General features: G+C 72.8%; 40 protein-coding genes and 1 tRNA gene (2 of these 41 running past the window's edge). 24 read left to right on the plus strand and 17 right to left on the minus strand.

Annotated features, from left to right (window positions below):
- From ABZ621_RS23640 to ABZ621_RS23650, 3 genes are all read right to left on the minus strand, one after another.
- A protein-coding gene (locus ABZ621_RS23640) for a VCBS repeat-containing protein (protein WP_360607644.1) crosses the window boundary here: on the minus strand, positions 1-341 show its 5' portion. Its footprint begins 1,384 nt before the window's first position; 341 of the gene's 1,725 nt are visible here — the first part of the coding sequence; its start codon is at positions 339-341; the stop codon falls past the left edge of the window.
- A 186-nt stretch (positions 342-527) separates the two neighbouring features.
- Positions 528-1,223: a TetR/AcrR family transcriptional regulator gene (locus ABZ621_RS23645; protein WP_206325414.1), complete on the minus strand. Its 696-nt coding sequence runs from the start codon at positions 1,221-1,223 to the stop codon at positions 528-530.
- Complete coding sequence (locus ABZ621_RS23650; protein ID WP_360607647.1) at positions 1,220-2,203, minus strand: fatty acid desaturase; 984 nt, start codon at positions 2,201-2,203, stop codon at positions 1,220-1,222. Before ABZ621_RS23650 ends, ABZ621_RS23645 begins: the two co-directional genes overlap by 4 nt.
- 244 nt (positions 2,204-2,447) lie before the next feature.
- Between ABZ621_RS23650 and ppc the strand changes: the two genes are divergently transcribed.
- Positions 2,448-5,177 (plus strand): phosphoenolpyruvate carboxylase, encoded by a 2,730-nt coding sequence (gene ppc / locus ABZ621_RS23655; protein WP_360607649.1) that lies wholly within the window; start codon positions 2,448-2,450, stop codon positions 5,175-5,177.
- A gap of 70 nt (positions 5,178-5,247) precedes the next feature.
- Here the strand turns inward: ppc and ABZ621_RS23660 are convergent, their stop codons facing one another.
- The 8 genes from ABZ621_RS23660 to ABZ621_RS23695 form a co-directional block, all read right to left on the minus strand.
- The gene (locus tag ABZ621_RS23660; protein ID WP_360607651.1) at positions 5,248-6,150 is read right to left on the minus strand and encodes an LPXTG cell wall anchor domain-containing protein; all 903 of its coding nucleotides are present in this window, start codon (positions 6,148-6,150) and stop codon (positions 5,248-5,250) included.
- 156 nt (positions 6,151-6,306) lie between these two features.
- On the minus strand, positions 6,307-6,750 hold the full coding sequence (locus ABZ621_RS23665; RefSeq protein WP_360607653.1) for a hypothetical protein: 444 nt from the start codon (positions 6,748-6,750) through the stop codon (positions 6,307-6,309).
- Between the two features lie 39 nt (positions 6,751-6,789).
- On the minus strand, positions 6,790-7,386 hold the full coding sequence (pth, locus tag ABZ621_RS23670) for an aminoacyl-tRNA hydrolase (protein ID WP_360607655.1): 597 nt from the start codon (positions 7,384-7,386) through the stop codon (positions 6,790-6,792).
- A gap of 87 nt (positions 7,387-7,473) precedes the next feature.
- Positions 7,474-8,067: a 50S ribosomal protein L25/general stress protein Ctc gene (locus ABZ621_RS23675; protein WP_360607657.1), complete on the minus strand. Its 594-nt coding sequence runs from the start codon at positions 8,065-8,067 to the stop codon at positions 7,474-7,476.
- Between the two features lie 271 nt (positions 8,068-8,338).
- Positions 8,339-9,313 (minus strand): ribose-phosphate diphosphokinase, encoded by a 975-nt coding sequence (locus ABZ621_RS23680; protein WP_031007234.1) that lies wholly within the window; start codon positions 9,311-9,313, stop codon positions 8,339-8,341.
- 129 nt (positions 9,314-9,442) lie between these two features.
- Complete coding sequence (glmU, locus tag ABZ621_RS23685) at positions 9,443-10,891, minus strand: bifunctional UDP-N-acetylglucosamine diphosphorylase/glucosamine-1-phosphate N-acetyltransferase GlmU (RefSeq protein ID WP_360607660.1); 1,449 nt, start codon at positions 10,889-10,891, stop codon at positions 9,443-9,445.
- A 109-nt stretch (positions 10,892-11,000) separates the two neighbouring features.
- Positions 11,001-11,071 (minus strand) — tRNA-Gln (locus ABZ621_RS23690).
- 11 nt (positions 11,072-11,082) lie between these two features.
- The gene (locus tag ABZ621_RS23695) at positions 11,083-11,955 is read right to left on the minus strand and encodes a hypothetical protein (protein ID WP_360607662.1); all 873 of its coding nucleotides are present in this window, start codon (positions 11,953-11,955) and stop codon (positions 11,083-11,085) included.
- 128 nt (positions 11,956-12,083) lie between these two features.
- On the opposite strand from ABZ621_RS23695, the gene ABZ621_RS23700 reads away from it, so the two are divergent.
- Positions 12,084-13,382 (plus strand): histidine kinase, encoded by a 1,299-nt coding sequence (locus tag ABZ621_RS23700; RefSeq protein WP_360607664.1) that lies wholly within the window; start codon positions 12,084-12,086, stop codon positions 13,380-13,382.
- Between the two features lie 3 nt (positions 13,383-13,385).
- Here ABZ621_RS23700 and ABZ621_RS23705 read toward each other — a convergent pair whose 3' ends face one another.
- Both ABZ621_RS23705 and ABZ621_RS23710 read right to left on the minus strand, forming a co-directional pair.
- Positions 13,386-13,868 carry an SUKH-3 domain-containing protein gene (locus tag ABZ621_RS23705; RefSeq protein ID WP_360607666.1) on the minus strand — a complete coding sequence of 161 codons (483 nt, stop codon included), beginning with the start codon at positions 13,866-13,868 and terminating at the stop codon, positions 13,386-13,388.
- Positions 13,869-13,875: 7 nt separating this feature from the next.
- Entirely contained in the window at positions 13,876-14,379 is a 504-nt protein-coding gene (locus ABZ621_RS23710) for a YwqJ-related putative deaminase (protein ID WP_360607668.1), read from the minus strand.
- A gap of 327 nt (positions 14,380-14,706) precedes the next feature.
- Here ABZ621_RS23710 and ABZ621_RS23715 point away from each other — a divergent pair, with 327 nt between their 5' ends.
- From ABZ621_RS23715 to ABZ621_RS23735, 5 genes are all read left to right on the plus strand, one after another.
- Positions 14,707-15,705, plus strand: coding sequence for an SMI1/KNR4 family protein (locus tag ABZ621_RS23715; RefSeq protein WP_360607829.1), 999 nt, complete (start codon positions 14,707-14,709; stop codon positions 15,703-15,705).
- Between the two features lie 7 nt (positions 15,706-15,712).
- Positions 15,713-18,274, plus strand: a complete 2,562-nt coding sequence (locus ABZ621_RS23720) for an SUKH-4 family immunity protein (RefSeq protein WP_360607670.1) — start codon at positions 15,713-15,715, stop codon at positions 18,272-18,274.
- Between the two features lie 134 nt (positions 18,275-18,408).
- Positions 18,409-19,389: a cellulose-binding protein gene (locus ABZ621_RS23725; protein ID WP_360607672.1), complete on the plus strand. Its 981-nt coding sequence runs from the start codon at positions 18,409-18,411 to the stop codon at positions 19,387-19,389.
- A gap of 9 nt (positions 19,390-19,398) precedes the next feature.
- A complete protein-coding gene (locus ABZ621_RS23730) occupies positions 19,399-19,776 on the plus strand; it encodes a VOC family protein (RefSeq protein ID WP_360607674.1) in 378 nt (125 codons plus the stop codon).
- Positions 19,777-19,813: 37 nt separating this feature from the next.
- On the plus strand, positions 19,814-22,087 hold the full coding sequence (locus tag ABZ621_RS23735; RefSeq protein WP_360607676.1) for a VCBS repeat-containing protein: 2,274 nt from the start codon (positions 19,814-19,816) through the stop codon (positions 22,085-22,087).
- Positions 22,088-22,090: 3 nt separating this feature from the next.
- On the opposite strand, the gene ABZ621_RS23740 is transcribed toward ABZ621_RS23735, so the two are convergent.
- Entirely contained in the window at positions 22,091-22,651 is a 561-nt protein-coding gene (locus tag ABZ621_RS23740) for a nitroreductase family protein (RefSeq protein ID WP_360607678.1), read from the minus strand.
- A gap of 28 nt (positions 22,652-22,679) precedes the next feature.
- Entirely contained in the window at positions 22,680-24,203 is a 1,524-nt protein-coding gene (locus ABZ621_RS23745; RefSeq protein ID WP_360607680.1) for an MFS transporter, read from the minus strand.
- Between the two features lie 193 nt (positions 24,204-24,396).
- On the opposite strand from ABZ621_RS23745, the gene ABZ621_RS23750 reads away from it, so the two are divergent.
- The 9 genes from ABZ621_RS23750 to ABZ621_RS23790 all read left to right on the plus strand — a co-directional run bounded on the left by ABZ621_RS23750 (position 24,397) and on the right by ABZ621_RS23790 (position 45,586).
- Positions 24,397-25,215 (plus strand): ABC transporter ATP-binding protein, encoded by an 819-nt coding sequence (locus ABZ621_RS23750; RefSeq protein WP_360607682.1) that lies wholly within the window; start codon positions 24,397-24,399, stop codon positions 25,213-25,215.
- The gene (locus ABZ621_RS23755; protein WP_360607684.1) at positions 25,212-27,785 is read left to right on the plus strand and encodes an FtsX-like permease family protein; all 2,574 of its coding nucleotides are present in this window, start codon (positions 25,212-25,214) and stop codon (positions 27,783-27,785) included. Before ABZ621_RS23750 ends, ABZ621_RS23755 begins: the two co-directional genes overlap by 4 nt.
- A 208-nt stretch (positions 27,786-27,993) precedes the next feature.
- Positions 27,994-31,521 (plus strand): transcription-repair coupling factor, encoded by a 3,528-nt coding sequence (gene mfd, locus ABZ621_RS23760; protein ID WP_360607686.1) that lies wholly within the window; start codon positions 27,994-27,996, stop codon positions 31,519-31,521.
- 70 nt (positions 31,522-31,591) lie between these two features.
- Positions 31,592-32,356, plus strand: a complete 765-nt coding sequence (locus tag ABZ621_RS23765; RefSeq protein WP_360607688.1) for an HNH endonuclease family protein — start codon at positions 31,592-31,594, stop codon at positions 32,354-32,356.
- Positions 32,357-32,413: 57 nt separating this feature from the next.
- Positions 32,414-33,175 (plus strand): N-acetyltransferase, encoded by a 762-nt coding sequence (locus ABZ621_RS23770; RefSeq protein ID WP_360607690.1) that lies wholly within the window; start codon positions 32,414-32,416, stop codon positions 33,173-33,175.
- Between the two features lie 119 nt (positions 33,176-33,294).
- The gene (locus tag ABZ621_RS23775; protein WP_360607692.1) at positions 33,295-33,636 is read left to right on the plus strand and encodes a hypothetical protein; all 342 of its coding nucleotides are present in this window, start codon (positions 33,295-33,297) and stop codon (positions 33,634-33,636) included.
- On the plus strand, positions 33,633-34,247 hold the full coding sequence (locus tag ABZ621_RS23780) for a BMP family ABC transporter substrate-binding protein (RefSeq protein ID WP_360607694.1): 615 nt from the start codon (positions 33,633-33,635) through the stop codon (positions 34,245-34,247). Before ABZ621_RS23775 ends, ABZ621_RS23780 begins: the two co-directional genes overlap by 4 nt.
- A 267-nt stretch (positions 34,248-34,514) precedes the next feature.
- A complete protein-coding gene (locus ABZ621_RS23785) occupies positions 34,515-45,125 on the plus strand; it encodes a LamG-like jellyroll fold domain-containing protein (RefSeq protein WP_360607696.1) in 10,611 nt (3,536 codons plus the stop codon).
- A 2-nt stretch (positions 45,126-45,127) separates the two neighbouring features.
- The gene (locus ABZ621_RS23790; protein ID WP_360607698.1) at positions 45,128-45,586 is read left to right on the plus strand and encodes a hypothetical protein; all 459 of its coding nucleotides are present in this window, start codon (positions 45,128-45,130) and stop codon (positions 45,584-45,586) included.
- Between the two features lie 51 nt (positions 45,587-45,637).
- Here the strand turns inward: ABZ621_RS23790 and ABZ621_RS23795 are convergent, their stop codons facing one another.
- Positions 45,638-46,342 carry a hypothetical protein gene (locus ABZ621_RS23795; protein ID WP_360607700.1) on the minus strand — a complete coding sequence of 235 codons (705 nt, stop codon included), beginning with the start codon at positions 46,340-46,342 and terminating at the stop codon, positions 45,638-45,640.
- A gap of 189 nt (positions 46,343-46,531) precedes the next feature.
- Here ABZ621_RS23795 and ABZ621_RS23800 point away from each other — a divergent pair, with 189 nt between their 5' ends.
- The 6 genes from ABZ621_RS23800 to ABZ621_RS23825 all read left to right on the plus strand — a co-directional run bounded on the left by ABZ621_RS23800 (position 46,532) and on the right by ABZ621_RS23825 (position 53,397).
- Positions 46,532-48,589: an N-6 DNA methylase gene (locus ABZ621_RS23800; RefSeq protein WP_360607702.1), complete on the plus strand. Its 2,058-nt coding sequence runs from the start codon at positions 46,532-46,534 to the stop codon at positions 48,587-48,589.
- Between the two features lie 56 nt (positions 48,590-48,645).
- A complete protein-coding gene (locus ABZ621_RS23805; RefSeq protein ID WP_360607704.1) occupies positions 48,646-49,257 on the plus strand; it encodes a hypothetical protein in 612 nt (203 codons plus the stop codon).
- Positions 49,254-50,846, plus strand: a complete 1,593-nt coding sequence (locus ABZ621_RS23810) for a protein kinase (protein ID WP_360607706.1) — start codon at positions 49,254-49,256, stop codon at positions 50,844-50,846. Before ABZ621_RS23805 ends, ABZ621_RS23810 begins: the two co-directional genes overlap by 4 nt.
- A 57-nt stretch (positions 50,847-50,903) precedes the next feature.
- Complete coding sequence (locus ABZ621_RS23815) at positions 50,904-51,305, plus strand: VOC family protein (protein WP_360607708.1); 402 nt, start codon at positions 50,904-50,906, stop codon at positions 51,303-51,305.
- 145 nt (positions 51,306-51,450) lie between these two features.
- Entirely contained in the window at positions 51,451-51,831 is a 381-nt protein-coding gene (locus ABZ621_RS23820; protein ID WP_360607710.1) for a hypothetical protein, read from the plus strand.
- A gap of 168 nt (positions 51,832-51,999) precedes the next feature.
- A complete protein-coding gene (locus ABZ621_RS23825) occupies positions 52,000-53,397 on the plus strand; it encodes a choice-of-anchor A family protein (protein WP_360607712.1) in 1,398 nt (465 codons plus the stop codon).
- Here ABZ621_RS23825 and ABZ621_RS23830 read toward each other — a convergent pair.
- On the minus strand, positions 53,322-55,760 hold the full coding sequence (locus tag ABZ621_RS23830) for a YfhO family protein (RefSeq protein WP_360607714.1): 2,439 nt from the start codon (positions 55,758-55,760) through the stop codon (positions 53,322-53,324). The genes ABZ621_RS23825 and ABZ621_RS23830 overlap by 76 nt on opposite strands.
- 150 nt (positions 55,761-55,910) lie before the next feature.
- On the opposite strand from ABZ621_RS23830, the gene ABZ621_RS23835 reads away from it, so the two are divergent.
- On the plus strand, positions 55,911-56,906 hold the full coding sequence (locus ABZ621_RS23835) for a glycosyltransferase family 2 protein (protein ID WP_360607716.1): 996 nt from the start codon (positions 55,911-55,913) through the stop codon (positions 56,904-56,906).
- 122 nt (positions 56,907-57,028) lie between these two features.
- Positions 57,029-57,671, plus strand: partial view of a SurA N-terminal domain-containing protein gene (locus tag ABZ621_RS23840; RefSeq protein WP_360607718.1) — the 5' portion only. It continues 50 nt past the right edge of the window; 643 of the gene's 693 nt are visible here — the first part of the coding sequence; it begins with the start codon at positions 57,029-57,031; its stop codon lies off the right edge, out of view.

The raw sequence follows: 57,671 nt of genomic DNA on the forward strand, positions 1-57,671 counted from the left end.
GCACCGGAGCGGTACCACTCCCCGCCCTCGGCGTCGCTGCTCGGCACCACGCCGAGCGTGTGGTTCCAGTCGCGGTACAGGATGTCCGTGAAGCCGTCGCCGTCGACGTCGAAGCGGGACGGCAGCACCGCGCCCGCCTCCGCCGTGCGGGCGGTCGCGCCGGAGCGCAGCGGCGACAGGTCGAGGTCGGGCAGCGGGGCCGCGGCGCGGCGCGGCTGCTCGGCGGCCGGCGGGGGCGTGGGCTGGGCCACGGCGGGAGACGCCAGCAGCATGCCGGCGGAGAGGGCGAGCGCGGTGCACGCGGCGATCCGTCGGCCGCGCAGGGAGAAAGCGGTACGCAAAGTGATCCCCCCCTGGGGAACGTGAGAACAGGTTCCAGGGCAGGGTTCCGCTCCTGCTCCGCGCGGCAGAAGGCACGCGCGGAGGGCGGACACCCCCCCCGGATGTGGGGGGATCATAACCTTGATCGTTGATCCGGCAACGAGTCTTTTCGGGATCCGTCAGGTCGACGGCCCCGGACCGGGCGGTCAGTTCTTCCGGTGCCCTATCAGCCGCGGCTTCTGCTCCAGGCCGTCCAGGCCGTGCCACGCGAGGTTCACCAGGTGCGCCGCGACCTCCGCCTTCTTCGGCTTGCGGACGTCCAGCCACCACTGGCCCGTCAGCGCCACGCTGCCGACCAGCGCCTGCGCGTACAGCGGCGCCAGCTTCGGATCGAAGCCGCGCGCCTTGAACTCCAGGCCCAGGATGTCCTCGACCTGCGTGGCGATGTCACTGATCAGCGAGGCGAACGTGCCCGTCGACTGCGCCACCGGCGAGTCCCGGACCAGGATCCGGAACCCGTCCGTGTAGTTCTCGATGTAGTCGAGCAGGGCGAAGGCCGCCTGCTCCAGGAGCTCCCGCGGATGGCCCGCGGTCAGCGCGCCCGTCACCCCGTCGAGGAGCTGGCGCATCTCCCGGTCGACCACGACCGCGTACAGCCCCTCCTTGCCGCCGAAGTGCTCGTACACCACCGGCTTCGAGACCCCGGCCTTCGCCGCGATCTCCTCCACCGACGTGCCCTCGAACCCCTTCTCGGCGAAGAGCGTCCGGCCGATGTCCAGGAGCTGCTCCCGGCGCTCCGCCCCGGTCATCCGCACCCGGCGGCTCCGCCGGGGCTTCGCTCCGGTACCGCCCGTACCGCTGGTGCTGCTGGAACTGCCGTCGATCGCCACGTCCTCCATCATGCCGCGTCGGAGGCCGAGACCTGGCGCCGGGCGTCGATCCGGGACTGCGCCGGCCAGCGCACGTCGGTCGCCCAGCCCGCCAGCTCGAACCAGCGGATCAGCCGCGCGCTGGAGTCGATCTGCCCCTTCAGCACGCCGTGCCGCGCCGACGTCGGGTCCGCGTGGTGCAGGTTGTGCCACGACTCCCCGCAGGACAGCACCGCCAGCCACCACACGTTCCCCGAACGGTCACGCGACTTGAACGGACGCTTGCCCATCGCGTGACAGATCGAGTTGATCGACCACGTCACGTGGTGCAGCAGGCAGACCCGGACCAGCGAACCCCAGAAGAACGCCGTGAACGCGCCCCACCACGACCACGTCACCAGACCGCCGATCACCGGCGGGATCGCCAGCGACACGATCGTCCACAGCACGAACTGCCGCGAGATCCGCCGGATCGCCGCGTCCTTGATCAGATCGGGCGCGTACTTGTGCTGAGGCGTCCGCTCCTCGTCGAACATCCAGCCGATGTGCGCCCACCACAAGCCCTTCAGCAGCGCCGGGACCGTCTCGCCGAACCGCCACGGCGAGTGCGGGTCGCCGTCGGCGTCCGAGAACTTGTGGTGCTTGCGGTGATCCGCCACCCACCGCACCAGCGGCCCCTCCACCGCGAGGGAACCCATGATCGCCAGCGCGATCCGCAGCGGCCGCTTCGCCTTGAACGAACCGTGAGTGAAGTACCGGTGGAAACCGATCGTGATGCCATGGCAGCCGATGAAGTACATCGCCGTCATCAGACCGAGATCCAGCCAGCTCACCCCCCAGCCCCAGGCCAGCGGCACCGCCGCGAGGAGTGCCACGAACGGCACCACGATGAACAGCCCCAGCGCGAGCTGTTCGACGGAACCCTTGCTGTCGCCGCCGAGCGTGGCGGAGGGCAGGGCCTGGACCGAGTCCGGCGTCTCGGACGCCGAGGTCACCTCGGGGGTGATGGTCATGCGTGTCCCCTGGGGGGTGAGGGAGAGAGTGAAGGCGCGGCCGGAAACGACCGGGCCGAGGCTACGGATGCGTAACCTACGGCGACGTAAGTATGGCAGCGCGACGGCACCCGGCAAGAGGGCACAAGCGGGGGGCTCGCCCACGTCCAGGGAATGGACACCTATCCTGGGAACGCCGGACAGCGCGGTCCGCAAGCCTCCAGAACCCTCCAGACGTGCTTGAACACTGCAAGGAGCCACACCTGTGAGCAGTGCCGACCAGACTCCCACCACCAACGCAGAGCTGCGCGCCGACATCCGCCGACTGGGCGACCTCCTCGGCGAGACCCTCGTACGCCAGGAGGGCCACGACCTCCTCGACCTCGTCGAGAAGGTCCGGCGACTCACCCGCGAGGACGGCGACGCCGCCGCCGAGCTCCTCCGCGGCGTCGAACTGGAGACGGCGGCCAAGCTCGTCCGCGCCTTCTCCACCTACTTCCACCTGGCGAACGTCACCGAGCAGGTCCACCGCGGCCGCGAACTGCGCGAGAAGCGCGCCGCCGAGGGCGGCCTCATCGCCCGCACCGCCGACATGCTCAAGGACGGCGACCCCGCCCACGTCCGCGAGACGGTCAAGAACCTCAACGTGCGCCCCGTCTTCACCGCGCACCCCACCGAGGCCGCCCGCCGTTCCGTCCTCAACAAGCTCCGCCGCATCGGCGCTCTCCTGGAGAGCCCGGTCATCGAGGCCGACCGGCGCCGCCACGACCTCCGCCTCGCCGAGAACATCGACCTCATCTGGCAGACCGACGAACTCCGCGTCGTCCGCCCGGAGCCCGCCGACGAGGCCCGCAACGCCATCTACTACCTCGACGAGCTGCACGCGGGCGCCGTCGGCGACGTCCTGGAGGACCTCGCCGCCGAGCTGGAGCGCGTCGGCTACGAGCTCCCCGCCGGCACCCGCCCCCTCACCTTCGGCACCTGGATCGGCGGCGACCGCGACGGCAACCCCAACGTGACCCCCCAGGTCACCTGGGACGTCCTGATCCTCCAGCACGAGCACGGCATCACCGACGCCCTGGAGCTCATCGACTTCCTCCGCGGCCTGCTCTCCAACTCCATCCGCTACACCGGAGCCACCCAGGAACTCCTGGACTCCCTCCAGCGCGACCTCGACCTCCTCCCCGAGATCAGCCCGCGCTACAAGCGGCTCAACGCCGAGGAGCCGTACCGCCTCAAGGCCACCTGCGTCCGCCAGAAGCTCCTCAACACCCGCGAGCGCCTCGCCGCCGGCACCCCCCACCAGACGGGCCGCGACTACCTGGGCACCGCCGAGCTCATCCACGACCTCACCCTCATCCAGACCTCCCTGCGCGAGCACCGCGGCGGCCTCTTCGCCGACGGCCGGATGGACCGCACCATCCGCACCCTCGCCGCCTTCGGCCTCCAGCTCGCCACCATGGACGTCCGCGAGCACGCCGACGCCCACCACCACGCCCTCGGCCAGCTCTTCGACCGCCTCGGCGAGGAGTCCTGGCGGTACGCCGACATGCCGCGCGACTACCGGCAGAAGCTCCTCGCCAAGGAGCTCCGCTCCCGCCGGCCGCTCGCCCCCACCCCGGCTCCGCTCGACGCCCCCGGCCAGAAGACCCTCGGCGTCTTCCACACCGTCAAGGAAGCCTTCGAGCGCTTCGGCCCCGAGGTCATCGAGTCCTACATCATCTCGATGTGCCAGGGCGCCGACGACGTCTTCGCCGCCACCGTCCTCGCCCGCGAGGCCGGCCTGATCGACCTGCACGCCGGCTGGGCCAAGATCGGCATCGTGCCGCTCCTGGAGACCACCGACGAGCTCAAGGCCGCCGACGTCATCCTCAACGACATGCTCGCCGACCCCTCCTACCGACGCCTCGTCGCGCTCCGCGGCGACGTCCAGGAGGTCATGCTCGGCTACTCCGACTCCTCCAAGTTCGGCGGCATCACCACCAGCCAGTGGGAGATCCACCGCGCCCAGCGCCGGCTCCGCGACGTCGCCCACCGCTACGGCGTCCGCCTCCGCCTCTTCCACGGCCGCGGCGGCACCGTCGGCCGCGGCGGCGGCCCCTCGCACGACGCGATCCTCGCCCAGCCCTGGGGCACCCTGGAGGGCGAGATCAAGGTCACCGAGCAGGGCGAGGTCATCTCCGACAAGTACCTCATCCCGTCGCTGGCCCGCGAGAACCTCGAACTGACCGTCGCGGCCACCCTCCAGGCCTCCGCCCTGCACACCGCGCCCCGCCAGTCCGACGAGGCGCTCGCCCGCTGGGACGCGGCCATGGACGTCGTCTCCGAAGCCGCCCACGCCGCCTACCGCGCCTTCGTCGAGGACCCCGACCTCCCGACGTACTTCCTCGCCTCCACACCGGTCGACCAGCTCGCCGACCTGCACCTGGGCTCGCGGCCCGCCCGCCGCCCCGGCTCGGGCGTCTCGCTCGACGGCCTGCGCGCCATTCCGTGGGTCTTCGGCTGGACCCAGTCCCGCCAGATCGTCCCCGGCTGGTTCGGTGTCGGCTCCGGCCTCAAGGCCCTGCGCGAGGCCGGCCTCGACGCGGTCCTCGGCGAGATGCACGAGCACTGGCACTTCTTCCGGAACTTCCTCTCCAACGTGGAGATGACGCTCGCGAAGACGGACCTGCGGATCGCCCGCCACTACGTCGACACCCTCGTCCCGGACGAGCTCAAGCACGTCTTCGACACGATCGAGGCCGAGCACGCGCTCACCGTGGAGGAGGTCCTCAGGGTCACCGGCGGCGAGAAGCTGCTCGACTCCCACCCGGCCCTCCAGCAGACCTTCGCCATCCGCGACGCCTACCTGGACCCGATCTCCTACCTCCAGGTCGCCCTCATCGCCCGCCAGCGCGCCGACGCCGAGGCCGGCGTGGAGCCGGACCCGCTGCTCGCGCGGGCCCTGCTGCTCACGGTCAACGGCGTCGCCGCGGGCCTGCGCAACACCGGCTGACGCCGCCGGAACCATGAGAAGTGCCCCCACGGGAATCCCGTGGGGGCACTTCTCGCTACCGGGGTGTGCGTCAGCCCTGCGCGGCCTTGCGGCGGCGCAGCACCAGGAACGCACCGGCCGCGGCGAGCGCGGCGGCGACGCCGGCCATCACGCCGACCGGCGCGCTCGAACCGGTCTCCGCGAGGTTGCCCTCCTCGGAGCCGCCCTTGGTGTCGGTCTCGCCCTTGACGTCACCGGTGGCGGCGTCGCCGCCCGTGGCGGTCGTCTCGCCCGTGGTGGTCTCGCCCGTGGTGGTCTCGCCGGTCGCGGTCTCACCGGTGGCGGAGGACCCGCCGGTCGCGGTGGTCTCACCGGTCGCGGTGGTCTCGCCCGTGGCGGTCGTCTCACCGGTGGCGGTGGACTCGCCCGTGGTGGTCTCGCCGGTCGTCGTCTCACCCGTGGTGGTCTCACCCGTGGTGGTCTCGCCGGTCGTCGTCTCACCCGTGGTCGTCTCGCCCGTGGTGGTCTCGCCGGTCGTGGTCTCACCGGTGGCCGTGCCACCGGTGGTCTCCTCGCCCTCCGCGGCGCAGGTGTGGGAGAGCTGGAACTCGTCCTGCGGCGTGGTGCCGTTGATCGTGGCCGTGGCCGCGGTCAGCGTGGCACCGGCCGGGGAGGCCACGTACGCGTGCTTGCCCTCGGGGTTGCCGAAGGTGCTGAAGTCCTCGATGACCTGGGTGCCGCCGGGCTCGAAGGTGACCTCCAGCTTGACGAACTCGCCCGAGTTGCCGGGCAGGACGAAGTGCCAGCCGTCCTGGTCGGCCGGGATGCTGTCGGGGCACTCGCCCGGCTTGGCGTCGGCAGCCGTGAGCGGCAGCTTCTGGTTCAGGGTGACCGTGTTCGGGTCCGCAACCGTCGCGGACGCAGGGCCCGCCAGGATCAGGGACCCCGCCACGGCGGCAACCAGGGCGCCGGAAGTAACAAGGGAGCGTCGCATGTGCAGTCGTCCATCTGTGGGATGAGGGATGCCGTGGGAGGTGGCGCCCGCAGCTTATCCGTCGCTTTAAGCCACCCTTAACCCAGAGGCACATAACGATCCCGCCAGGAAACTGGTTGAATCCGGCCATACCCAGCGGCACGTCATCCCCGCACGTCACAGCGCCACGAACGCCGCCACCCACAGCGCCGCCCCCGCGCCCGCCAGCGACCACGCCGTCCGCCGCAGCCGCAGGCCGCCCGCCACCAGCGGCGAGGCCAGGACCAGCGCCCCGCCCAGCGGCAGCCAGGCGTGCAGCCCGCCGCCCCAGCCGGTCCGTACGCCCTCGTCCGTGCCCGGCTTCACCACCACCGGGATCACCGCACCCGGCCCCGCCGCCACCGACCGCTCGATCGTCAGCGTCCGCCGGGACGAACCCGCGTTCTCCGGCGCGTACGCACCGCTGCACCGCTCGTCCGTGCACCCCGTCACCGTCAGCGTCCCGTGCTCACGCCCCTTGGCGAGGAGCACGTGCTGCGCCGACGCCCACGACGCCCACACCCCCGCGACGACGAGCAGGACGGCGACGAGGACCATGGCGGCGTTCCGGACGTGCGTCATGACCCGCGATCGTACAGTCGTACGGCCGAAAGGCGACGGTCAGGAGTTGTACGCCGACTGCGCCCGCTCCAGGCCCTCCGTCACCAGGCACTCGACCGCGTCCGCCGACCGGTCCACGAACCAGTCCAGCTCCTTGCGCTCGGTCGACGAGAAGTCCTTCAGCACGAAGTCCGCCACCTGCATCCGGCCCGGCGGACGCCCGATCCCGCACCGCACCCGGTGGTAGTCGGCGCCCATCGACTTCGTCATCGACTTCAGACCGTTGTGCCCGTTGTCGCCGCCGCCCAGCTTCAGCCGCAGCGTCGCGTAGTCGATGTCCAGCTCGTCGTGGACCGCCACGACGTGCGCCGTCGGCACCTTGTAGAAGTCGCGCAGCGCCGTCACCGGCCCGCCGGACAGGTTCATGTACGACATCGGCTTCGCCAGCACCACCCGCCGGTTCGCCGGGCCCACCGGACCGAGCCGGCCCTCCACGACCTGCGCCTGCGCCTTCTGCGCCCGCTTGAACTTCCCGCCGATCCGCTCCGCCAGCAGGTCCACCACCATGAAGCCGATGTTGTGGCGGTTGCCCGCGTACTCCGGCCCCGGGTTGCCGAGGCCGACGATCAGCCAGGGCGCGTTCGCGTCGTCGGTCATCGCCCACTCCTTGGTCACACGAAAAGAGAAACGGGGTGACGGGCCGTGCGGCCCGTCACCCCGTCACGTCGGACAAGAGCCTACGGCTCAGGCCTCGGCGGCCTCGTCGCCCTCGGCGGACTCCGCGGCCGGCTCCTCGGCCTGCGCGGCCAGGATCTGGATGACGACGGCCTCGGGGTCCGTCACCAGGGTGGCGCCCTTCGGCAGCGCGACGTCCTTGGCGTGGATCGAGTCACCGGCGGACAGACCCTCGATGGAGACCGTGACGGACTCCGGGATGTGGGTGGCCTCGGCCTCGACGGAGAGCGTGTTCAGCACGTTCTCGACCAGGAAGGCGCCCGGGGCAAGGTCGCCCTCGGTCTCGACGACGATCTCGACGGTGACCTTCTCGCCGCGCTTCACGAGGAGGAGGTCGACGTGCTCCAGGGAACCCTTCAGCGGGTCGCGCTGGGCGGCCTTCGGGATGGCCAGCTCGGAGCCCTTGCCGTCGATGTCCAGGGACAGCAGGACGTTCGGGGTACGCAGCGCCATCGCGGTGTCGTGGGCCGGCAGCGTCAGGTGGACCGGGTCCGTGCCGTGACCGTAGAGAACGGCCGGAACGGCGGCGGCGCGGCGGATCTTGCGGGCGGCGCCCTTGCCGAACTCGGTGCGGACGGCGGCGGTGAGCTTCACCTCGGACATGTGGCACTCCTCGTAGTGGTGGTGACGGATGCGACTGTCACCCGGCCGCCGACTGGCGATGGCCTGCTACGAAGAGCGCGTCGATAACGGAGCGCCGACCCTGAACGGGCACGGCCTCCCTCGCCGAGCAACCTCAGCAGTCTACCCGGCCGCCCCCGGCCTCCCAAATGGATCACCCCCGGGGGAAACGCCCGAGGGCCGCCTCCCCCGACCGGGGAAGACGGCCCTCGCCGCGAACCTGTGAACCTGTGGATCCGGTGGATCCCGTGGCTCAGTGCTCCTCGAAGAGGCTCGTCACCGAACCGTCCTCGAACACCTCGCGCACCGCGCGCGCGATCGTCGGCGCGATCGACAGCACCGTGATCTTGTCCAGCTCCAGCGAGCCGGGCACCGGCAGCGTGTCCGTGAACACGAACTCGCTCACCTTGGAGTTCTTCAGACGGTCCGCCGCCGGACCCGACAGGATGCCGTGCGTCGCCGTCACGATGACGTCCTCGGCGCCGTGCGCGAAGAGCGCCTCGGCCGCCGCGCAGATCGTGCCGCCCGTGTCGACCATGTCGTCCACCAGGACACAGACGCGGCCCTTCACGTCACCGACGACCTCGTGGACCGTCACCTGGTTCGCGACGTCCTTGTCACGGCGCTTGTGCACGATCGCCAGCGGCGCGTCCAGACGGTCGCACCAGCGGTCGGCGACCCGCACGCGGCCCGCGTCCGGGGAGACGATCGTCAGCTTCTCGCGGTCGACCTTGCCGCCCACGTAGTCGGCGAGCACCGGCAGCGCCGACAGGTGGTCCACCGGGCCGTCGAAGAAGCCCTGGATCTGGTCCGTGTGCAGGTCCACGGTCAGGATCCGGTCCGCGCCGGCCGTCTTCATCAGGTCCGCCACCAGACGGGCCGAGATCGGCTCGCGGCCACGGTGCTTCTTGTCCTGACGGGCGTAGCCGTACGACGGGACGATCACGGTGATGCTCCGGGCCGAGGCCCGCTTCAGAGCATCGATCATGATCAGCTGCTCCATGATCCACTTGTTGATCGGAGCCGTGTGGCTCTGGATCAGGAAGCAGTCCGCGCCGCGCGCCGACTCCTGGAAGCGGACGTAGATCTCACCGTTGGCGAAGTCGAACGCCTTGGTCGGAACGAGACCGACACCCAGCTGGTGTGCGACCTCCTCGGCCAGCTCGGGGTGGGCGCGGCCGGAGAAGAGCATCAGCTTCTTCTCGCCGGTCGTCTTGATCCCGGTCACAGCACTGTCTCCTCAGACGTGTTCTCTGGCCGCAAGACCCGCGCTCCCGGAGTCCCGGGCGCGTGTGCGAACCAGCCGAATTTGTGTGCACCTATCACGGTACGCCGAGTTCGACGTACCTGTTTCCGGTCAGCTTTCGCCGGCCGACCCCTCCGAGGCCGCCTCGGCCGCGTTCGCGGCAGCGCTGCCGGGCCGCTTCCGGGCGACCCAGCCCTCGATATTCCGCTGCTGGCCCCGGGCGACGGCCAGCGCACCCGCCGGCACGTCCTTCGTGATCACGGACCCGGCGGCGGTGTACGCGCCGTCCCCGATCGTGATGGGAGCCACAAACATGTTGTCCGAACCGGTCCGGCAGTGGGACCCGATCGTGGTGTGGTGCTTGGCCACGCCGTCGTAGTTCACGAAGACGCTCGCCGCGCCGATGTTCGAGTACTCGCCGATCGTCGCGTCACCCACGTACGACAGGTGGGGGACCTTCGTGCCCTCGCCGATCGAGGAGTTCTTCACCTCGACGTACGTGCCGATCTTCGCCTTCGCGCCGAGCCGCGCGCCCGGACGGAGATAGGCGTACGGGCCCACCGAGGCGCCGTCGCCGATCTCGGCGGAGACGGCCACGGTGTTGTCCACCCGCGCGCCCCGGCCCACGGTGGTGTCCGTCAGGCGGGTGTTCGGGCCGACCTCGGCGTCCTCGCCGATGTGCGTGGCGCCGAGCAGCTGCGTACCGGGGTGGATCACGGCGTCCGGCTCGAACGTCACGGTCACGTCCACGATCGTCGACGCCGGGTCGACCACGGTCACGCCGGCCGTCATCGCGGCCTCGATCAGGCGGCGGTTCAGCAGCGCGCGGGCCTCGGCCAGCTGCACGCGGTTGTTGATCCCGAGGATCTCCCGGTGGTCGGCGGCCACGGAGGCGCCCACGCGGTGCCCGGCCTCGCGCAGGATCGACAGCACGTCGGTGAGGTACTCCTCGCCCTGGCTGTTGTCCGTGCGCAGCTGCTTGATCGCCTGCGCGAGCAGGGCGCCGTCGAAGGCGAACACGCCGGAGTTGATCTCCCGGATGTCCAGCTGGCCCGGGGAGGCGTCCTTGTGCTCGACGATCGCGGTCACGGCGCCGGTGGCCCCGTCCCGCACGATCCGCCCGTAGCCGGTGGAGTCCGGCACCTCGGCGGTCAGCACGGTCACGGCGTTGCCGTCGGCGGCGTGCGTCTCGGCGAGCCCCTTCAGCGTCGAGCCGGACAGCAGCGGGGTGTCACCACAGACGACGACCACGGTCCCCTCGGGCGCGGCCCCGAGCTCCTCCAGCGCCATCCGCACCGCGTGCCCGGTGCCGTTCTGCTCCTCCTGCACGGCGGTACGGGTCCCCGGGTACACCTCCTCCAGGTGCCCCCGCACCCGCTCCCGCGCGTGCCCCACGACCACCACGAGGTGCTCGGGCTCCAGCTCGCGCGCGGCGGACACGACGTGCCCGACGAGCGAACGCCCGGCGATCTCGTGCAGGACCTTGGGGGTCTTGGACTTCATGCGGGTGCCCTCACCCGCTGCGAGGACGACGACGGCTGCCGGGCGGTTGGCGCTCACGGATATGCCCTTCGGCTTTGGGTGGTGGACGCACGAAGGATACCGGGGCGTTGCGGGGCGGCCACGAGCAAGGGCCCTGACCTGGGAGGTCAGGGCCCTGATGCGTGGGCTCCCGGAGAAGGAATCGAACCCTCATTCAATGGACCAAAACCATTTGTCCTACCGTTAGACGATCCGGGATAGTTTGCCCTTTATGTCCGATTTCCCGTCGGGGAATCCCGGACGGCCCCTACTATGCCGCACCAGGCCCCTTCGATGCGACGGTACAAGTCCGCGCTGCCGAGAACTCGGACGACGAGGCATCCCCGGTATTCCGCCCCGGTGTTCTTGCGCACGGTCCTCGGGTTGTGGCGCTTGAGGGTCGTCTTGCCGAAGCGGGCGGGATCGACGCCGACGAGCTCCGCCCAGTAGCGCTCGGCCTCGGCCACGTCCGCGGTCTCGTGGATCATGAGGCTGTACGTGCGCCGCTCGGCGGGGATGTCCAGCAGATCCAGCCAGGCCGCGAAGACCCGCACCATCCCGGGGTCGCTGTTCACGAAGGTGACGCGCTCGCGCCGCGCGTGCGGCTTGTCCTTGGTGCCTTCGGCCCAGTAGAGCCCCACGCCCAGAAGGAAGAGCTCCCGGTCCGACAGGGCGCCGACCTCCTCGGCCGCACCGTCCTTGGTCGCCTGCCGCTGCTCCTCGCGCCGGCGCATCGTGGGCTCCCATCCCCGCCGGGCGATCTCCGAGGCCTCCTCGCGCGTCCGGTTCCGCTCCGGTTTCGGCAGGTCCCGCACCCACAGGCTGATCGAGCTCTTCGAGCAGCCCAGTTCGACCTGGATCCGGTCATAGGTCCAGCCCTGCGTGCGGAGCTCGCGGGCGCGGGCGCGGAGGTCGTCCTTGGCGTTGGGGCGCTTGGTCCACTCCGGTGGGGGCTCGCCTTCGAGCAGGCGGTTGAGGATGTCGTTGTTGTGTACGTGCAGGCGGTCGCGGATCTGGCGCCGACTGAGGCCCTCGCGGCGGAGCGCCACCGCCTGGGTGCGGAGGCCCTCGAAGTCCGCGTATCTGTTCATTTCTGCGGTCATGCGAGGAGCGTCGTCCGGAATGCGGACAGGCGGGTCGAAAACTGCAGCGATTCAATAGTTCGAGGGACTGGTGTGCGGGGTGTTGACGTCCTTCGGATTCGGTCGGGGCGCGCCCGTAGGGTGGGGGCATGACCGCAACGGGGGCAGATCGGGACGCGCCGGGCGCGCGGGCCGTGTGGTGGTGGGGGCGGCGGCGGAGTGCCGTGCTCGATGTCGGACTGGCGCTGGTGTCGGCGGTGGAGTGTGCCGTCGAGGGGGTGTCGTTCGCGGGGAAGGCGGGGGTGCCGGAGGCGCTGGGGGCGCTGTTCGGGTTCCTCGTGGGGTCCGTGCTGCTGGTGCGGCGGCGGTGGCCGATCACCGTGGTGCTGGTGTCGATCGCGGTGGCGCCGGCCGAGATGGGTTTCCTGCTGGGGATCGTCGGGCTGTACACGCTCGCCGCTTCCGAGGTGCCCCGGCGGTACACGGCGGTGCTGGCGGGGATGGCGACGGTCGCCGTGTTCGTCGTGACGGCCGTGGAGATGCGGCGGGACATCGCCGCGCAGGCGGACGACTTCGATCCGAGCGCCTGGTACGTGCCGGTGATGGCGCTGTTCATGACGCTGGGGCTGAACGCGCCGCCGGTGCTGTTCGGGCTCTACATAGGGGCGCGGCGGCGGCTGATGGAGAGCCTGCGGGAGCGGGCGGACTCGTTGGAGCAGGAGTTGTCGCTGCTCGCGGACCGGGCGGAGCAGCGGGCGCAGTGGGCGCGGCAGGAGGAGCGGCGGCGGATCGCGCGGGAGATGCACGACGTGGTGGCGCACCGGGTGTCGCTGATGGTGGTGCACGCGGCGGCGTTGCAGGCGGTGGCGCTGAAGGATCCGGAGAAGGCGGTGCGGAACGCGGCGCTGGTGGGTGACATGGGGCGCCAGGCGTTGACGGAGCTGCGGGAGATGCTGGGGGTGCTGCGGGAGGAGGCGCCGGCCGTGGCTCCGGCCGCGGTGCCGCTGGCGGCGGTGGGGCGGGCGGCGGCGGCGGCCGCGGAGGCCGCGGCGGGGCCGGGCCTCGGCGCCCTGGAGGAGCTGTGCCAGGAGTCGCGGCTCGCGGGGGCGGCGGTGGAGCTGGTGGTGCTGGGGGAGCCGGGGGCGTATCCGCCGGAGGTGGAGCGGACGGCGTACCGGGTGGTCCAGGAGGCGTTGACGAACGTGCACAAGCACGCCCCGGGCGCGGCGGTCGTGGTGCGGCTCGCGCATCGGGAGGCGGAGGTGGCGGCGCAGGTGGAGAACGGTCCGTCGGACGCGGGGGCGGCGGACGCGGGGCTGCCGAGCGGCGGGAACGGTCTGGTGGGGATGAAGGAGCGGGTGGTGCGGTTGGGCGGCGCGTTCGTGTCGGGGCCGACGGACGCGGGTGGTTTCAAGGTGTCCGCGGTGATCCCCCTGGCGACGTCCTAGTGGCTAGCCGGCGGTGAGGCGGGTGGGCTGGGTGCCGGTGACGAGGGTGGCGAGGGCGGTGTCGATGTCGCGGCCGAGGTACCAGTCGCCGGCGTGGTCGAGGCTGTAGACGCGGCCTTCGGCGTCCATGGCGAGGACGGCCTGGTGGTCGCCCTCCTCGCCGAGGGGGGCGAGTTCGGTGCCGAGCGCGCGGCCGAGGTCGGCGAGGGTGCGGGCGAGGTGGAGGCCGGCCAGGGGGTCGAAGCGGAGGGTGGCGGGCGCTATCTGGCGGCCGTGGCCGGGGGCGGTGAGGCGCAGGCCGCCGAATTCGGCCCAGGCCTCGACGACGGCGGGGAAGACGCTGTGCCGGTGGCCGGCGGGGGAGACGTGGGCGCGGAGGGTGTCGGCCCATTCCTCGGCGAGTTTGATGTCCCAGCGTCCGGGCTGCCAGCCGGCGTCGCGGAGGGCGGCGTCCACGTTGACGGGGAAGCGGGTGGTGTCGGCCATGGGGCGGTCAGCCGTTCTCGGTGGGGGTGACGGTGCGGACGCCGAAGTGGTCGAGGAGGGCGGCGCAGGAGCGGCAGGGCGCGGCGTAGCTGCCGTGCAGGGGGTCGCCGTCCTCGCGGATGCGCCGTGCGGTGATCTTGGCGTGTTTGAGGCTGCGGCGGGCCTCGCCGGCGGTGAGCGGCTTGCGCTGGGCGCGCTTGGAGCGGCCGTTCTCGGTGGCGGTGAGGTGCCGGGAGAGCAGGATGGCCTCGGGGCAGCGTCCGGTGAAGCGTTCGCGCTGGCCGCTGGTGAGGGTGTCGAGGAAGTCCTGGACGAGGGCGTGCAGGACGGGCGGCGTCTCGCCGCGGCCGGCGGTGCAGGTGAGGGTCTCGCCGCGGACGGAGAGCGCGGCCCCGACGGCGGGCAGGATGCCGTCGCGGCGGTGGAGCAGTAAGGGGGCGCGGCCGTGGTCGGTGTCGCTGCTCCAGTTGAGGCGTGGGTCACCCTGCGTGGGTGTCGTGCTGGCGTACATCGTGCTTGTCTTCCCCTCCTGCAATCCCCCGAGTTGCGGTGACAGCCTGCCAAATAGGGAGCCATATGGGGAAGCTGGGTGGGGGTTTCGCCGCGCCGGTGTGTCGGACCCGTGGTCGGCCTGTCATGGCATCGTGACGGTTCGTGACGGTGAGTGTGCGGGGCGGGCGGGTGGGGATGCGGGCCGGTTCGTGCTCTTGTGGCAGCGCATAGGCTGTGCGGGATCGCTCGGGCCTGCCGGGAGCAGTGGTGTCCGGGGGTACGAGCGGCCAGTAGCGAGCAGTTGTAAGCAGTAGCAGCCAGTGACGCCATGCAGGGGGCAACCGCCATGACGACAGGTCGGCTCGGGCAGTACACCGCGCCACCGAACGCGGCCTATGCCGGGCAGGTCGTGCGCTTCCCGGATCCGGTGCGCGCCTCGCGGCATCCGCGCGGGGTGCGGGTGGACGAGCGGGGTTTCCCGGACTTCTCGCCGTACGCGCGTGCGGCGGCGGAGATCGCGGAGCCTCCGGAGGGTTTCGGTGTCGACGAGTTGCGGCTGACGGACTACGTGTCGGCGAACGCGGCGATGGCGGCGACCGGGCACGAGCTGTGGGACACGATTCCGGCGGTGGCGACGCCGCACGGCTGGACGTGGCACCACGTGGCGGGTTCGCGCCGTCTCGAACTGGTGCCGGTCGAGGTGAAGGCGCTGCTGCGGCACCACGGTGGTGTGGCGACGGCGGCGGTGGACCACGCGAAGCGGGGGACGCGGCCGTTGCAGGAGACGCGTCCGGTGCACTTCGGGCTGCCGAAGTCCGGGATGTCGGTGTCGGAGCAGCAGTTGCAGGGGGTCGAGGAGGATCTCGGCTACCGGCTGCCGGGGGCGTACCGCTCGTTCCTGAAGGTGGCGGGCGGCTGTGCACCGGTGGGTGCGGCGCTCGACGCGGAGCTGGGTCTCCTGGTGGACCAGCCGTTCTTCACGGTGCGCGAGGAGGCGGGGGTCAACGACCTCGTCTACGTCAACAAGTGTCTGCGGGACCACCTGACGAAGGACTACCTGGGGGTGGCCTTCGTGCAGGGCGGTCTGGTCGCGGTGAAGGTGCGGGGCGCGGGCGTGGGTTCCGTGTGGTTCTGTGCCTACGACGACGTGCGGGATTCCGGTGAGGAGGCCGCGGGGTGGTCGGTGAACGAGCGGGTGGAGCGTCTGCTGCTTCCGTGTGGTGAGGATTTCGACGCGTTCCTGCTGCGGCTCGCCGGCAATCCGCCGGAGTTGGAGACGGTCGCGAATCTGATGGTGGACGGCGGCTTCGCGCGCGCCGTTCCCGTGGTCCCGGTGGGAGGGTGAGCCGGCTGTGGTGACGTTCGCGCAGGCGCAGGAGCGCGCCGAGGAGTGGATCAACGGCGATCTGCCGCCGTACCAGCACCAGGAGGTGCGGGTGCGGGAGTTCGGTCTGGGTTTCGTGGTGTGGGCGGAGGGCCGCGAGGGCGGTCCGACGTCGGACACGGGCCGGCAGCGGCTGGTGATCGCGCGGGATTCGGGCGAGGCGACGCTGTGGCCGGGGCTGCCGGTGGGTGAGGTGATCCGGCGGTACGAGGAGGAGTACGGGTCCGCGGAGGAGCAGGCGGCGCCGGTTCCGGCCGCGCAGCCCGCGCGCATCGACCTGAACCAGACGTCGTTCCTGCTGAGTCCGCCGGAGTGGCTGCAGGACGCGGCGGACAAGATCGGTCTGCCGCAGCGGCCGAACGCGTCGCAGGAGGAGCGGGGCGAGCCGGAGGGCGAGCCGGACACGGGTGGCGACGTGGTCGCGGCGTCGGGCCCGGAGGGGTTCGCGGCGGCGGGGTCCGGCGCGGCTTCGGGGTCGGTGTCGGTGTCGTCGGCCGGGGCGGACGTCTCGGACGGGTCGGAGACGTCGTCGGCGGCGATCCCGCTTCCGTCGTTCGACGCGTCCGCCTCGTCCGCCTCGTCCGCTTCCTCTTCGTCCTCTTCTCCGTCCTCTTCTTCCTCCTCGTCCGCGTCGTCGGACGGGGACGCGTACGAGCCGACGGCGATGGACGGGGTTCCGGCGGCGGCGCCGGCGAGCCCGTGGGCGGACGCCAACGCGAGCTCCGGCGGTGTGGAGGGCGTACCGCTGCCGGCGACGGTGTTCGCGCCGCCCCTGACGGGTGCCGACGACGAGGACACCCCGGCGCCCGTGGTGGGCGCGGACGCGCCGACGGCGCTGATGCACGGCGGGAGCGCGCTCCCGAAGACGGCCGTGGCGCCGCGTCTGGACCCGGCCGCGGCTCCGCCGCCGGGGGCGACGCCGCCGCCGGTGGCGCCGGGTGCCACTCCGCCGCCGCCCGCCGCCCCGCCGGTCGTGCCGGGCGCGGGGGACATCGCGGACGCGGCGACGAGCAAGGCGACGCTGCCGCCGAAGAAGCAGGCGTCGGCGCCGGTCGCGCCGCCGCCTCCGCCGGGGGTGCCCGGTGCGACGTCCGGCGGGCCCGCGCCCGCGTACATTCCGACGCAGCTGGTGCCGCAGACGCCGGCGCCGGGTGTTCCGGTGGGTCCGGGGGCTCCCGGGGCTCCGGGTACGCCTCCGCCGCCCGCGCCGCCGGGGCCGGTGACGCCGCCGCAGCCGGTGCACCACGCGGCGACGATGCTGGCGCATCCCGGTCAGGCCGGTCCGGCCGGCGGCGGCAACGTGCCGCCGCCGCCCCCGCCGCCGGGTGCTCCCGGCACTCCGGGTGCCTCCGGTGGTGCGGGCACGCCGGCGCACGGCATCGAGCACGCGCCGACGATGCTGGCCCAGCCGGGTCCGGCGGGTCCGGGCGCGCCGCTGCCTCCGCCGGGCCCCGCCCCGGCGGCGCCGCAGGCACCGGGCCCGGTCCCGGCTCCCGCCCCCGCTCCGGCTCCCGGTCCGGCTCCGGCCTACGGGTATCCGCAGCAGCCGCCGGCCGGTGTGCCGACGGTCGGTCCCGGGTACCAGGCGGTGCTGCGGTACCGGGCGCCGGACGGTTCGGAGCAGCAGATCATCCGGCGTTCGGCGCCGGGCACCCCGCATCCGGAGTGGCAGATCCTGCACGAGCTGCGCGGGCTCGGCGTGCCGCCGCAGCAGGTGCTCGAACTCCACACGGAGCTGGCGTCCTGTGAGCTGCCGGGCGGCTACTGCGCGCGGATGATCCGGGAGACGTGGCCGCAGGCGCGGATCACCAGCATCGCCCCGTACGGCCGGGATCACGCGGGCCGTCAGCAGGGCATGCGCCAGCTCCTCACCCACCAGGGTGAGTTGCACCAGGTGGCGGACGGTCCGGCGCGGCCCGCTCCGGTGCGGGCTCCGCTGCCGCAGGTGCAGCCGGCGCCGCCGGTGCCGCCGGAGGCCGTGGCGCAGGAGCTGGCGGGTGCGTTCGGGCCGGGGATCCTCCGGTTCGACCAGCGCGCGGTGTCCCGTCAGGGCGTGCCGGAGCTGGTGGCGGTCACGCTCATGTGGGCGGGGCTTCCGGCGGACTTCGGGCCGTTCTTCTGGGCGCAGCCGGCGGTGCCGGTGGTGCCCACGCTGGCGGAGCTGGCGCAGCAGCGGCAGGTGCCGGCGGCGCCGGACGCGAGTTCGTACCTGGTGCTGGGTTCGGACTTCGGCCGGGCGATCTGTGTCCAGTACGGGACCGCGCACATCGTGGCGGTGCCGGTGGAGGCGGGTCCGGGCGGGGCGTCGGTGCCGGCGCAGTTCGTGAACACCGGGCTGCCGGAGTTCACGCGGTCGATGGCGCTGCTCGGCCGGATGTGGCGGCTGCGGTTCGGGCTGACTCCGGAGCAGGCGGGCCGCTGGACGGTCGACTTCCAGGCGCAGCTGGCGATGCTGGACCCGGCGGCGCTGTCGTCGCCGGAGAACTGGTGGTCGGTGCTGCTGGAGCAGATGTGGGACGGACTGCTCTGACCCTGACCCGTCTCCTGACGGTCCGTGAGAGCGGAATGTGACGAAGGGCGCTCGATGTGTGATCACGTCGGGCGTCTTTTGTCCGTTCTTATGGCGCATCCTGGTGGGTGAGGCCATAGGGAAGGGGCGTCAGGATGAGTTTCTCCGTCGGACGGGGCCGGGGGTACCGCCCGGAGCAGGTCGACCGGCACGTCGACGCGCTCTCCCGGGAGCGCGACGAGTCATGGGAGCGGGCCGCGCGGCTGACCGTCCTCGCCAAGGAGATGGAGACGGAGCTGGCCGCGCTGCGGGAGGCCGTCGCGGCGCTGAAGCCGCAGCGGTACGAGTCCCTGGGCGAGGCCGCAGGACAGATCCTGAAGCTCGCCGAGCAGGAGGACGAGCGGCTCGTGCGCGCCGCCGAGGCCGAGGCGCAGGCCGTCGCGGAGGCGGCGGACGCGGCGGCCCGGGAGGCCGGGGAGGCGGCCGGGGCGTACGCGGAAGGGGTACGGGCCGCGGCCGAGGCCAAGGCCCGCGCCACCCTGGAGACCGCCCGCGAACGCGCCGAGGAGCTGGCCGTCATCGCCGGCCGCGACGCGGAGGGGGCCAGGGTGGCGGCGGAGGAGGCGTACGGGGAGACCGCGCACGGCGCGGCCGAACTCCTGGCCCACCAGGCCGAGGAGCACCGCACCGCCCGCGCCGACGCCGACCGCGAGGCGGAGGCGGCGGCCGCCGCGCTCGACGCCCGCCACGTCGAGCAGGTCGCGCGGGCCGAGGCCCGCATGGCGGAGGCCCGCCGGGCCCTCGCCCGCACCGAGGAGGAGGCCCGGCACGGCCAGGAGGACGCCGACGCGAAGGCCGCGGAGATCCTGGCGGACGCCCGGCTGAAGGCCGAACGGACCGAGCGCGCGACGGAGCGGCTGCTGCGCGAGCACGACGAGTCCCGCGACGAGATCCACTCCCACATGGAGCACATCCGCAACTCCCTCGCCGCGCTGACGGGCCGCCCGACGGCGGCGGAACCCGACAAGGCGAAGGAGGCCCCGGAGGCCACCGCGGCCTCAGAGGACGCCCCGGCGGACGCTCCGGCCGAGGCCCCGGCCGAAAACCCCGAGCCGGGTGGGGAACCCCGCCCGTAGTCTCCGCGCATGCGGATGAACCTGACGGCGGTGAACCTCGACTGCGCCGACCCCCTGGCCCTCGCCGACTTCTACGCGAAGGCCACGGGGCTGCCCCTGCACGAACGCTCCGACGCCGACTTCGCCGGCCTCGTGGACGGGAGCGGCCTGGTCCTGGGCTTCCAGCGGGTCGCGGACCACCGTCCGCCGGTCTGGCCGGACGGCGACGTCCCGGCCCAGCTCCACCTCGACTTCGACGTCGACGACCTCGACGAGGCGGTCGCCGCCCTGACCGCCCTCGGCGCCACGCTCCCCGCCGCCCAGCCCCGTCCCGACCTCTGGCGCGTGCTCCTGGACCCGGCAGGACACCCCTTCTGCGTCTCGCCCCGGACGCGGCGCGGGATGTGACCGTCCGGTAGCGTCTGCCCTCCCAGGGGAGGGAAACATGCACGTGAAGCACGTACACACGCGCGGCCGCCGTCTCGCGGCCGTCGCCGTCACCGTCGTCCTCGCCGCCACCGGCGGCACGCTCACCACGCTCCCGGCGGCCGCCGCGCCGGTCGCCGCGCAGGACCAGCAGGCGTCCGCCGTCACGTTCCCGCGCGACGCGGACGTCGTCGGCGCGGGCCCCAGCGGCTTCCTGTCGAAGACCCGCGGTGAGACGCCGGAGTTCCGCTGGACGCGGTACGCGGACGGGACGTCGACGGTGCTGCCGGGCGCCGACGCGGCGGGGGGCGGCTCGGACCTCGTCGTCACCGGCGACCGGAAGCTGATGAGCGTGAGCTCGCTGCTGAAGGTCCACGACATGGCGAAGCCGGACGCGGCGCCGGTCGTGATCGACCTCGACGCGCTCGGCGGCTACACCTACGCGGGCCTGGCGGACCGCACCCTCCTCGTCGAGCGGTACGAGGGCGGCAACACGGTCCAGTACGCCACCCCCCTCGACGCCGCCGTCCTCGCGGGCGGCACGCCCGAGTTCCGCAAGGTCGAGGGCGGCGTCCAGGTCGACTGCGAGAACGGCGACGGTGCCTGGACCGACACCGGCGCCGCGCTCTACGACTGCCGGGTGGGCGACGAGGGGTTCCCCGCCAAGATCTTCGCCGACCTCGCCACCGGCGAGACCCGCTGGTACCCCGTCGGCCCGGACGCGTGGGCCTGGGACGGCGCGGTCTCCGCCACCCACGTGGCCTGGCGGGAGGCGAGGGTGCCGGGCGGTCACGGGATCGCCGTTCATCCGCGCGGCGGCTCGACCCGCCAGCTCTGGTTCCCGTCGGAGTACGACGTGAGCGACCCCGTGTACCTCGTCGGCGGCTGGCTGGCGTCCGGCCAGGAGGCCCACATCGACGGGGCCGGGTCCGCCGAAGGCGGGGAGGCCACGACGCGGCTGCCCTTCACCCTCCAGTCGATCGGGAACCCGGCAGAGACCTTCGTCGCCCTCACCGCGTTCTCCTCCGCCGTCGTCGGACCCGACGGCACGCTGCTCGTCCGCGGCGGCACGCCCGAGCAGGGCGAGGGGCTGTACCGGATCGCGCCGCGTGCCGACGGCGGCCGGCCGACGGTCGAACTCGTCGCGTCCACCGGACAGTCGACCGTCGTCGCCCTCACCGGCCACGCGACCCCGAACGAGATCACCGGCGAACAGGCGGCGCGCGGCGTCGACTTCGGCTGGGACCTTTCCCGGGGGGACGCCCGGGTGACGATGACCCTGACCCATGTGCCCAGCGGGAAGAGCGTCTCGCAGGCCTGGCCCGCGGAAGGCGCCGCCGGCGAGCCGCGCCGCGTCACCTGGCGCTGGGACGGCAAGGACCTGGAGGCGAAGGACTGGGGCGCGCCCGCGCGCAACGGCACGTACGAGTGGAAGCTCACCGCCCGTCCGGACGACGGCATCGGCCCCGACCTCGTCGCCACCGGACGGTTCTCGGTGACCCGGCCCGCCGCCGCGCACGACTACGACGACGACGGCACCGCCGACCTCCTCACCCGGGACCCGCAGGGCGTGCTGTGGCGCTACGGCACCCGGCCCGCCGCCACCGGCGGTTCGCTCACCGGGACCGGTGGTTCGCGGGTGGGCGGCGGCTGGCAGACGTACGACCGGCTGGTGTCCGTCGGGAACGCGGCGGGGAGCTCCGCCCCCGACAGCATCGCCCGCGACCGCTCCGGCATGCTCTGGCTGTACCAGGGCACCGGCAACCGGAACGCGCCGCTCGCGCCCCGGACCCAGATCGGCGGCGGCTGGCAGACGTACGACCGGATCACCGGCGGCGGCGACGTCACCGGCGACCGGCGGCCCGACGTCCTCGCCCTCGACAAGACCGGCGTCCTCTGGCTCCACCCGGGCACCGGCAACGCCAAGGCGCCGTTCTCCGCCCGGAAGCGGATCGGCGGCGGCTGGCAGGTCTACAACGAGATCACCGCCGCCGGGAACCTCGGCGGCGCCGCCGCGGGCGACCTCCTCGCCCGGGACCGCTCCGGCGTGCTGTGGCTGTACCTCGGCAAGGGCGACGGCACCTTCGCCGCCCGCAAGCAGGTCGGCGGCGGCTGGGGCGCGTTCAAGGGGCTCACCGCCGTCGGCGACGCCAACGGCGACGGCCGCGCCGACCTCGTCGCGTGGAACGGCGACGAGACCTTCTACGCCGGCACCGGGGACTGGTCCGCCCCCTTCAGGCGGGGCGCCCGAGCGGGCCTGACGCAGGACTCGGCGTACGACTCCCTCTTCTGAGTCCTACTCCGCCGGGGCCCAGGGGGCGGCGAGCAGCTCCGCGAGGGCGCGCCGCTCCCGGCCCCCGGGCGGGGCGCCGGCGGCCCTGCCCAGGGCGACCATCGACACGACGGCCCAGCCCGGGGCGGGGTCCAGCTCCTTGGTGATCCCCTCCAGGTCGAAGGCGCGGAACTGGTGGGCGCACAGGCCCATCGCCTGTGCCTGGACGGTCATGTGGGCGACGGCCTGCCCGAGGTCGTAGTCGGCGAACTCGGAGTACCGGAGCCCCGAACCGTCGACGTGCCGGCGGGTCAGGGCGACGACGAGGAGGCCGGCGTCCACCGCCCACCGGGCCGCGCTGGGGGCGAGGTGCGGCACCACGCGCGCGTGCTCCGGCTCGCCGGGGCGCGCCGTGAAGAAGCCCCACGGCTGGGAGTTGCCCGCGGAGGGGGCCCAGCGGGCCGCCTCCAGGAGCAGGTTCAGCGTGGGGTCGTCGACCGTACCGGACGGGTCGAAGCGGGCGGGGCTGAACCGGGCCGCGAGCAGCGGGTGGAGACCGGCGCGCGGTTCCGGAGCGGGGTGCATGTCCGGGCCAACCCGGCGCCGCGCGGGGCTATTCCGGCCGGTCCCCGTCCCCCGACACCTCCTTCAGGACCGGGAAGCGGCGGGGGGCCAGGGTGAGGAGGGCGAGGAGGGCGAGGGCGGCGGCGGCCGCGGCGCCGAAGTAGACCCAGTCGACGGCGGCGTCGACCGCGCGGCGGATCGCGTCGGTGGTGTCGAGGGAGCCGGCGAGGGCGTCGAGGTCGGTGTCGCCGCCGAGGCGGGCGGCGAGGACCGCGTTCGCGACCGCGCCGAAGGCGGCGGCGCCGACGCTCTGGCCGACCTGGCGGCAGAAGAGGACGGAGGCGGTGGTGGTGCCGCGTTCCTCGTAGGGGACGGTCGACTGGACGCCGACCATGAGGGGGAGCTGGAAGAGGCCCAGGCAGCCGCCGAGCGCCAGCATCAGCAGGGCCGGCTGCCAGGCCTCGCCGGGGTAGGGGAGGAAGGGGAAGGCGAGCAGGCAGGCGAGGGCGCCGGAGATGCCGAGGACGGCGGTCAGGCGGAAGCCGACGCGGGTGTAGACGCGGTTGGAGAAGGCCGCGGAGATCGGCCAGCTCAGGGTCCAGGCGGAGAGGACGAAGCCGGCGGCGATCGGGCCCAGGCCGAGGACCGACTGGGCGTAGGTCGGGAGGAAGACGGTCGGGGCGACCATGAGGAGGCCGAGGGCGCCCAGGGCCACGTTGACGGCGGCGATGGTGCGGCGGCGCCACACCCAGCCGGGCAGCATCGGCTCCGCCGCCCGGCGTTCGACGGCCACGGTCACGGCGGCGAGGAGGGCCGCGCCGCCGAGGAGGGCCAGGGACGGGGGCGAGAGCCACGGCCAGGCCACGCCGCCCTGGACGAGCGCGGTCAGCAGCAGCGCGCCGGTCGCGAAGACGCCGAGCGCGCCGGCCCAGTCGACGCGGACCGGGCCGGTGCGCGGGGGCCTGGCGGGCTCCTTCAGGTGGCGGACGATCAGCCAGAGGGCGGCGGCGCCGAGCGGCAGGTTGACGAGGAAGATCCAGCGCCAGTCGGCGTAACCGGCGAGGAGCCCGCCGGCCGCCGGGCCCGCGACGGCGGAGGTGGCCCAGACCGAGGAGAGTCTCGCCTGGATCCTGGGGCGTTCCTTGAGCGGGTACAGGTCGGCGGCGATGGTCTGGACGGTGCCCTGGAGCGCGCCGCCGCCGAGGCCCTGGACGACGCGGAAGGCGATGAGCGCGGCCATGTTCCAGGCGGCGGCGCAGAGCAGGGAGCCGAGCAGGAAGAGGACGGCGCCGGCGACGAGGACCGGCTTGCGGCCGTAGGTGTCACTGAGCCTGCCGTACACGGGGAGGGTGACGGTGACGGCGAGGAGGTAGCCGGAGAAGAGCCAGGAGAAGACGGAGAGGCCGCCGAGGTCGCCGACGATCTGCGGGACGGCGGTGGCGACGATGGTGCCGTCGAGCGCGGCGAGCCCCATGCAGAGCATCAGGGCGGCGACGACGGGGCCGCGGCGCGGGTGCGCGGGCGGCTTCTCCGGGCGGGTCCGCCTCGGGGCCGTTCTGCCGTCCGTCGCCACGCGCCTCTTCCTTTCTTCGTACACCTAAATGTGCGCGGACAGGGTCTCACTCCGACCACGGGCTGAGGAACCCCTAAGGGAAGCTCCCCCATGCGAGCCAGGGGACGGTCGTCCCGGCGGAGGACGAGAAGGGACGGGTGCGGTTCTTAGCTTGGTCTTACAACACCCACCCGCTTCCGTTGAGGAGAAGACCGTGACTTCGGCTGTGACCATTCCCAGGCACGGGGGTACCGGAGGGAAGACGGCCGTCGCCGCGCGGGCGCGGCAGGTCGTCAAGGCGTACGGGGCGGGGGAGACCCGGGTCGTCGCCCTCGACCACGTCGACGTGGACATCGTCCGCGGCCGGTTCACCGCGATCATGGGCCCCTCGGGGTCCGGCAAGTCGACCCTGATGCACTGCCTCGCCGGGCTCGACACCGTCACCGGCGGACAGATCTTCCTCGACGAGACCGAGATCACCGGCCTCAAGGACAAGAAGCTCACCCGGCTGCGCCGGGACCGGATCGGCTTCATCTTCCAGGCGTTCAACCTGCTGCCGACGCTGAGCGCGCTTGAGAACATCACGCTGCCCATGGACATCGCCGGGCGCAGGCCCGACAAGGAGTGGCTGGACCGGGTCGTCGAGACCGTCGGCCTCGCCGGGCGCCTCAAGCACCGGCCGTCCGAGCTCTCCGGCGGCCAGCAGCAGCGCGTCGCCGTCGCCCGGGCGCTCGCCGCCCGGCCGGAGATCATCTTCGGCGACGAGCCGACCGGCAACCTCGACTCGCGGGCCGGCGCCGAGGTCCTCGGCTTCCTGCGCCGCTCCGTGGACGAGCTGGGGCAGACGATCGTCATGGTCACCCACGACCCGGCCGCCGCCTCCTACGCGGACCGGGTGCTGTACCTCGCGGACGGGCGGATCGTCGACGAGATGGAGCGGCCCACCGCCGAAGCCGTCCTCGACCGGATGCTCCTCTTTTCCGGGGGAAACCCCCAGACCCCCGACTTCGACGCGCGCGGGCGGACGTCATGACCGTCCTCAGAACCTCGCTGCGCAACCTCCTCGCGCACAAGGGCCGGATGGCGCTCTCCGCCGTCGCCGTGCTCCTCTCCGTCGCGTTCGTGTCCGGGACCCTCGTCTTCACCGACACCATGAACACGACCTTCGACAAGCTCTTCGCCGTCACCGCCTCCGACGTCACCGTCTCCCCGGTCTCGGCCGACGCCTCGGACGAGACCCCGGACACCGGCCGCCCCGAGTCCCTCCCGGCCTCCGTCGTCGCCGAGGTGCGCGGCGCGAAGGGCGTCGCCGAGGCCAGGGGCTCCGTCAGCTCCATGGGCGTCACCGTCGTCGACCGGGCGAACAAGAACGTCGGCCCGACCAGCGGCGCCCCGACGATCGCCGCCGACTGGAGCCCGTACGAGCTCCGCACGGTCGAGCTCGTCGAGGGCCACGAGCCGCGCGGGCCCACCGACGTCGTCGTCGACCGCGGCACCGCGGACAAGCACGGCCTGGAGCTCGGCGCCCCGCTGCGCACGATCACCGCCGACGGCGACTTCACCGCCACGATCTCCGGCATCGTCGAGTTCAAGGTCACCAACCCGGGCGCCACCCTCGTCTACTTCGACACCGCCACCGCGCAGCGGCAGCTCCTCGGCAAGGAGGGCGTGTTCACCCAGGTCATGGTGGAGGCCGAGCCGGGCGTCGCCCACACCGCGCTGAAGGCGGACGTCGCCGCCGCGCTCGGCGACGGCTACAAGGTGCAGACGGCCGCCGAGGTCGCCGACGAGGGCAGCGAGGACCTGGCCGGCTTCCTCGACGTCATGAAGTACGCGATGCTCGGCTTCGCCGGGATCGCCTTCCTCGTCGGCATCTTCCTCATCGTCAACACCTTCTCCATGCTGGTCGCCCAGCGCACCCGCGAGATCGGCCTGCTGCGGGCCATCGGCGCCGGCCGGAAGCAGATCAACCGTTCCGTCCTCGTCGAGGCCGTCCTCCTCGGACTGATCGGCTCGGTCGCCGGCGTCGCCGCCGGCGTCGGACTCGCCGTCGGGCTGATGGAGCTCATGTCGACCATGGGCATGGAGCTGTCCACCCGCGACCTCACCGTCGCCTGGACCACCCCCGTCGTCGGTCTCGCCCTCGGCGTCCTCGTCACCGTCCTCGCCGCGTACGTCCCCGCCCGCCGGGCCGGCAAGGTCTCCCCGATGGCCGCCCTCCGCGACGCCGGCACCCCCGCCGACGGCCGCGCGGGACGGGTCCGCGGCGCCGCCGGCCTGCTCCTCACCCTCGCGGGCGGCGGCGCGCTGTGGGCCGCGACCGAGGCCGAGAAGGCCGGTACGGGGTCGCTCTGGCTCGGCGCCGGCGTCGTGCTGTCGCTGCTCGGCTTCGTCGTCATCGGCCCGGTCCTCGCGGGCGGCGTCGTCCGCGTCCTCGGCGCCGTCGTCCTGCGGGTCTTCGGGCCCGTCGGCCGGATGGCCGAGCGGAACGCGCTCCGCAACCCGCGCCGCACCGGCGCGACCGGCGCGGCCCTGATGATCGGCCTCGCGCTCGTCGCCTGCCTGTCCGTCGTCGGCTCCTCCATGGTCGCCTCGGCCACCGACGAGCTCGACCGGTCCGTCGGCGCGGACTACATCGTGCAGAACCGGATGGGCGCGCCGATCGTGCCGCAGGCGCAGGCCGCGGTGGAGCGGACGGCGGGCCTCGACCACGTCACCGAGTACCGGCCGGTGGACGTGCGGATCACCGACCCGGCCGGGACCGTCTCCAAGGAGTGGCTGGCGGCGACCGAACCGTCGTACGTCGGCGACCTCAGGCGCGAGGTGGCCGCCGGCGACCTGACGGCCGCGTACGCCCCCGGCGCGATGTCCGTCGGCAGCGACTACGCCACCGCGCACGGCGTGAAGGTCGGCGACACCCTCACCGTCGCCTTCGCGCACGGCTCGACGGCGAAGCTGAAGGTCGCGGCGATCACGGCGGACACCGGGAACGTCGACAACGGCGCGCTGTACACGAACGTCACCACCGTCCGTGCGCACCTGCCGGCCGAGCGGCTGCCGGCCAGCGGGCTGCTGCTCGCGAGCGCGAAGGACGGCCAGGAGGAGACGGCGTACGCCGCGCTGAAGGAGGCGCTGGCCCCGTACCCCCAGTACACGGTCTCCGACCAGGCCGACTACAAGGAGGACCTCCAGGACCAGGTCGGGCAGCTCCTGAACATCGTCTACGGCCTCCTCGCGCTCGCGATCGTCGTCGCGATCCTCGGCGTGGTGAACACGCTGGCCCTGTCGGTGGTCGAGCGCACCCGCGAGATCGGCCTCATGCGGGCCATCGGCCTCTCCCGCCGGCAGCTGCGCCGCATGATCCGTCTGGAGTCGGTCGTCATCGCCCTCTTCGGCGCGCTGCTCGGCCTCGGCCTGGGCATGGGCTGGGGCACGGCCGCGCAGCAGCTCCTCGCCCTGGAGGGCTTCGGGGTCCTGGAGATCCCCTGGCCGACGATCCTCACGGTCTTCGTGGGCTCGGCCTTCGTGGGGCTCTTCGCGGCGCTGGTCCCGGCGTTCCGCGCGGGCCGCATGAACGTCCTGAACGCGATCGCGAGCGAGTAGCGCCGACCGCGCCGGCGCCCCCGGGCCTCACCCCATCGGGTGAGGCCCCCGCCGTCGTCCCGTTCCGTCGTGGCCGCCCGGTGGGACCAGCGCCCGCAACGGAACGGGGCGGCGCGTCGTAGGGTGGAGGCCCCGGCCCGTTCACGTGTCGGGTGGTTCGCGTTGCCGCTTGTCCGTTCACCCTCGTACGTACCGGGATGGAAGCTCCATGAGCCTGCACGGTCTGCTCGACCTCGTCGTCAAGGACGCGGCCCTCGCGGAGGCGGTGACGGCCGCGTCCGACGGAAAGCGTCCGCACGTGGACCTGGTCGGGCCCGCGGCGGCCCGGCCCTTCGCCGTGGCCGCGCTGGCCAGGGACTCGGGGCGTCCGGTGCTCGCGGTGACGGCGACCGGCCGCGAGGCCGAGGACCTGGCGGCGGCGCTGCGTTCGCTCCTCGACCCGGACACCGTCGTCGAGTACCCGTCCTGGGAGACGCTGCCGCACGAGCGGCTCTCGCCCCGTTCGGACACCGTCGGCCGCCGTCTCGCCGTCCTCCGCCGGCTCGCCCACCCGAGCCCGGACGACCCGGCCGCGGGCCCGGTGTCCGTGGTCGTCGCGCCGATCCGGTCCGTGCTCCAGCCGCAGGTGAAGGGGCTGGGGGACCTGGAGCCGGTGGCGCTCAGGTCGGGGGCGACGGCGGACCTGAACCACATCGTCGAGGGGCTGGCCGCCGCCGCTTACTCCCGGGTCGAGCTGGTCGAGAAGCGCGGCGAGTTCGCCGTCCGCGGCGGCATCCTGGACGTCTTCCCGCCGACCGAGGAGCACCCGCTCCGGATCGAGTTCTGGGGCGACGACGTCGAGGAGATCCGTTACTTCAAGGTCGCCGACCAGCGTTCGCTCGAAGTCGCCGCGCACGGCCTGTGGGCGCCGCCCTGCCGCGAGCTGCTGCTGACGGACGAGGTGCGGGGGAGGGCCGCGGCGCTCGCCGAGGAGCACCCGGAGCTCGGCGAGATGCTGAACAAGATCGCCGAGGGCATCGCCGTCGAGGGCATGGAGTCCCTCGCGCCGGTCCTCGTCGACGACATGGAGCTGCTGCTCGACGTCCTCCCGGCCGGGGCGATGGCCGTCGTCTGCGACCCCGAGCGGGTGCGGACCCGCGCCGCCGACCTGGTCGCCACCAGCCAGGAGTTCCTGCAGGCCTCGTGGGCGGCGACGGCCGGCGGCGGCGAGGCGCCGATCGACGTCGGCGCGGCCTCCCTGTGGGGGATCGCGGACGTCCGCGACCGGGCGCGGGAGCTCGGCATGATGTGGTGGTCGGTGTCGCCGTTCGCGGCCGACGCCGAGACCGACGGCGACACCCTCGCGCTCGGCATGCGCGCCCCGGAGACGTACCGCGGCGACACGGCCCGCGCGCTCGCCGACACCAAGGGCTGGCTGGCCGACGGCTGGCGGACGGTGTACGTGACGGAGGCCCACGGCCCGGCGTCCCGCACCGTCGAGGTGCTCGGCGGCGAGGGCATCGCGGCCCGTCTGACGGCCGACCTGACCCGGGTCGACCCGGCCGTCGTCCACGTGGCCTGCGGCTCGATCGACTTCGGCTTCGTCGATCCGGCGCTGAAGCTCGCCGTCCTCACCGAGACCGACCTGTCCGGGCAGAAGGCGGCCGGCAAGGACGGCCAGCGGATGCCGGCCAAGCGCCGCAAGACCATCGACCCGCTGACCCTGGAGGTCGGCGACTACATCGTGCACGAGCAGCACGGCGTCGGCCGCTACCTGGAGATGGTGCAGCGGACCGTGCAGGGCGCGACCCGCGAGTACCTCCTCGTCGAGTACGCCCCCGCCAAGCGCGGCCAGCCCGGCGACCGCCTGTACATCCCGACGGACCAGCTGGAGCAGGTCACCAAGTACGTCGGCGGCGAGGCGCCCACGCTGCACCGGCTGGGCGGCGCGGACTGGACGAAGACGAAGCAGCGGGCGAAGAAGGCGGTCAAGGAGATCGCCGCCGACCTGATCAAGCTGTACAGCGCCCGGATGGCGGCCCCCGGGCACGCCTTCGGCCCCGACACCCCGTGGCAGCGGGAGCTGGAGGACGCCTTCCCGTACGCGGAGACGCCCGACCAGCTGTCGACGATCGCCGAGGTGAAGGAGGACATGGAGAAGACGGTCCCGATGGACCGGCTGATCTGCGGCGACGTCGGCTACGGCAAGACGGAGATCGCGGTGCGGGCCGCCTTCAAGGCGGTCCAGGACGGCAAGCAGGTCGCCGTCCTGGTGCCGACGACCCTCCTGGTGCAGCAGCACTTCGGCACCTTCTCCGAGCGGTACGGACAGTTCCCGGTGAACGTCCGCGCGCTGTCCCGCTTCCAGACGGACACCGAGTCGAAGGCGACGCTGGAGGGGCTGAAGGAAGGTTCCGTCGACGTCGTCATCGGCACCCACCGGCTGTTCTCGTCGGAGACGAAGTTCAAGGACCTCGGCCTGGTCATCGTCGACGAGGAGCAGCGCTTCGGCGTCGAGCACAAGGAGCAGCTGAAGAAGCTCCGCGCCAACGTCGACGTCCTCACCATGTCGGCCACCCCCATCCCCCGTACGCTGGAGATGGCGGTCACCGGCATCCGCGAGATGTCGACGATCACCACCCCGCCGGAGGAGCGGCACCCGGTCCTCACCTTCGTCGGCCCGTACGAGGAGAAGCAGATCGGCGCGGCGATCCGCCGCGAACTGCTCCGCGAGGGCCAGGTCTTCTACATCCACAACCGTGTGGACTCCATCGACCGCGCGGCGGCCCGGCTCCGCGAGATCGTCCCCGAGGCGCGCATCGCGACGGCCCACGGCCAGATGACGGAGTCGGCCCTGGAACAGGTCGTCGTCGACTTCTGGGAGAAGAAGTTCGACGTGCTCGTCTCGACGACGATCGTCGAGTCCGGCATCGACATCTCCAACGCCAACACCCTCATCGTGGAGCGCGGCGACAACTTCGGCCTCTCCCAGCTCCACCAGCTGCGCGGCCGCGTCGGCCGGGGCCGCGAGCGCGGCTACGCCTACTTCCTCTACCCGCCGGAGAAGCCCCTCACGGAGACCGCCCACGAGCGGCTGGCGACCATCGCGCAGCACACCGAGATGGGCGCCGGCATGTACGTGGCGATGAAGGACCTGGAGATCCGCGGCGCGGGCAACCTCCTCGGCGGAGAGCAGTCCGGCCACATCGCGGGCGTCGGCTTCGACCTGTACGTCCGCATGGTCGGCGAGGCCGTCGCGGACTACCGCGCTTCCCTGGAGGGCGGTGCGGAGGAGGAGGCCCCGCTGGAGGTCAAGATCGAGCTGCCGGTCGACGCCCACGTCCCCCACGACTACGCGCCCGGCGAGCGCCTGCGGCTCCAGGCCTACCGCGCCATCGCCTCCGCGAACTCGGAGGAGGACGTCAAGGCCGTGCGGGAGGAGCTCACCGACCGCTACGGCAAGCTGCCCGAGCCGGTCGAGAACCTCCTCCTCGTCGCCGGCCTGCGCATGCTGGCCCGCGCCTGCGGGGTCGGCGAGATCGTCCTCCAGGGCCCCAACATCCGCTTCGCCCCGGTGGAACTCCGCGAGTCCCAGGAGCTCCGTCTGAAGCGGCTGCACCCCAAGTCCGTCATCAAGCCGGCCGTCCACCAGATCCTGGTCCCGCGCCCCGCCACCCGCCCCATCGGCGGCAAGCCCCTCGTCGGCCGCGAACTCCTCGCCTGGACCGGAGAGTTCCTGACGACGATCCTGGACTAGGGCCCGTCCGGCGGCGCCGGGACAGCTCGAAATGATCACTTTCGGTGGTTTTCGGGCCTAGGATTCCCGGGTGCTGATACGTCGAAGGCTCCACCGCGCCCCCGTCCTCGCCGCCGTGTCGTCCGGGCTCGTCCTCCTCGCCGGGTGCTCCCTGCCCGCCGAGGGCGGCGAGGGCGCGTCCGGCGGGTCCGCGTCCGCCGGACGGGTCGCGAGCCCCTTCCGGAACCCGGACGGGACGAAGCCGGGGCTCGCGCCGGTGACGGCGGAGGAGGAGCGGGCGCGGGCCAGGGACCTCATCGGGGGGCTCGCCACCAAGGGGCGGGGGCCGCGCACCGGGTACGCGCGGGAGGAGTTCGGGCACGCGTGGCTGGACAAGGCGGACGGCGTGCCGTTCGCGCGCAACGGCTGCGACACCCGCAACGACCTGCTCCGCCGCGACGGCCGCGAGCTGCGCTTCCGGGACGGCTCGGACTGTGTGGTGGTGGCGATGACACTGGACGACCCGTACACCGGCACCACCATCGACTGGCGCAAGCAGAAGGCCGCCGAGGTCCAGATCGACCACGTCGTACCGCTCTCGTACGCCTGGCAGATGGGCGCCTCCCGCTGGACGGACGCCCAGCGCAAGCGGCTCGCCAACGACCCGCTGAACCTGCTTCCGGTCCAGGGCCGCGCCAACTCCGCCAAGGGCGACTCCGGTCCGGCCTCCTGGCTGCCGCCGGCCAAGGGCGTCCGCTGCGCCTACGCGGTCCGGTTCGCGCAGGTGGCGGAGAAGTACGAGCTGGCGGTGACCGGCCCGGACCGGACGGCGATGCTGCGGCAGTGCGGCGGCTGAACGGGCCCGTCCGATAATCGGTTGGCGTGGCGTCAGAAGGTCTCTAGCCTGCGGGCCATGGACCACGAACTGAAGATCACCACGCTCGCGGAGCGCCCCGAACTCGAAGGGCCGATGTGGTCCATGAAGGACCTCTGGCCCGAGTTCATGATGTACGACCCGATCGGCTGGTCCCACATGGGCCGGATCGTGCGGGAGTTCCCCGAGTACGTGCTCGTGGCCACCGGCCCGGACGGCGCCGTCGTCGCCCGCGGCTTCAGCGTGCCGTTCCGCCTCGACGCGGACGGGCGGCGGTCGCTGCCCGACCGGGGCTGGGACGAGGTGCTGCTGTGGGCCTTCTCCGACCTGCGGCACGGGAAGACGCCCGACACGGTGAGCGCCATCGAGATCACCGTCGACACCGGCGCCCTCGGGCGCGGGATCTCGCACCGGATGCTCGCCGCGATGCGGGAGAACGTGCGCCGGCTCGGCTTCTCCGAGCTGGTCGCGCCGGTCCGGCCCAACGGCAAGCACCTGGAGGCCGGGGCCTCCATCCACGAGTACGCCGTCCGCACCCGGGAGGCCGACGGGCTGCCGCACGACCCGTGGCTGCGGGTGCACGTCCGCGCCGGTGGCCGGATCGAGGCGGTCGCGCCCGCGTCGATGACGGTCTCGGGCTCGCTGGAGCAGTGGCGGACGTGGACGGGGCTCCCCTTCGACACGGACGGTCCGGTCGAGGTTCCGGGCGCGCTCGTGCCCGTCCACTGCGAGGCCGCGCGCGGCTACGCGGTCTACGTCGAGCCCAACGTGTGGGTGCGGCACGCGGTCGCCGCCTCCTGACCCGGGGCGGGGGAGCCGCCCCCGCGGGGTGATCTTCGGGGCGGGCGCTGTACCGTACGGCGTCCCCGTCGTACGCGAGTGCAAGCACCGCGCGCCCGCCCCCGTGAGAGGTCCCGACCGTGAACCACCCCGTCGTCCTGGAGAAGGGCGCCGTCCCGCGCCGCGAGGGGCCGCCCGCGCTGCCCGCCCGGGCGGCGCTGGCCGCCGTGCCGGTGTTCAGCCTCGGCGTCCTCGGCTGGGTGCCCGCCCTCGCGCTCGCCCTGTACCGGGGGACCCGCGCGGACTGGCTCGCCGCGCTGTTCTTCACGGCCGTCTCGGTCGGCTGGTGCTTCCAGGTCGCGCTGACCCCCGTCGACACCTCCGGCGGCGCCTTCCTCCTCGACGTGGTCCTGCTCGCCCTCTCCACGGCGGGCGCGGCCGGGCACGTCCTGCTGGCGCGCGGGAAGGGACGGGTCGCGTGAAGACCAGGCGTACGTGGCGCACCCGCGCCCGGAAGGCGGAGACCCGCTCCACCGCGCCCGACGTGCTCGCGGCGGCGGCCGGGCTGCTGCGCGGCCGGGCCGGCTGGGCGGTCGGCTCGGTCCTGGTCGTGCTGCTGGGGCTGCTCGCGGCCCGGCTGGTCTCGGGCGCCCTCGGCGACGACGGGGGCACGCCCCCGGACACCCGCGCCCGGTCCTACGCGGACCGGGACGCCTGCCTCCTGACGGACGAGCGCGGCATCGTGTCGGGCGGGCCCGCCGCGCCCCTGTGGGAGGGCATGCAGCGCGCGTCCGCGGACGGGCGGGTGCGGGTGACGTACGTGCCGGTGATGGGCGAGCGGACGGCGGCGAACGCGCGCCCGTTCCTCAACGGTCTGGTGCAGCGCGACTGCGAGATCGTCGTGGCCTCGGGCCCGGCCCAGGTGACGGCGGCGACGGAGGCCGCGGCGAAGAACGGCGGGGTCCGGTTCGTCGTGGTCGACGAGGGTGCCGGTACCGGCGAGGTGCCGGAGAACGTGACGCGGATCGCGGCCGGCGAGAAGGCCGGCGGCGAGGTCGAGGCGGTCGTGGCGCGGTTCGCGCGGGAGGGCTGACCCGTCGGCCGGGGCCGGCGGTGGACAGACCGGAGCTAAGCGGACGTTCCCCCTCCGCTTTGCAAAGGGAAGGTAAAAAAGACCCCCCTGGTTCGCGCACGCAATCGGCCATCGGGAAAGCTCGCGAGGCTTTGTAAGCAACGCGTAAGTAAAGGCCGACCCATGAAGACACGCCGGGTCCGTGGCCCTCGCCTCTTCCCGCCAGGCAAGACTGGCAGACGCAGGTTGAGGGCTACGGCTCTTTCCACGCTCATAGCGTTCTTCCTCATGCTCACCACCGAGACCGCGATGGCCACCGGAGCCGTCCTCGAACCGGTGCGCATGCCCGAGATGTCCCTCTCGGGCCTGTGGAAGTGGCTGAAGAGCGACGATCCCCTCGACACCCCCGACCAGCAGGGCGGCACCGCCCGCGGCAAGAGCCACAAGGCGTCCTCGGACGCCACCAGCGCCGACGGAGGCGCCGGACGCAAGGCCGGCAAGGGCAAGGGCGAACTCGCGCCCTTCCAGCGCGAGACCGCCGACCCCGCCGAGACCCGCACCGGCAAGGCGCCGGGCAACGCCAAGAGCTTCGACGAGCGCACCAGCAAGCGGGACGCCAAGAAGTCCACGGCCACCTCGGACTACTACGTCAACGCCGACGGCTCCACCAGCGTCCGCCACTACACCGGCCGGACCAACTTCAAGACCGCCGACGGCACCTGGAAGCCGATCGACACGAGCCTGACCGAGGACAAGGACGGCCGCCTCCAGCAGACGGCCAACTCCCTCGACGTCGAGTTCGCGCCGACCGCCGCCGACAAGGCCCTCGCCTCCGTCGACTTCGGCAAGGGCCGCACCCTGGCCTACGCCCTGCGGGACGCGGCGAAGACCGCGCCCGTCGTCGACGAGAAGACCGGCACGGTCACCTACGCCGGGGTCCTCCCCGACACCGACGTGCAGCTCGTGCCGCTCGCCGAGGGCTTCAAGGAGAACGTCGTCCTGCGCTCCCCGCAGGCCGCGAACTCCTGGACCTTCCCCCTCGACGTGAAGGGCCTCACCCCGCGCGTCGCCGCCGACGGCGACGTCGAGTTCACCGACGCCGACGGGAAGGTCACCGCGACCATCCCGCACGCGTACATGGAGGACTCCAAGATCGACCCGCGCTCGGGCGACGCCGCCCAGTCGCGGAACGTCACCTACGAGCTCACCACCGTCGACGGCAAGGCCGACGGGCAGCCCGCCCTGCGGATGACCGCCGACCGCGCCTGGCTCGACGACCCGGCACGCGTCTACCCGGTGACCGTGGACCCGACCATCACCGCGTCGAACTCCACGTACACCCAGAACACCATCGGCGGGGACCACTCCACCGAGACCCAGATCAAGGTCGGCTCGTACGACTCGGGCACGAACAAGACCAACTCGTTCCTGCAGTTCAGCACCCTCGGCACCACGCTCGCCGGGCAGCGGGTCACCGCCGCCAGCCTGAACGTGTACGCCCTGTGGTCCTCGACCTGCGCCGCCCAGTCGTTCTCGGTCCACCCGATCACGCAGTCGTGGACGCCGTCCGGCGTCACCGCCTACCCCGGCCCGTCCTTCGGCGCCTCGATCGGCTCGGCCACCCCGGCGCCCGGAGCCTCCTGCTCCAACACCTCGGGCTCGGCGAGCGTCGGCGTCAAGATGCCGGTGACGCTGTCGACCACCTGGTTCAACAACGTCGCCGGCGGCGCGGCCAACTACGGCCTCGCGCTCACCGCGCCGACCAACGACATGCTCCACTGGAAGAAGTTCCACTCGGACAACTCGGCGACCGCCGGCTTCCGCCCGGCCCTGGTCCTGACCTACACGCCGAACACGGCGCCGCAGATCAACGCCCAGTACCCGCCGGCGAACTTCCAGGTCAACACCCTCCAGCCGGAGCTGCTGGTCTACGCGAGCGACGCGGACAGCGGCCCGAGCCCGCTCTCGTACACCTTCGAGGTCTACGACGACGCCGGCGCCCTGGTGGTCAGCTCCGGCGCGATCGCCAAGAACAGCTGGAAGGTGCCCGCCGGCAAGCTGAAGTGGGCGGAGAGCTACAGCTGGTACGCGGCCGCCACCGACGGCATGTCGGAGGTCGTGGAGGCCAGCAGCCTCACCACGGCCGTGCCGCAGCCGCCGGTCACCTCGGGCCTGTCGATGAACACCGACGGCCACGAGTTCGACCCCTCGGACGGCAACTACACGACCGAGGACACCGACGCCGACGTGCCGGTCATCGGCCCGTCGCTGGAGATCGACCGCTCCTACAACAGCCTCGACCCGCGCGTGGACTCCGCGTTCGGCGCCGGCTGGTCGACGATCGCCGACATGAAGGCCGTCGAGGTCAAGGACAGCGCCGGTGTCGTCACCAGCGTGATCATCACCTACCCGGGTGGTGAGCAGGTCGCCTTCGGCCGCAACGCCGACGGCACCTTCGTGCCCCCGCTGGGCCGCTACGCCCGCCTCGCGGCGGTCACCGGCGGCTACGCGCTCACGGACAAGGACTTCACGGAGTACGCCTTCAAGCAGGCGACCGCGAAGGCCGGCACCTACGCGCTGAGCGCGATCAAGGACTACGCCGGCCGTACGGAGACCTTCACCTACGACGCGAACAAGCGCCTGACGAAGATCACCAACGTCACGTCCAAGCGGAACCTGGGCCTCACCTGGTACCAGCCCGCCAACGCGTCCGCCTGGCACGTCCAGACCGTCTACACCGACCAGGCCACCGTCGGCGACGCGAACTCGGTCCAGACCTGGCAGTACACCTACACCGGTGACCAGCTCACCAAGGTGTGCCCGCCGGCCGACTGGTCGAAGTGCACCACGTACGCCTACGCGACCGGCAACCACTACCGCACCACGGTCCTGGACGCCGACCCGTTCGCGTACTGGCGCCTCGGCGAGACCTCCGGCACGGTGGCGAAGGACGCCCTCGACGCCAACCAGGGCCAGTACAACGGCACGTACAAGAACGTGACGCTGGGCGGCAGCTCCGTGCTGGCCGGCTCCACGCAGAAGACGGCCACGTTCAACGGCACCACCTCGTACGTGGAGATGCCGGTGGCACCGGGAGCGATGCCGTCGTACACGACGGTCTCGCTGTGGTTCAAGACCACCCAGGCCGGCGGCGTCCTCTTCTACTACGGTGACAAGCCGCTGAGCGACCCGAACCCGGTCGTCAACACCCTCAAGAACACGCCGGCGCTGTACGTGGGCACGGACGGCAAGCTGCGCGGCTGCCTGATGACGGGCGCCTGCGGCACCACCATCACGTCCGCCGCCTCCGTCAACGACGGCCAGTGGCACCAGGCGGTGCTGACGGGCGCGGGCAGCACCCAGACGCTCTACCTCGACGGTGCGGTGCAGGGCACCAAGGCCGGCGAGATCAAGTCCATGGACAGCACCTACATCTCGCTCGGTGCCGGTGTGAACAACCGCGGCTGGCCCGCGATGAACACCGCCGACCAGCTCGGCCACTTCGCCGGACAGCTGGCCGAGGTGGCCATCCACGCCGAGCCGCTGCCCGCCGACGTGATCGCCACGCAGTACCAGGCCGCCAAGCGGTCCGCCGGACTGCTCCAGAAGATCACCACGCCCAACCTGAAGACCCAGGCGTCGGTCGTCTACGACACCACCGACGACCGCGTCCTCCAGGCCACCGACGGCAACGGCGGCACCTGGAAGCTCAACCCGCCGACCATCACCGGCTCGTCCCAGGTCTACCGCTCCGCCGTCATGGGCTCCGCCCCGGCCGGCTACTGGCGCATGGACGACACCCAGGGCGCGGCCCAGGCCGCGAACCAGGTGAACACCGGGTTCGGCACCTACAACGCGGTGATCCAGGGCGCGGAGGGCCCCTTCGGCGCGGATGACGCGACGGCGGCGCTCTTCGACGGCACCAGCTCCTACGTGGAGCTGCCGCACGCGTCGTGGCACCAGACGCAGGACCGCTCGGTCGAGGCCTGGTTCAAGACCACCGAGGCCGGCGTGATCATGGCCGACCAGGCCCGCGCGATCAACGACCCGCTGGGCGTCGGCGGCGCGTACAGCGACCTGCTGTACGTCGGCACCGACGGCAAGCTGCGCGGCCACTGGTGGAGCAGCACCTGCGGCAGCAACAACACCACGATGGCGTCCACGGGCGTCGTGACGGACGACAAGTGGCACCACGCCGTGCTGTCCGCCACCGGCACCACGCAGACGCTCTACCTGGACGGCGTCAAGCAGAACACCTGCACCGGCGCGGCCAACAGCCAGGCGACCGGCCGCACCTACGTCGGCGCGGGCTTCTCCAGCAACTGGACGAGCGCCCCGACCGGCATCGGCTACTTCACCGGCTCCATCGCCGAGGTCGCGGCCCACTCCAAGGGCCTGACCGAGGCCGAGGTCGCCGCCCACTGGGCGGGCTACAAGGCCTCCTCCGGCATCGCCCCGGTCAAGACGGTCAAGCTGACCGACCCGACGGACAAGACCCTCACCTACGTGTACGACGCCGAGATGGGCAACCGCCTGCTCGCCGCGATCGACACCGAGGGCGCCCGCACCACCTACGGGTACGACACCGGCGGCTTCCTGCACACCGTCACGGACGCCAACGGCAACCGCTCGATCACCGGCCACGACGTGCGCGGCAACGCGGTCTCCCAGACCACCTGCCAGAACACCGCGGCCAACAAGTGCTCGACGGAGTACTTCACGTACTACCCGGACGCGACCACGGCCTTCCCGCCGATGGACCTGCGCAACGACCTGATGCTCACCGAGCGCGACGGCCGTTCCTCGGGCCCGACGGACAACGCGTACCTGACCAGCTACAGCTACGACACCGGTGGCAACCTGCTGTCGGTGACCACGCCCCCCGTGGCCGGCCACCCGAACGGCCGGACCGCGACGACCACGTACACCACCGCCACCACCCCGGCGGCGGAGGGCGGCACGGCGGTCGCTCCGGCGGGCCTCGTCGCGCAGGTCGTCACCCCGGGCGGCCGGCAGACCACGTACACCTACTACGCCAACGGCGACCTGGCCCGGATCACCGACGCCAACGGAGCCAAGGCCGAGTACACGTACGACAACCTGGGCCGCGAGATCTCCAAGAAGGAGATCTCGGACGCGAACCCGGCCGGTCTCGTCACGACCCAGACGTACGACAAGAACGACCAGGTCCTCACCGAGACGACCCCGGCCGTCACCAACCGGGTCACCGGCGCGAAGCACCAGGCGAGGACCACCACGGCCTACGACCCCGACGGAAACGTCCTGTCGCAGTCGGTCGAGGACCTCACCGGCGGCGACACGGCCCGCGTCACCTCGATGACGTACGACGCCCACAACCAGCTGGCGAGCCGGACGGACCCGGGCGGCGACACCACGTCGTTCGAGTACGACGCCTACGGCAACAAGGTGAAGGAGACCGACCCCGCGGGGACGGTCAACACCTACACCTTCGACGGCGAGCAGCGACCGCTCACCACCAGCCTGCTGAACTACACCGGCGACCCGTACAACCCCTCGCCGGCGACCACGCTCGTCCAGGAGTCCCGGGCCTACGACCCGGCCGGACGCCTCGCGTCGATCACCGACCCGATGGGCTGGCAGACGGCGTACACCTACACCGACGACGGCCTGTCGGCCGGCGTGTTCCGCAAGGACCCCGCGACCGGCAAGTCCTTCACGGAGCAGGCGAACACCTACGACGCCGCCGGCAACCTGATCGAGCAGATCACCAACGACGGGCAGACCCGCACCACCTTCACGGTGGACGCGGCCGACCGCACCGTCTCCGAGGTCCTCGACCCGAACGGGCTCGCCCGGACGACGACGGTCGGCTACGACCCGGACGACAACGTGGTGACCGAGACGGACCGCGACCCGGCGACGGGTGACGTGTCCACCACGGACACCCGGTACGACGCCCTGGGCAACATCACCGGCGCCACCGTCCACGACGGCACCACGGCCCCGGTGGCCCGCTACAAGCTGGACGAGACCACGGGCTTCGGCCTCGCGGACTCCTCCGGCGCCAACAACACCGGCAGCCACGGCACCGGCATGCACTGGAACACCGACCGGGGCGGCAGCGCCGTCTTCGACGGCAACGCCGAATCGTGGGCGCAGACCGACGGCCCCGTGGTGAACACCGCGGGCAGCTTCACCGTCTCCGCCTGGGTCAAGCTGACGTCCACGGCCGCCAACCGGACCTTCCTCGCGCAGGACGGCAAGGAGGCCTCCGGCTTCCAGCTGTACTACTCGACCGGCTTCGGCTGGACCTTCAACCGGCACGCGACCGACACGTACGACCCCGCGATCGTGCGGGTGTCCTCGGGCACGGCCGCGGTCGCGGTCAACACGTGGACGCACCTGGTCGGCGTGTACGACCAGGCGAGCTCCAAGCTGCGCCTGTACGTGAACGGCGTCGAGACCGGCACGGCCGCGACGTTCGGCACCCCGTGGGAGGCCACCGGTCCGCTGCAGGTCGGCCGCCGCTGGTACAAGGGCGCCTACGCGGAGAACCACCTCGGCGGTCTGGACGACGTCCAGGTCTACTCCGAGGCCCTCACCCCCGCGCAGGTCACCTCGCTCAAGGGCGGCACCCTGCCGGCCGCGGGCAGCTCGGTCCGCACCACGTCCTGGAAGCTGGACCAGCGGGGTCTGCCGCTGTCCCAGACGGACACCGCGGGCAACGTCACCGACTACGGGTACGACGAGATCGGCCAGCAGACCTCCGTCACCGAACCGGCCGTCATGGCGGAGCAGAACGGCGGGACCCCGGTCTCCGTCCGCCCCGTCACGATGACCGGCTACAACACCTTCGGCGAGCCGACGGAGTCCTCGGACCCGCTCGGCAACGTGGTGACGACGGCGTACGACGCCGAGGGCCAGGAGTCCTCGACCACCACGCCGGAGTACCTCGCGCCGGGCGCCGCCACGCCGATCAGGGCCACGACCTACAACGAGTACAACAAGCTCGGACAGGTCACGGCCGAGGTCGACCCGCTCGGCAACCGCACCACGTACGCGTACACGCAGCTGGGCGACCTGGCCTCGGTCACCGAGCCCGGCGGCGGCACCACGAAGTACACGTACGACGCCAACGGCGACCAGCTGTCGGCCACCCGGCCGAACGGCGCCCGCCAGGAGTCGACCTACGACTACCTGGGCCGCGAGCTGACCAGCACGGACATCGTGCGCCAGCCCACGCAGCGGGCCTACACGGCGATCAACGAGTACAACGCGCCGGGCGGCGAGCTGTCCCGCGTGGTCTCGCCGCAGGGCGTCGCGGAGTCGTACAAGTACAACGCCGTGGGTGAGGTCGTCGAGACGACCGACAGCGCGGGCAAGGTCTCGCGCTTCACCTACGACATGGACGGGCAGCCGCTCACGGCCACCGAGCCCGACGGCACCGGCACCCGCAACACGTACGACGGTTACGGCCAGCTGGTGGCGACGGAGGACCTGGACGAGACGGGTGCCGTGCTGCGCACGGCCCGGACCGGTTACGACCGGGCCGGGAACATGGTCTCGGCGACCGATCACCGCGGGCACACCAAGACCTTCACGTACGACTCCTCGGGTCTGATCACCAAGGTCGTCGAGCCGGTCTCCGCGACCGAGTCGATCACCACGACCTACGGGTACGACGCGGCGGGCAACCAGACCCGCTTCACCGACGGACGGGGCAACCCGTTCCTGACGACGTACAACACGTGGGGTCTGCCGGAGAACCAGGTCGAGCCGTCGACGCCGGCGCATCCGGACCTCGCGGACCGGACGTTCACGGCCGTCTACGACGGTGGCGGCCGGATCAAGGAGTCGCGTTCCCCGGGCGGGGTCGCGATCTCCTTCGAGTACGACGTGAAGAGCCGGCTGGTCCGCCAGTCGGGTACGGGTGCGGAGGCCGCCACGGCCGACCACACGTACGCGTACGACGCCGACGACCGGATCACGGAGGTCGCGGGGCTCGGCACGGAGAAGAACACCTTCTCCTACGACGACCGCGGTCTGCTGCTGACGGCGAACGGTCCGTCGGGCGCCTCGTCCTTCGCGTACGACGGCGACGGCGGGATGACCTCCCGCACCGACGCCTCGGGCACGTCGAGCTTCGGCTACGACACCGCCGGCCGTCTCAAGACGCTGAACGACGGTGCCACCGGTTCGACGGCGACGTACGGCTACGACGTCAACAGCAACGTGACGTCGATCGACTACGGCACGGGCAAGGCGAAGCGCAGCTTCGGCTACGACAAGCTCCAGCGCCCGACCACCGACACGCTGACCTCGCCGACCGGCGCGACGCTCGCGTCCTTCACCTACGGGTGGGACGCGAACGACAACCTGACGTCGAAGACGACGACGGGGCTCACCGGCTCGACGGCCAACACGTACACGTACGACTGGGCCGACCGCGTCGCCTCCTGGAACAACGGGACGACGACCGAGCTGTACGGCTACGACGCGTCCGGCAACCGGACCCGGGTGGGTGGCGACACCTACACCTACGACGCCCGGAACCGGCTCACCTCGGACGGTCACAGCGCCTACACGTACACCGCGCGCGGCACGCTGAGCTCGGTGACGGACGAGGCCAGCCGCGTCACGAACATGAAGGTGGACGCCTTCAACCGGGTCATCCAGGAGGGCGACCGCACCTACACCTACGACGGTCTCGACCGCATCCTCAACGCCAAGGACGAGACGGGCAGCGCGCTCTACTCGTTCCAGTACGCCGGCGCCGGCAACGACGTGGCCTCGGACGGCGTGACGTCCTACAGCCGCGACGCGGCGGGCGGCCTGGTCGGCGTGAAGACGGCGGCCTCGGCGGTGCTGGCCCTCACGGACCTGCACACCGACGTGGTGGCGCAGTTCACCACCACGGGCGAGGCGCTCGCCGGTTCGACGACGTACAGCCCCTTCGGCAAGGTCCTCCAGACCGCCGGAATGGCCGGTGCGCTCGGCTACCAGTCCGGCTGGACCGACCCGGCGACGGCGAAGGTCAACATGGCCGCGCGCTGGTACTCGCCGGAGACCGGCCAGTTCAACAGCCGTGACACCGTCGGCCTCGACGGGATCCCGAGCTCGATCTCGGCGAACCGGTACGCGTACGCGGACGGCAACCCGATGACGGGCATGGACCCGACCGGCCACTGGCCGGACTGGGCCGACAAGATCGTCAAGAAGGTCAAGAAGAAGGTCAAGAAGACCGTCAAGTCGGCCTACAAGCACGTCAAGAAGGCCGTCAAGAAGGTCGCCAAGGTCGTCAAGAAGGCCGCCAAGAAGGTCAAGCGGGCCGTCAAGAAGGCGGTGAAGCGCGCCAAGCGGGCGGTGAGAAAGGCCGTCCGGTACGTCGCCGACAGCGTCCGGAAGGTGAAGAGATACGTCAAACGCGTCTACAAGCGCGTGAAGCGTGTCGCCCACAAGGTCGTCAAGCACGTCAAGAAGGCGGTCCGGAAGGTCGCCAAGGCCGTCAAGCACGTCGCCAAGAAGGTGGTCAAGGCAGCCAAGAAGGTGGGCCGGGCCGTCAAGAAGGCGGCGAAGGCGACAGCCAACTTCGTCAAACAGCACGCCTCGACCATCGCCTCGGTGGCCACCGGCATCGCCGTCTTCGCGGGCTGCACCGCGATCACGGCCGGTGTGGGTGCCATCGGCTGCGCCGCCCTCGCGGGCGCGGCGGCCAACGGCGTCGGCTACATGATGAGCGACGGTCCGAAGTCGGTCGGCGGATTCCTCGGCGCGGTCGCCATCGGCGCCGTGACCGGCGCGGCCGGCGGCGTCGGCGGACGCCTCGCGGCGAGCGCCGCGGGCAAGCTGCTCTCCGGCACGGCCGGCAAGATCGCGACCGGTGTCGCGGAGGAAGCCGGCTCGGAGGCCCTCACGGGCGCGGTCGAATACGGCACCTCCTGTGTGAACAGCGAAGAGGGCTGCTCGGTCGCCGGCGCCGCGAAGGCGGCGACGATCGGCGCGGTCATGGGCGGCGCGTTCGGCGCGAAGGGCAAGGGCAACGGCCGGAAGTCGAACGCGTCTCCGGACTCGGACGGCGCTTCGGACGGCGGCTCGGCCGGCGGCGGCTTCGGCGGCTGCCCGGTTCCGCGTGGCAAGGTCCCGCACAGCTTCACCGCGGCGACGCCGGTCCTGCTGGCGGACGGTACGACCAAGAAGATCTCCGAGGTCAAGGCGGGCGACAAGGTCCTCACGGCCGAGCCCGGCAAGAAGACCAAGGAGGTCCACGAGGTCAAGGAGGTGATCGTCACCAAGACCGACCGCGACTACGTCGACGTCACCATCGCGACGAAGTCCGGCCGGAAGACGATCCAGACCACCGAGCACCACCAGTTCTACGAGTCCACCCGCGACGCCTGGACGCAGGCGGGCGACCTCCGGGTCGGCCAGAAGCTCCAGAACGGCGAGGGCGCCCCGGCGGCGATCGTCGAGGTGAAGTCCTACGAGGCCGAGCGCGTCACGTACGACCTGAGTGTCGAGGGCCTGCACACGTACTTCGTGTTCGCGGGCGACACGGTCGTGACGGCCGACCAGGGTTCCGCGGTGCTGGTGCACAACCAGAACCAGTGCGGGCCCGGCGGCGGAGGTGACGACGACGGCGCTTCGCAGGCTCGTGACAAGAAGAAGCGCGTCGAGCACCTTCAGCCCGAGGACGATGTCACCGAATCCCACACGCGCTTCGAGCGCGACGAGAGCGGCCGCGTCACCCGGTACCAGACCTGGATCAAGGAGCCCAGGGCTCCCTCGGGCTGGAGGAAGGGACCTCGCTTCCGGGGCACCGGCAAGCCGCACAGCGGTGTGGAGCCGCCTCTGTACTATCCGAAGGGCGGTGGCTTCGGAGAACGGGCCACAGGGGAGAACCTGCCGAGGGGGTACTGAGGATGATTCTCCACGAGAAGGCCGACGAGATCCTTCGGGACGTCGGAGTCTCCGGCTCGGCCGACCTCTACACGGCTCTGTCGCTCGGGCGCCTCTTCTGGCCCGAACTGACGGTCGTGGACGGTGCCGTCTTCCTGGCGCTCAGGCCGGGGGACGAGCAGGAGATCGAGCGACGCGTCGCCGGCCGGCGTGAAGCGCCGGAGGGCGCCGACTCCTACGTGCGAGGCTGGACGGAGTTCGTCGAGAGCCTCAACACCGTCGAGGTGCGGTACCTCTTCGACCTGTGGCCGCAGGACGCGTCACGGCTGGAAGAGGCCGAGGACACCCTGGCCGGCCTGCTGGCCGAGGTGTGGTCGGCGAGGTTGCGGGCCGCGTTCCCCGAGCGGGAGTTCAGGGTCGTGGTCGATGACTCGCCCGAATCCGACGGCCCCTGCGTGGTGGTGCGTCAGACACTGAGATAGAGGGACCGGGAGCCCCGCCGAGTGGATCGGCGGGGCTTTCCCGTTCCCGGCTCAGCCCGTCTTCGTCCAGTCGGCGCAGCCCGCCGTCTTGAAGTAGGCGTCCTTCGCGGTGATCTTGACGACGGCGGTGCCCGTCACGTTGTCGTTCGCGAGGATCGAGTCGACCCCGTGGGTCGCGTCCTTCGCGCGCTCCCAGTAGCACTCGGCGTCCTTGTTGCCGGTGGACTTGTAGGTGCCGGGGGCGATGTCCACGCCGATCTTGAGCATGCCGGCGGAGCCCTTGAGGGTGGTGCCGGAGGGGGTGCCGGCGGCCTTGGGGTCGACGGCCTCCCAGGTGCCGCAGCTCGTGGACTTGAAGAGCTTGTCGGAGGCCTTGATCTCGACGTAGGCCGTGCCGGTCACGTTGTCGTTCGCGAGGATCGAGTCGACCTCGCCGCTCGCGTCCTTGGCCCGCTCCCAGTAGCACTCCGCGTCCTTGTTGCCCGTCGAGCGGTAGAGCCCGGGCTTCACGTCGGAGCCGACCTCGAAGTCGCCGTCGCCGTCCACGGTGGCGGCCTTCGGCTTCTCGGGGGCCTTGGACTCCGGGGCCTTGTCGCCGGAGGAGGCCGGGGCGGAGGACTTCGCCTCGGGGGTCTTGGTGTCCTCGCCGCCGCCTCCGCCCATCGCCGCGCCGATGGCGACGACGACCACGACCGCGCCGGCCGCGGTGAGGACCTTGTGGCGGGCGAACCAGTTGCGCTGCTGCGACTTCGACATGACTGTGAACACCTTTCAGGTGTCGAGGAGGATTCCTGTGGACTCCGTGCTTCGATGACGTAATCACAGCAGAGCTTGTGAACCGAGTCAACCGTGTTCACGGATTCTGGATCGACTCACACCGTGAACGGGGTTCGTCGGTATGCTCGGTGTGCTCGGTGTTCCCCACAGGACGGACGGAGGGTTCAGGTGCCCGAGGACAGCGCTACAGAGGTCACCGCCGCCGGCATCGCCCGGCTCGCGGGCGTCGGCAGGGCCGCCGTCAGCAACTGGCGCCGCCGCCACGCCGACTTCCCCAAGCCCGTGGGCGGCACCGACACCAGCCCCTCCTTCTCCCTCGAAGAGGTCGAGCGCTGGCTCCGCGACCAGGGCAAGCTCGCCGAGGTCCCGCTCCGCGAGCGCGTCTGGCAGCAGCTCGCCGGACACCCCGCCGGCACCGTCGCCGGACTCGTCCACACCGGCGGCGTCCTGCTGCTCCTGCGCGAGCGCGCCCCCGCCCTCGCCGCCCTGACCGCCCTGCCCGACGAGCGGCTCGCCGACGCCCTGCCCGGCGCCCTCGAAGAGATCCTCACCCTGCGCCTCGGCGTCCCGCGGGCCGTGCGCACCCCCACCGCCGCCGAACTGGCCCCCGCCGTGCCCCTGCTGCGCGCCGCCACCGAGCTCGCCGCCGAACTGGGCGGCCCCCGCCAGTGCTTCGAGTTCCTCCTCGGCCGCCACCTGGACGCCAACCCGCGCCAGTACACGCTCACCCCGCCGCCGCTCGCCGAGCTGATGGCCACCCTCGCCGCCGCCGCGACCGCCGACGCCGGCGACCCGCCCGCGACCGTCTTCCTCGACCCCGCCTCCGGCACCGGCAGCCTGCTCCGCGCCGCCGCCCATCCGGCCGAACTCGCCCTCCAGGACGCCGATCCCGAACTGGCCGCGCTCTCCGCGCTCCGCCTCGCCCTCCACGGCGACGCCGACATCCGCTCCGCCTCCGGGGACACCCTCCGCGCCGACGCCTTCCCCGCCCTGCGCGCCGACACCGTCCTCGCCCACCCGCCGTTCAACGAGCGCGCCTGGGGCCACGACGAACTCGCCTACGACCCCCGCTGGGAGTACGGCTTCCCGGCCCGCACCGAGTCCGAGCTCGCCTGGGTCCAGCACGCCCTGGCCCGGCTCCGCGACGGCGGCACCGCCGTCCTCCTCATGCCCCCCGCCGTCGCCTCCCGCCGCTCCGGCCGCCGCGTCCGCGCCGACCTGCTGCGCCGCGGCGCCCTGCGGGCCGTCGTCGCCCTCCCGGCCGGCGCCGCGCCCCCGTACGGCATCCCCCTGCACCTGTGGGTCCTGGTCCGCCCGGCCCCCGACCGCCGCCCCCCGGCCGAGGCCCTCTTCGTCGACACCGCGGGGCTCGTGCCCGACGCGGGCCGCGACAAGCTCCCCTGGACCGCGCTGCAGAACGCGGTCCTCGACGCCTGGTCCGGCCGCACCGCCGACGAGTCCGTCGCCCGCGCCGTCCCCGTCATCGAACTCCTCGACGACGAGGTCGACCTGGCCCCCGCCCGCTACCTCGCCGCCCCCGACGCCGGCGGCTCCGCCCCCGAACTGGCCGCCGTCCGCTACCGCCTGGACGAGACCCTGCGCCGCACCCTCGGCGCCGTGCCCCGGCCCGTGCCCACCCCGCCCGAGCCGCGCCCGCTCACCACCGTCGGCGAACTGGCCCGCACCGGCGCCCTCCGGCTCCACACCGGCGGCCAGGGCACCGCCCCCGCGGGCCGCGAGGTCCCGGTCCTCACCGAGCACGACGTCCTCACCGGCGCCGCCCCCTCCGGCACCCTCCCGGAGGCCGCCGACGGCCACGCCGAGGAAGCGGTCCTCGTCGCCGAGGGCGACGTCGTCGTGCCCGTCCTCGGCGGCGGCCCGTCCGCCCGGGTCGTCGACGCCGCCACCGCGGGCGCCGCCCTCGGCCGCAGCCTCCAGCTGCTCCGCCCCGACCCGGCCGCCCTCGACCCGTGGTTCCTCGCCGGCTTCCTGCGCGGCACCGCCAACAACCGGCAGGCCAGCAGCTTCGCCTCGACCGCCACCCGGCTCGACGTCCGCCGCCTCCAGCTGCCCCGGCTCCCGCTCGCGGACCAGCGCCGGCACGGCGTCCAGTACCGCGCCCTCGCCGACTTCGAGGAGGCCCTGCGGCTCACCGCCCGCCTGGGCGAACAGCTCGTCCAGGGCCTGTACGACGGCCTCGCCGACGGGAGCGTCCGGTCCGAGTGACGGCCCGCGCCCGGGCGATTACCCTCGAAGCCTGATCAGCTTCCTGGGGGAAACGCATGTACGGACCGTCGCCCGCTCCCGCGCCGAGACCGGGCGGTTCGTCCGCCGGGGCCATCGCCGTCCGCGTGCTCCTCACCGTCCTCGTCGTCGTCTCCCTCGGCTTCCTCGCCTGGGTCGCGATGCTCCGGATCGCGATCATGCGCCGCACGGGCCGGGACTGGGCCCTCTTCTGGGCCCAGCTCGTCCTCAACATCGCGTGCGTGGTCCCGCTCGAACAGCGCTTCGCCGACACGTGGATGAACACGGTGGGCATGATCGTGCTGCTCGTCCAGATGGTCGCGGTGGTCTGCTACTACCTCATCGTCGACACCCGCCACCACCACGCCCCCGCCCCGGCCCTGCCCGCGCCCGTCCCCGGGTACGGCTACGGCTACCCGCCCGCGCACCCGGGCGCGGCGACCACGGTCCCGAGCCCGCACGCGAGCCCCGCCCCGCACCCCTACGCGCAGCCGCAGCAGCAGCCCCCGCAGTCGCTGCCGCAGCAGGCCAACCCGTACGCGCAGACCCCGCCGCCGGCCCCGGCCGCCCCGCCGTCCCCCCGCATCGACCAGGTCCGGGCCGAACTGGACGAGCTGAGCGACCTCCTCCGCAAGGAGGAGGACAGGTGAACGGCCGTGTCGTCGGCGGGCGGTACGAGCTGGCCACCGTCCTCGGCCAGGGCGGCATGGGCCAGGTGTGGACCGCGTACGACAACCGCCTCGACCGCCGGGTGGCGGTCAAGCTCCTCAGCCCGGCCGCCCTCACCGGCCCGCGCACCGCCGCCGACGAGCTGCGCCGCCGCTTCGTCCGCGAGTGCCGGGTCACGGCCCACGTCGACCACCCCGGCCTGGTCACCGTCCACGACGCCGGCAGCGACGGCGACGACCTGTACCTCGTCATGCAGTACGTCGACGGCGCCGACCTCGCCGACCACCTCGCCGAACACGACCCGTACCCCTGGGAGTGGGCGGTCTGCGTCGCCGCCCAGGTGTGCGCGGTGCTCGCCGCCGTCCACGCCGTCCCGATCGTCCACCGCGACCTCAAGCCGCGGAACGTGATGATCCGCCCCGACGGCACCCTCACCGTCCTCGACCTCGGCGTCGCCTCCGTCCTCGACTCCGACACCACCCGCCTCACCCACACCGGCGAACCCATCGGCAGCCCCGCCTACATGGCGCCCGAGCAGGCCATGGGCGGCGCCGTCGGACCGCGCACCGACCTGTACGCGCTCGGCGTGCTGCTCCACGAACTCCTCTCCGGGAACGTGCCGTTCGCCGGCTCCACCGCCCTCGGCGTCCTCCACCGCCACCTCCACGAGCCGCCGCTCCCGCTCCGTCAGGTCCGCCCCGAGGTCCCCGAGGCCCTCGAAGCCCTCGTCCTGCGGCTCCTCGCCAAGGACCCGGCCGACCGGCCGTCCGGCGCGCACGAGGTGTACGAGGCGCTGCTGCCGCTGCTCCCCGCGCGCGGCGCCCCCTCCGGCCCCATGGACCCCACCCGCCCCTTCCTGCGCCCGCACGCGCCCTGGCCGGCCACCCCCGGGCCCCCGCGGATCCAGCCCCCGCAGATCCAGCCGCCGGCCCGGCCCCCGTCCGCGCCGCCCGCCGTCGCGGACCCCCGGATCTCCGTCCCCGCGCAGCCCTCGGCCCCCGTCCCCGTCCCCGCCCCCGCGCCCCGGGGCGCGGACGTGGCGGGCGCCGTGGAGGAGGTGAAGCGGCTCCTCGGCGAGGGCGCCCTCACCCAGGCCGTCGACGTCCTCGGCGGGATCCTCCCGGCCGCCGCCGCCGAGCACGGCGAGGGCTCCCCGGTCGTCCGCATCCTGCGCAAGCAGTACGCCTCCACCCTCCTCGACGACGGCCAGTACCGGCGCGCCCTGCCCGAGCTGCGCCGGCTCGCCGCCGACGACCCGGGCAACGCCCAGTTCGGCTACGACATCGCGCTCTGCCTGGAGCAGCTCGGCGAGACCGCCGAGGCGCTCGCCGCCTTCCGCGCGGTCCTCCCCGCCTTCGAGCAGGGCGCGGCGCAGGACCCCGGCCGGGCCTTCGACATCCGGCGCCGCACCGGGCTGCTGCTCCTCGCGACCGGGCGGCACGCGGAGGGCCAGACGGAGCTGAACCGGCTCCTCCTGGACGCGGAGCGGCTCTACGGGGCGTACCACCCGCTCGCGGCGGAGCTGCGCCGCGCCCTGGAGCACCAGCGCCAACTCGGGCGCCACGCCTGATCGTTTCGGCCGATATGCGGTGGGCGCGGGCGGAAGGGGTCGCGTACGGTCGGAAGCGTGACACTTCCTTCCGTTCCTTCCGTCCAGCTGAACCACACCGTCGTCTTCTCCTCCGACCGTTCCGCCTCCGCGGACTTCCTCGCCGGGATCCTCGGCCTCCAGGTGGGCGCCCCCTTCGGGCCGTTCCTCCCCGTCGACCTCGCCAACGGCGTGACGCTCGACTTCTACCAGGCGCCCGAGGGCCCGATCCAGGGCCAGCACTACGCCTTCCTCGTCCGGGACGAGGACTTCGACGCGATGATCGGCCGCCTGGAGGCGGCCGGGGTCACCTACTTCGCGGACCCGGCCCACCGGCAGCCGCACGAGGTGAACGGCCTCTTCGGCGGCCGGGGCGCGTACTTCGACGACCCGGACGGGCACAACATGGAGATCATGACGGTGCCGTACGTACGGCCCTGATCCCCGCGGGCGCGGCCGGGCGGACACCCCGTCAGGATCACGACTCCACAACGTGAGGGGGGCGGGAACCCTCTGGTCGCGATTGTCTGATTTGCGGGTTGTAATGTTCGCGTCTGATCACGTCCACGCCAATCAAGGACCCTTCATGACGACGCCGTCCACCCCCGCCGTGCCCGACACCGCTCCCGCGCCCGAGGCCCCCAAGGGCAAGAAGGTCCTGAAGAAGGTCGGCGGCATCGTCGTGGCGATCGTCGTCGCCGTGGCCGTGAAGCTGGCCCTGCCGCACCTCACCGGCGAGGCGCCGGTGCACGCCAAGGTCGGCGAGTGCGTGGTCGTGACCGGCGCGGAGAACGACCCGAAGGTCGACACGGCGGACTGCTCCTCCGGCAAGCCCGACCTGTACAAGGTCGAGAAGGTCTTCGAGGACACCTTCGACCTGGCGAAGTGCGGCGAGGAGCTCTCGGCGCTGGCGCAGCAGCTCGACTCGGACAAGTTCGTCCTGTGCCTGTCCGAGGTCAAGAAGTAGCAGCGGGCACCCGCCTCGGAGGAGGCGAAGCGAACGGCCGGGGGCGGAAGCCTCCGGCCGTTCGTTCTGCGCCCACCGGCGGCCGAGCGCGCACCGCGCTACTGCATTCGACGGCAGGTCCGGGCGTGTCACCGGGGGCGGGCGGCAGGCCCGGCGCAATCTGCTCATATGACGAAGCCGTACCCGTTCCTCGGGATCGCCGCCTGCGCCGTCGCCGCCACACTGGCCGCCGGCGTACGCCCCGCCGTCGCCGCCACCGTCGACATCGGCAACCCCGTCGCGGGCAACAACGGCTTCGGCGTGGTCGTCGAGACCGACGCGCTCCTCGGCTCCACCGAGTCCGAGGGGCCCGTCGCGGTCGGCGGCGACCTCTCCTACGGCGCCGGGTACAACGTCTCCCTGCACACCCCCGGCACCTTCAGGGTGGGCACCGACGCGCAGCCCACCGCGCTCCTCGTCGGCGGCCGGATCGACCACGGCGCGGCAAGCCCGGCCGGCGTCCTCAAGGTCCTCCAGAACGGCTACGTGAAGGTCGGCGACCTCGGCGGCAGCGAGGTCGTGACCCGGGACGCCAACGACGCCCCCGTGAAGACCCAGGTCGTCGCCGCCGGCCAGGGCCACGACTCCACCCCGCGGATCGAGCTCACCGTCGAGCAGCCGGCCCTCTCCGTCGGACCCCACCCCGGGCTCATGGACTTCACCGGCCTCTTCGCCACCTACCGGGACCGCGCCGACGCGCTCGCCTCCTGTGCCGCCACCGTCGAGGTCCAGGACCCGGGCCGGATCAGCCTGGACGACAAGCAGACCAACGTCCTCCGCCTGACCGGCGAGGAGCTGAACGACCTCTCCGAGCTGACCTTCCTCGACCGCCCGACCGCCAAGGGCCCGCTCGTCATCGACGTCGACACCACCGCGAGCGGCTCCGTCTTCACCTGGGACGTGCCCAACATGGCCGGGGTGAGCGGGGAGGACGCCCCCTTCATCCTGTGGAACTTCTCCGACGCGACGGCGATCACGATCGCCACCGGCGACTCGGTCGAGGGCACGGTCTACGCCCCCCGCGCCCACGTCACCGACATCGACCCCGCCAACATCGAGGGCGATGTCGTCGCCAAGGCCCTGACGGCCGGTCCGCTGGAGGCCGCGCGCGCCGCCGACGTCAACGCCGGCGAGATCCACTACTTTCCCTTCGCCGCCGAGCTGAGCTGCGAGGACGGCACCGGCCCCACCCCCACCGCGAGCCCGTCCACGACGGAGCCGACCCCGGAACCGTCGACGAGCGAACCGACGAGCGAACCGACGACCGAGCCGACGACCGAGCCGACGGACGAGCCCACCCCGGAGCCGTCCACCAGCGAACCCACCACCGAACCCACCCCGGAGCCCTCCACCACCGGACCGGCCCCGGAGCCCAGTGGCTACGGCGACGACGGCGGCGGCGACGGTGGCGACGGCGGCGAGCTGGCCGACAGCGGTGCCGGTCTGCCCGCCTACGCCGCCGCCGCGCTCGCCGCGCTCTGCGCCGCCGGAGGCGCGCTGCTGGTCCGCAGGTCCCGCCGCCGCTGACGCCGCCGCGCCACCGCCAGGCCCGCGAGCGCCAGGACCGAGAGACCGGCCGCCGCGAGCCCGGGCAGCAGCCCCGGCGGGCGGAAGGAGCAGGTCAGGGTGGTGGCGCCGGTGACCGGGACGGCGAGGAGGCCGGCGTACGGCTCCACCGTCCGGCCCCCGCAGCTCCAGCCGGGGACGGCGGGGGCGGCGACCACCGCCGTGCCGGTCACCGGGTGCGGGAAGCGGGCCGTGAGGCCCGTCGTCGTGGGGGTGACGGCGACCGCCGCCGATCCCCGCAGGGCGTCCACGGCCGTCCGCAGCCGCTTCCGGTCCAGGCAGCCGAGCTCCGCCGGGCCCCGCCCGCCGGGCACCTGAGGGCGGACGCCGGGTGCGGGCTGGACGCCCAGGGAGACCAGGGCGGCCCGGCGCTTGGGGCCGCCGCCGAGGAGCCGCACCGGGGCGCCGGTGCCGAGGCGGGCCGGGCCGGTGCGCTCGGGTGCCCAGAGGAAGACCTCCGTACCGGCCGGGCAGGCCCCGGCGGCGGACGGGGCGGTGTACACCCGGGCGCCCAGGAGGAGTTCCTGGTTCCGGAAGGGGGACGGGCCGAAGGCCGGCGCCGGGCCCGGGGGCCGCACCGTCACCAGCGGCAGCACCGTGTCCGTACGCGCCACCTCGCCGTCCCGCCAGCGGGCGCCGACGCCGAACAGGGCGTCCACGACCGGGTTGTCGAGGCTGTGGAGGTTGCGGCCGCGGGAGGTCCAGCCGCCGCCGAGGGCGGTGAGCAGCTCGGTGAGGACGGCGGGGGTGTGGCTGCTGTAGGAGGCGGCGCCCTGCCCGCCGAGGAGCAGCGGGTCGTTCCCGGCGACGCGGGGGAGGCCGGAGTCGGTGCGGTACGCGGGCCAGCCGTCGGCCGCCGCGAGGGCCGCCGCCCGGCGTTCCTGCTCCGGGCCGTACGGCGGGTAGTCGTCGAGGTGGGCGAGGCGCCGGCGGTCCGCGTACGCGGTCGTCGCGGCGGCCTGGCCGAGGAGCGCGCCGGTGACGAGCAGCGCGGTGAGGGCGGTGTGGCGGCCCCGGCGCGGCAGGGCGAGGGCGCCCGCCGTCGCGGCCAGTCCGGCGAGGGCGAGGAGCAGCGCGGGGCGGGTGGCGAGGTCGCTGGGAAGGGCGGCGGCGGTGAGGGCCAGGACCACGGCGGACCCGGCGGCGAGGGCCCGGCGGCCGGGCAGGCCGTGGGCGAGGCCGGTGTACGCGGCGATCACGAGGAGGCCGGCGAGGACGAAGGTCTGGCGGTAGGGGCTGCCGTTGGGGGTGGCGAAGAGGTGCCACACCAGGTGCGTCGGGCCCCACTGGAAGGAGAGGGCGACGGCGAGGACGAGCCCGGTCCACACCCACCGCTCCCGCCGGGGCACGTCCCGCCGGAAGGCGAGCGCCGCCGCGAGCAGCAGGACCGGGGTGGCGACGAAGGCCGCCGGCGTGGAGAAGCCGTACGTCCCCGGCAGCAGCCGGGCCAGCGCGTCCGCCGCGCCCGCCGCCTCGAAGTCCCGGACGACCCCCGGGTGCGCCTGGCGAGTGGAGAGGAGGACGGGGGCGAGGACGGGGGCGGCGAGGCCCACGCCGAGGACCGTGGAGACGGCGGCCCGGAGCGGCGGGCGGGGGCGGAGGCCGTCGGTCGTGGCGAGCCGGGCGAGGAGGAAGAGGAGGGCGCCGAGGGTCGCCATGTAGGCGGTGTAGAAGTTCGCCGTCCAGCAGACGGCCACGGTCAGGACCGACAGGAGCGGCCGGACGCCCTCGCGGGCCCACTCGGCGACCAGGCAGAGCAGCGGGAAGGCGATCAGGCCGTCCAGCCACATCGGGTTGTACGTGCCCTCCACCAGCGACCAGCCGCACAGCGCGTATCCGGCGCCGAGGAAGGCGGGCCACCACCAGGCGGGGGCGGTGGAGAGGCGGCGCAGGAGGAAGGCGGTCGCGGCCGCCGCGAGGGCCGTCTTGAGGACGGTCAGGGCGTAGACGGCGTACTCGACGTCCGCGCGCGGGGCGAGCGCCACCAGCGGCGCCAGCGGGCTCGACAGGTAGGTGCCGTAGTCGGGGAGGAAGCTCGTGCCCCAGCCGGCCCGCCAGTCGAGCAGGAGGCCGCCGTCGGAGCGGCCGCGCAGCAGGTCCCACAGGTGGGCGTGGAAGGGGACGAACTGGTTGGCCAGGTCGTTCACGGACCGGTGGCGCGGCCCGAAGGGGAAGACCCGGGCCACGGCGTCCCCGGCGCAGACGGCGGCGACGGCGAGGACGCCGGCCAGGGCGGAGGCGCCGGCGGTGGCGCGGCGCGCGGAGGCCCCGGAGCCGGCGGCCGTGGTGCCGGGGGCCGGGACATCAGCGGGCTTGGTTCGCAAGACGGTTCGCAAGGCAGTTCGCATGGCGGGTCGAATATCGCAGCGCCGGAGGGACGGGAGGCGACCGGCGCGGGGCAGTTCACGCAATGGTCTTCTCGGCGTCACCCCGGCGGGGCGGGAGGGTCACCGGCCTGCCTTTGGGTGTCGGATGTGCTGCTCTCTCTCGTCGTCCCCTGCTTCAACGAGGAGGACGTCCTCGCCCGCTTCCACGACCACGTGATCAAGGAACTCGACGCCCTGGAGGGCGACTTCGAGATCGTGTACGTGGACGACGGAAGCCGCGACCGGACCCTCCCGATCCTGCGGGACCTCGCCGCCGCCGACCCCGCCCGGGTCCGCTTCGTCTCCTTCAGCCGCAACTTCGGCAAGGAGGCCGCCATGCTGGCCGGGCTCCGGCACGCGACCGGCGACGCCGTCGTCATCATGGACGCGGACCTCCAGCACCCGCCGGAGCTGGTGCACCGCATGGTCGCGCTGCACGCGGAGGGGTACGACCAGGTCGTCGCCCGCCGCACCCGCGAGGGCGACCGGGTCACCCGCACCCTCACCGCGCGCCTCTACTACCGGGCGATCAACCGGCTCGTCGACGTCGAACTCGTCGACGGCGTCGGCGACTTCCGGCTGCTGTCCCGGCGCACCGTCGACGCCGTCCTCGGGCTCGGCGAGTACAACCGCTTCTCCAAGGGCCTGTTCTCCTGGGTCGGCTTCCGGACCACGACCTTCGCCTACGAGAACGCCGTGCGCGAGGAGGGCCGGTCCAAGTGGACCTTCGGCAAGCTCCTCAACTACGGCCTCGACGGCCTCCTCTCCTTCAACAACAAGCCGCTGCGCGCCGCCGTCTACCTGGGCCTGCTGCTCGTCTCCCTCGCCCTCGCCTACGCCGGCTGGATCGTCGCCGACGCCCTGGCCAACGGCGTCGACACGCCCGGCTACGTCACCCTCCTCGTCGCCGTCACCGCCCTCGCCGGCGTCCAGATGGTCATGGTCGGCCTGATCGGCGAGTACGTCGGCCGCATCTACTACGAGGTGAAGCGCCGGCCGCACTACCTGGTCGCGGAGACGCACGCGGGCCCGGAGACGGAGGGAGCCCGGGCCGACACCCGGGCGGCGGGTGCCTCGTTGTGGGAGTCGGTCGTCCGGAAGTGACCCCCGTGACGCGGTGACAGGGAAGTTGTCCCCGCGAAGTAGTGGCTACGGTCCCGGCGACTCCCTACCATCGATCACCGCAAGGTCGTCCAACTGACGCACGACCAGCCCGGGAGGCTCCTTTGCACCGCCGCGACCGCCGCCACGACCGCCCCGCACGCCGCCGCACCGCGCTCGCCCTCTCCGCCGCGTTCCTCGCGGCGGCCCCGCTGCTGACCGCGTGCGGCGGCGAGGCCCATCCGGGGGCCGCGGCCGTCGTCGGCGGCGAGCGGATCGACGTCTCCACCCTGCAGGCCCAGGTGAAGGCCGCCCGGGACGCGCAGGCGAAGTCCCCGCAGTCCGCCCAGCTGATCGCCGCCACCGGCGACCTCGGCCGGCAGAAGCTCAACGGCATGATCTTCGACCGGATCCTCGACAAGGTCGCCGCCGACCAGGGCGTCACCGCCAGCCGCGCCGAGCTCCAGGAGACCCGCGAGGCCTTCGTCCGAGAGAACGGCGGCGAGGAGGGCCTGGAGGCCGTCCTGCTCCAGCAGCAGGGCGTCGCCCCCGGCCAGGTCGACGACGTCGTCCGGCGCAACGTCCTCATGACGAAGATCATCGAGAAGCAGGGGATCACCGAGACCCCCGAGGGCCAGCAGAAGCTCCAGGCGCTCTTCGCCGACGCCTCCGCCGCCCTCGACATCGACGTGAACCCCCGCTACGGCGCCTGGGACGACACCAAGGTTCAGCTGGACACCGGCGCCGACACGGCCCCCTGGCTCCTGA

The sequence above is a fragment of the Streptomyces sp. NPDC007863 genome, assembly GCF_040633895.1.
Lineage (GTDB): Bacteria > Actinomycetota > Actinomycetes > Streptomycetales > Streptomycetaceae > Streptomyces.

Bases quoted from the DNA above. Each gene is read 5' to 3' on its own strand.
- ABZ621_RS23660 (WP_360607651.1), bottom strand. From the start codon at position 6,150: ATGCGACGCTCCCTTGTTACTTCCGGCGCCCTGGTTGCCGCCGTGGCG.
- mfd (WP_360607686.1), top strand. From the start codon at position 27,994: ATGAGCCTGCACGGTCTGCTCGACCTCGTCGTCAAGGACGCGGCCCTC.
- ABZ621_RS23710 (WP_360607668.1), bottom strand. From the start codon at position 14,379: ATGTACGCCAGCACGACACCCACGCAGGGTGACCCACGCCTCAACTGG.
- ABZ621_RS23695 (WP_360607662.1), bottom strand. From the start codon at position 11,955: ATGACCGCAGAAATGAACAGATACGCGGACTTCGAGGGCCTCCGCACC.
- ABZ621_RS23825 (WP_360607712.1), top strand. From the start codon at position 52,000: ATGACGAAGCCGTACCCGTTCCTCGGGATCGCCGCCTGCGCCGTCGCC.
- ABZ621_RS23785 (WP_360607696.1), top strand. From the start codon at position 34,515: ATGCTCACCACCGAGACCGCGATGGCCACCGGAGCCGTCCTCGAACCG.
- ABZ621_RS23795 (WP_360607700.1), bottom strand. From the start codon at position 46,342: ATGTCGAAGTCGCAGCAGCGCAACTGGTTCGCCCGCCACAAGGTCCTC.
- ABZ621_RS23735 (WP_360607676.1), top strand. From the start codon at position 19,814: ATGCACGTGAAGCACGTACACACGCGCGGCCGCCGTCTCGCGGCCGTC.
- ABZ621_RS23805 (WP_360607704.1), top strand. From the start codon at position 48,646: ATGTACGGACCGTCGCCCGCTCCCGCGCCGAGACCGGGCGGTTCGTCC.
- ABZ621_RS23770 (WP_360607690.1), top strand. From the start codon at position 32,414: ATGGACCACGAACTGAAGATCACCACGCTCGCGGAGCGCCCCGAACTC.
- pth (WP_360607655.1), bottom strand. From the start codon at position 7,386: ATGACCGACGACGCGAACGCGCCCTGGCTGATCGTCGGCCTCGGCAAC.
- ABZ621_RS23740 (WP_360607678.1), bottom strand. From the start codon at position 22,651: ATGCACCCCGCTCCGGAACCGCGCGCCGGTCTCCACCCGCTGCTCGCG.
- ABZ621_RS23715 (WP_360607829.1), top strand. From the start codon at position 14,707: ATGACGACAGGTCGGCTCGGGCAGTACACCGCGCCACCGAACGCGGCC.
- ABZ621_RS23820 (WP_360607710.1), top strand. From the start codon at position 51,451: ATGACGACGCCGTCCACCCCCGCCGTGCCCGACACCGCTCCCGCGCCC.
- ABZ621_RS23705 (WP_360607666.1), bottom strand. From the start codon at position 13,868: ATGGCCGACACCACCCGCTTCCCCGTCAACGTGGACGCCGCCCTCCGC.
- ABZ621_RS23790 (WP_360607698.1), top strand. From the start codon at position 45,128: ATGATTCTCCACGAGAAGGCCGACGAGATCCTTCGGGACGTCGGAGTC.
- ABZ621_RS23755 (WP_360607684.1), top strand. From the start codon at position 25,212: ATGACCGTCCTCAGAACCTCGCTGCGCAACCTCCTCGCGCACAAGGGC.
- ABZ621_RS23650 (WP_360607647.1), bottom strand. From the start codon at position 2,203: ATGACCATCACCCCCGAGGTGACCTCGGCGTCCGAGACGCCGGACTCG.
- ABZ621_RS23675 (WP_360607657.1), bottom strand. From the start codon at position 8,067: ATGTCCGAGGTGAAGCTCACCGCCGCCGTCCGCACCGAGTTCGGCAAG.
- ABZ621_RS23725 (WP_360607672.1), top strand. From the start codon at position 18,409: ATGAGTTTCTCCGTCGGACGGGGCCGGGGGTACCGCCCGGAGCAGGTC.
- ABZ621_RS23730 (WP_360607674.1), top strand. From the start codon at position 19,399: ATGCGGATGAACCTGACGGCGGTGAACCTCGACTGCGCCGACCCCCTG.
- ABZ621_RS23665 (WP_360607653.1), bottom strand. From the start codon at position 6,750: ATGACGCACGTCCGGAACGCCGCCATGGTCCTCGTCGCCGTCCTGCTC.
- ABZ621_RS23645 (WP_206325414.1), bottom strand. From the start codon at position 1,223: ATGATGGAGGACGTGGCGATCGACGGCAGTTCCAGCAGCACCAGCGGT.
- ABZ621_RS23700 (WP_360607664.1), top strand. From the start codon at position 12,084: ATGACCGCAACGGGGGCAGATCGGGACGCGCCGGGCGCGCGGGCCGTG.